Source organism: Gemmobacter sp. LW-1 (genome assembly GCF_001303875.1).
Taxonomy (GTDB): domain Bacteria; phylum Pseudomonadota; class Alphaproteobacteria; order Rhodobacterales; family Rhodobacteraceae; genus Gemmobacter; species Gemmobacter caeni.
In genome coordinates, this window is record NZ_LJSC01000028.1 from 1 (window position 1) to 44,844 (window position 44,844).

35 protein-coding genes are annotated in these 44,844 nt (G+C 65.6%); 9 read left to right on the top strand and 26 right to left on the bottom strand.

Annotation, left to right across the window (positions count from 1 at the left end):
- From AO684_RS04595 to AO684_RS04605, 3 genes are all read right to left on the bottom strand, one after another.
- On the bottom strand, positions 1-294 hold a 294-nt coding region (locus tag AO684_RS04595), incomplete at its 3' end, for an isocitrate/isopropylmalate family dehydrogenase (protein WP_235451210.1).
- An 11-nt stretch (positions 295-305) separates the two neighbouring features.
- On the bottom strand, positions 306-2,303 hold the full coding sequence (locus AO684_RS04600; protein WP_054301568.1) for a tripartite tricarboxylate transporter permease: 1,998 nt from the start codon (positions 2,301-2,303) through the stop codon (positions 306-308).
- 101 nt (positions 2,304-2,404) lie between these two features.
- Positions 2,405-3,511, bottom strand: coding sequence for a tripartite tricarboxylate transporter substrate binding protein (locus AO684_RS04605; RefSeq protein ID WP_054301569.1), 1,107 nt, complete (start codon positions 3,509-3,511; stop codon positions 2,405-2,407).
- Between the two features lie 127 nt (positions 3,512-3,638).
- On the opposite strand from AO684_RS04605, the gene AO684_RS04610 reads away from it, so the two are divergent.
- Positions 3,639-4,310, top strand: coding sequence for a response regulator transcription factor (locus tag AO684_RS04610; RefSeq protein ID WP_054301570.1), 672 nt, complete (start codon positions 3,639-3,641; stop codon positions 4,308-4,310).
- Positions 4,307-5,680, top strand: a complete 1,374-nt coding sequence (locus tag AO684_RS04615) for a sensor histidine kinase (protein WP_082400728.1) — start codon at positions 4,307-4,309, stop codon at positions 5,678-5,680. The genes AO684_RS04610 and AO684_RS04615 overlap by 4 nt, the downstream gene beginning before the upstream one ends.
- On the opposite strand, the gene AO684_RS04620 is transcribed toward AO684_RS04615, so the two are convergent.
- Both AO684_RS04620 and ileS read right to left on the bottom strand, forming a co-directional pair.
- On the bottom strand, positions 5,677-6,432 hold the full coding sequence (locus AO684_RS04620) for a LamB/YcsF family protein (protein ID WP_054301571.1): 756 nt from the start codon (positions 6,430-6,432) through the stop codon (positions 5,677-5,679). The two genes, AO684_RS04615 and AO684_RS04620, sit on opposite strands and share 4 nt — an antisense overlap.
- A 51-nt stretch (positions 6,433-6,483) precedes the next feature.
- Positions 6,484-9,426: an isoleucine--tRNA ligase gene (ileS, locus tag AO684_RS04625; RefSeq protein ID WP_054301572.1), complete on the bottom strand. Its 2,943-nt coding sequence runs from the start codon at positions 9,424-9,426 to the stop codon at positions 6,484-6,486.
- A 606-nt stretch (positions 9,427-10,032) separates the two neighbouring features.
- Here ileS and AO684_RS04630 point away from each other — a divergent pair.
- Positions 10,033-10,437 carry a group III truncated hemoglobin gene (locus AO684_RS04630; RefSeq protein ID WP_054301573.1) on the top strand — a complete coding sequence of 135 codons (405 nt, stop codon included), beginning with the start codon at positions 10,033-10,035 and terminating at the stop codon, positions 10,435-10,437.
- Here AO684_RS04630 and AO684_RS04635 read toward each other — a convergent pair.
- The 3 genes from AO684_RS04635 to AO684_RS04645 are packed head-to-tail and all read right to left on the bottom strand — an operon-like array spanning position 10,420 to position 15,624.
- Entirely contained in the window at positions 10,420-13,152 is a 2,733-nt protein-coding gene (locus AO684_RS04635; protein WP_054301574.1) for a DUF2339 domain-containing protein, read from the bottom strand. The genes AO684_RS04630 and AO684_RS04635 overlap by 18 nt on opposite strands.
- Before the next feature lie 55 nt (positions 13,153-13,207).
- Entirely contained in the window at positions 13,208-14,239 is a 1,032-nt protein-coding gene (locus AO684_RS04640) for a YcjF family protein (protein ID WP_054301575.1), read from the bottom strand.
- On the bottom strand, positions 14,236-15,624 hold the full coding sequence (locus AO684_RS04645) for a YcjX family protein (protein ID WP_054301629.1): 1,389 nt from the start codon (positions 15,622-15,624) through the stop codon (positions 14,236-14,238). The genes AO684_RS04640 and AO684_RS04645 overlap by 4 nt, the downstream gene beginning before the upstream one ends.
- A gap of 154 nt (positions 15,625-15,778) precedes the next feature.
- On the opposite strand from AO684_RS04645, the gene truA reads away from it, so the two are divergent.
- On the top strand, positions 15,779-16,552 hold the full coding sequence (truA, locus tag AO684_RS04650) for a tRNA pseudouridine(38-40) synthase TruA (RefSeq protein ID WP_054301576.1): 774 nt from the start codon (positions 15,779-15,781) through the stop codon (positions 16,550-16,552).
- 3 nt (positions 16,553-16,555) lie between these two features.
- Here truA and AO684_RS04655 read toward each other — a convergent pair whose 3' ends face one another.
- The 9 genes from AO684_RS04655 to AO684_RS04695 all read right to left on the bottom strand — a co-directional run bounded on the left by AO684_RS04655 (position 16,556) and on the right by AO684_RS04695 (position 28,344).
- Positions 16,556-18,625: an exonuclease domain-containing protein gene (locus tag AO684_RS04655; RefSeq protein ID WP_054301577.1), complete on the bottom strand. Its 2,070-nt coding sequence runs from the start codon at positions 18,623-18,625 to the stop codon at positions 16,556-16,558.
- A gap of 3 nt (positions 18,626-18,628) precedes the next feature.
- On the bottom strand, positions 18,629-19,018 hold the full coding sequence (locus AO684_RS04660) for a response regulator transcription factor (RefSeq protein WP_054301578.1): 390 nt from the start codon (positions 19,016-19,018) through the stop codon (positions 18,629-18,631).
- 1 nt (position 19,019) lies between these two features.
- Positions 19,020-19,544, bottom strand: coding sequence for a hypothetical protein (locus tag AO684_RS04665; RefSeq protein ID WP_054301579.1), 525 nt, complete (start codon positions 19,542-19,544; stop codon positions 19,020-19,022).
- 6 nt (positions 19,545-19,550) lie between these two features.
- The gene (locus AO684_RS04670; RefSeq protein ID WP_054301580.1) at positions 19,551-21,380 is read right to left on the bottom strand and encodes a DUF294 nucleotidyltransferase-like domain-containing protein; all 1,830 of its coding nucleotides are present in this window, start codon (positions 21,378-21,380) and stop codon (positions 19,551-19,553) included.
- Between the two features lie 127 nt (positions 21,381-21,507).
- Positions 21,508-23,394, bottom strand: a complete 1,887-nt coding sequence (locus AO684_RS04675; protein ID WP_054301581.1) for a sodium:solute symporter family protein — start codon at positions 23,392-23,394, stop codon at positions 21,508-21,510.
- A 16-nt stretch (positions 23,395-23,410) separates the two neighbouring features.
- On the bottom strand, positions 23,411-23,668 hold the full coding sequence (locus AO684_RS04680) for a DUF4212 domain-containing protein (protein WP_054301582.1): 258 nt from the start codon (positions 23,666-23,668) through the stop codon (positions 23,411-23,413).
- Positions 23,669-23,730: 62 nt separating this feature from the next.
- Positions 23,731-24,417, bottom strand: a complete 687-nt coding sequence (locus AO684_RS04685; RefSeq protein ID WP_054301583.1) for an adenylate kinase — start codon at positions 24,415-24,417, stop codon at positions 23,731-23,733.
- A 5-nt stretch (positions 24,418-24,422) separates the two neighbouring features.
- On the bottom strand, positions 24,423-26,390 hold the full coding sequence (acs, locus tag AO684_RS04690) for an acetate--CoA ligase (RefSeq protein WP_054301584.1): 1,968 nt from the start codon (positions 26,388-26,390) through the stop codon (positions 24,423-24,425).
- Positions 26,391-26,691: 301 nt separating this feature from the next.
- On the bottom strand, positions 26,692-28,344 hold the full coding sequence (locus tag AO684_RS04695) for a SulP family inorganic anion transporter (protein ID WP_054301585.1): 1,653 nt from the start codon (positions 28,342-28,344) through the stop codon (positions 26,692-26,694).
- Positions 28,345-28,427: 83 nt separating this feature from the next.
- Here AO684_RS04695 and AO684_RS04700 point away from each other — a divergent pair, with 83 nt between their 5' ends.
- Complete coding sequence (locus AO684_RS04700; protein WP_054301586.1) at positions 28,428-28,919, top strand: HugZ family protein; 492 nt, start codon at positions 28,428-28,430, stop codon at positions 28,917-28,919.
- Positions 28,920-28,926: 7 nt separating this feature from the next.
- On the opposite strand, the gene AO684_RS04705 is transcribed toward AO684_RS04700, so the two are convergent.
- The gene (locus tag AO684_RS04705) at positions 28,927-31,212 is read right to left on the bottom strand and encodes a glycosyl hydrolase family 28-related protein (RefSeq protein ID WP_054301587.1); all 2,286 of its coding nucleotides are present in this window, start codon (positions 31,210-31,212) and stop codon (positions 28,927-28,929) included.
- Positions 31,213-31,431: 219 nt separating this feature from the next.
- Here AO684_RS04705 and AO684_RS04710 point away from each other — a divergent pair, with 219 nt between their 5' ends.
- A complete protein-coding gene (locus AO684_RS04710; RefSeq protein WP_054301588.1) occupies positions 31,432-32,313 on the top strand; it encodes a CHAD domain-containing protein in 882 nt (293 codons plus the stop codon).
- A gap of 51 nt (positions 32,314-32,364) precedes the next feature.
- Here AO684_RS04710 and AO684_RS04715 read toward each other — a convergent pair whose 3' ends face one another.
- Positions 32,365-33,945 carry a lysine--tRNA ligase gene (locus AO684_RS04715; protein WP_054301589.1) on the bottom strand — a complete coding sequence of 527 codons (1,581 nt, stop codon included), beginning with the start codon at positions 33,943-33,945 and terminating at the stop codon, positions 32,365-32,367.
- A 115-nt stretch (positions 33,946-34,060) separates the two neighbouring features.
- Here AO684_RS04715 and AO684_RS04720 point away from each other — a divergent pair, with 115 nt between their 5' ends.
- Complete coding sequence (locus AO684_RS04720; protein WP_054301590.1) at positions 34,061-34,483, top strand: tellurite resistance TerB family protein; 423 nt, start codon at positions 34,061-34,063, stop codon at positions 34,481-34,483.
- Between the two features lie 39 nt (positions 34,484-34,522).
- Here the strand turns inward: AO684_RS04720 and AO684_RS22565 are convergent, their stop codons facing one another.
- The 4 genes from AO684_RS22565 to AO684_RS04740 form a co-directional block, all read right to left on the bottom strand.
- Complete coding sequence (locus AO684_RS22565) at positions 34,523-35,098, bottom strand: hypothetical protein (RefSeq protein WP_054301591.1); 576 nt, start codon at positions 35,096-35,098, stop codon at positions 34,523-34,525.
- 21 nt (positions 35,099-35,119) lie between these two features.
- The gene (locus AO684_RS22530; RefSeq protein ID WP_152968347.1) at positions 35,120-36,568 is read right to left on the bottom strand and encodes an OmpA family protein; all 1,449 of its coding nucleotides are present in this window, start codon (positions 36,566-36,568) and stop codon (positions 35,120-35,122) included.
- A gap of 83 nt (positions 36,569-36,651) precedes the next feature.
- Entirely contained in the window at positions 36,652-38,133 is a 1,482-nt protein-coding gene (dacB, locus tag AO684_RS04735; protein ID WP_054301593.1) for a D-alanyl-D-alanine carboxypeptidase/D-alanyl-D-alanine-endopeptidase, read from the bottom strand.
- Between the two features lie 65 nt (positions 38,134-38,198).
- Complete coding sequence (locus AO684_RS04740) at positions 38,199-38,822, bottom strand: nicotinate-nucleotide adenylyltransferase (protein ID WP_054301594.1); 624 nt, start codon at positions 38,820-38,822, stop codon at positions 38,199-38,201.
- A gap of 76 nt (positions 38,823-38,898) precedes the next feature.
- Between AO684_RS04740 and AO684_RS04745 the strand changes: the two genes are divergently transcribed.
- Both AO684_RS04745 and ettA read left to right on the top strand, forming a co-directional pair.
- Positions 38,899-39,378, top strand: a complete 480-nt coding sequence (locus tag AO684_RS04745) for a GNAT family N-acetyltransferase (RefSeq protein ID WP_054301595.1) — start codon at positions 38,899-38,901, stop codon at positions 39,376-39,378.
- A 135-nt stretch (positions 39,379-39,513) separates the two neighbouring features.
- Positions 39,514-41,169, top strand: coding sequence for an energy-dependent translational throttle protein EttA (ettA, locus tag AO684_RS04750; protein WP_054301596.1), 1,656 nt, complete (start codon positions 39,514-39,516; stop codon positions 41,167-41,169).
- Positions 41,170-41,220: 51 nt separating this feature from the next.
- Here the strand turns inward: ettA and AO684_RS04755 are convergent, their stop codons facing one another.
- The 3 genes from AO684_RS04755 to AO684_RS04765 form a co-directional block, all read right to left on the bottom strand.
- Positions 41,221-41,928, bottom strand: coding sequence for a VIT family protein (locus AO684_RS04755; RefSeq protein ID WP_054301597.1), 708 nt, complete (start codon positions 41,926-41,928; stop codon positions 41,221-41,223).
- A 65-nt stretch (positions 41,929-41,993) separates the two neighbouring features.
- The gene (locus tag AO684_RS04760; protein ID WP_054301598.1) at positions 41,994-43,304 is read right to left on the bottom strand and encodes a replication-associated recombination protein A; all 1,311 of its coding nucleotides are present in this window, start codon (positions 43,302-43,304) and stop codon (positions 41,994-41,996) included.
- 37 nt (positions 43,305-43,341) lie between these two features.
- Complete coding sequence (locus AO684_RS04765) at positions 43,342-44,730, bottom strand: trypsin-like peptidase domain-containing protein (protein WP_054301599.1); 1,389 nt, start codon at positions 44,728-44,730, stop codon at positions 43,342-43,344.
- Positions 44,731-44,844 lie beyond the last annotated feature (114 nt).

Below are 44,844 nucleotides of genomic sequence, written 5' to 3' on the forward strand. Positions count from 1 at the left end.
TGGAACATCTGCGCTCGGTCGTGGGCTTCCGTGGCTATGCCCAGCGTGACCCGCTGTCGGCGGGTAGGCGTTATGGGACACCGGCCCCAGTACCACTCCGTCTGCGCCGCGCGCCTCGGCGATCACCGCATCGGGGATGGTCGTGCCCTCAGCCTCCAGCGCGGGAAAGCCGATATCGCGGCGCGTGAGACTCAGACCCAGCCCGTAGCGCGCCTCAACGGCGCGCAGGACAGTTTCGGTGGCGGCCGCGATCTCTGGCCCGATCCCGTCACCGGGAAGCAGCAGCAGCTTCATGGGTGGCCCCCTCAGCGGAACGGCCACGGCAGATCAAGCTGCGCTTGCAGCAGCCCTGCCGGGAAGTTCAGGTTCAGCATGTAGGCGATGCCCAGGATGAAACCGGCGGCGGCGGCGGTCAGGATCACGCTCTGCACCCAGCCTGCGCGGGCACGGATACGCAGGAACGCCAGGAAGAAGGCGATCATGGCGGCGTAGAACCCGACCAGAGCCGACACGAGCACCAGCCCGCCGATCCAGCCCAGCCCCCCCCAGAGCCGCCCATAACCGGGTTGCCCGACAAGCTCGCCATCCAGTTCGCTGTCGAAATGGGCAACATGGCCGCGGTGCCCTGCCACCAGTTCCGGCAGCAGCCACAGGACCATGGCGATCCCGACAACGGCAGCGGAAGCGGGGAAGACCAGCGCAAGGAAGCTTTGCCCCAGCGCATCGGTCAGCCCCAGTGCCAGGAAGCCCAGCATCAGTGCCGCAAAGACGATCTGCGGCGCGCGCGAGGTCCAGCGGCCTTCATGCTCCGGCGTGTCGGCATCTGCCGAAACCACATGCCCCTGATCATCAACCCGGTTGCGCAGGCCGAAGATCACCGAAGCCAGCGCCATCAGGCCGATCACGATGACGCCCGGACGGGTGAGGAAGCCCCAGTCGTAGAATTGCAGCGCCTGATAGAAGTAGGTCTCGGCCTGCGGGGCCAGAACGAAGCCGATCAGCAAGGCCGGACGCGGCCAGCCGAAGCGCTTCATCAGAACGCCCACCACGCCGACGAATAGCAGCGCCAGCAGGTCGCCGATATCGCGCGTTGCCTGGAAGGCGGCAAAGCAGATCAGCGAGATCATGAAGGGCGCCAGCAGCGGGAAGCGGATCTGCGTCAGGCGCGAGATCGGCACTGCCAGCAGAAGGCAGATGCCTGCCCCCATGATATTGGCGACGGCCAGCGACCAGATCACCGAATAGGTGACGTTCAGGTTGGCCTGCACCATCGAAGGGCCCGGCTCGATCCCCAGCAGGACCATACCGCCCAGAAACACCGCCATGGAGCCGGAGCCGGGAATGCCGAACAGCATGGTGGGCAGCAGCGCGCCCCCCTGCATCGCATTGTTGGCGCTTTCCGGCGCAACCACACCGCGCGGATCGCCGGTGCCGAAGGTCTCGGGGTTTTTCGAGGTCTGCACCGCATGGCCATAGGCAATCCAGTCGACAACCGATCCGCCCAGACCGGGAATGGCCCCGATCATGCAGCCCATGCCAGAGCAGCGCAGCGACAGCCAGATATTGCTGTACCAGTCGCGGAAGCCCGCGCCCCAGCCCTTGCCCAGCGCAGGCTGGTCGGAAATCGCGGCATTGCGGCGGAGCAGATCCGAAATCTCGGGAATGGCGAACAGGCCAAGGCCGACGATGACCAGCGGAATGCCGTCATAGAGATAGTCCAGCCCGAAGGTCATGCGGAACTCGCCCGTTGCGGGTGCCCCGCCGATCGAGCCGATCAGCAGACCCACCGCACAGGCCGCCAGCCCCTTGGGCAGGCTGCGACCGGCCAGAACCGCCACCATCGACAGGCCGAACAGGGCCAGCATGAACAGTTCGGCCGAGCCGAACATCAGGATCAGCGGCCGTGCCACCACGACGAAGCCGGTCAGCACGACTGCGCCGAAAATCCCGCCGAACATCGAGGAAATGAACGCCGCCGACAGTGCCCGTGCGGCCTGCCCCTGCCGGGCGAGCGGAAAGCCGTCCAGCACCGTCGCCTGACTGGCCGACGACCCCGGAATCCCCATCAGCACCGACGAGAACGTGTCCGAAGTCGGGATCACCGCGACAAGGCCGATCAGCATGGCCAGCGCCGAGATTTCATCCATTCCGTAAAGAAACGGCATCAGCAGCGACAGACCCGCAATCCCGCCAAGGCCGGGGATCACCCCGATCACCAGCCCGACGGCAACGCCAAGAAACATGTAAAGCAGATGGTCGAAGGTCAGCAGCGCATGCAGCGCGGCAAATAGGGTATCGGCCACGGAAAGTCCTCCGAGGTTGGGTCAGGTCAGGAATGGGGAAAGGTCGGACGGGGTGGCCGCCTCACGAAGCCACCCCAGGGGTCAGCCGGATGGCAGAGGGCTCATTCGCCCAGCCGGACCCCGTAATCCGCCGCCAGCATGTCGACGACATTCTTGCGGTTCTCGGGCGAAATGGTGGTGCCCTTTTCAAACAGGGCCTGCGCCAGCGCGCCCGTCACCTGTTCGTAATTGCCCAGCACCGCTTCCTTGTTGGCCTGATAGTCCGCGTCGGACTTCATGGCCTCAAAGGCCGCCTGATAGGTGGCAACGATGTCATCCGGCGTATCTTTGGGCAGGAAAGCCATCTTCTGCGCCGGGAAGCCTGCGGTGAAGAAGGCAACATAGGCGTCGTAATCGGCACCCGACGGCTTTTGCCCGGTCATCATTTCATAGGCTTCGGGGAAGCTCGGCAGGTCGGGGAAGTTCGGGTCGCGCACGATATTGCCCGCCTCGTCCAGCACCCCCCAGGAGAACAGCGGAACCGCCTGACCGGCCTCGACCAGCGGGGTCACGTTGGTGATGAAAGCCGACGAGGTCTGGTAGTCAATGTTCGTCTCACCGCGCTCGAAGGCCAGACGGCCATCGCCACGCCCTTTGAAGCCGAAGACATGCTGGACTTCCAGCCCGAGCAGACGGAACCCCAGCAGCGGCACGAGGTCAAGCGAGGTCGCGCCCTGACTTGCATAGGTCAGCTTCTGGTCTTTCAGCTTGGCGATGTCGGCGGGCGCGGCAATGCCAAGGCCCGGCGCCCCATAGACAACGCCGCCGGTCGGCGAGGCCATGGCGACCTTCCAGTCCTTGTATTCATATTTCACGCGCGGATCGCCCAGCAGATAGGGAAACTGGGTCGAGCCCGAAGTGCCCAGCAGCGTCAGCCCGTCGGGCTTGGCGCGGGCGGCAAACAGGTTGGCACCCTTGGTGGAGCCACCGCCGGGCTCGTTCACCACCACAACGGTGGGATTGCCCGGCAGATACTTGCCCAGCAGCGGCGCGTTAAAGCGCGCCCAGGTATCCGAACCGCCGCCGGCCGAAAACGGAATGATCCATTCGATCGTCTTGCCCGAGAAATCGGTTTCGGCCCAGGCCGCGCCCGCACCAGCCGGAAGCATCGCCGCCGCCAGTGCCAGACCAAGCGCCCTGCGCCGGGTAAAAGTGGTAAAATCGGTCATTCTGTCCTCCCCATGACGTGGCAGGCAGCTTTACGCATGCCCTACCGCCCTTGCCTTCTCCTCCGAGGCACGGCTTGATGGCATCTTATTAGCGCCCCTACCTGTCCAGAACCTGTCCGGCCGGAAAATGCGAATCGCACTTATCGAAGATAACGCCCCACTTGCGGATGCGATCAAAAACAGCCTGCAAGATCATGGGCTTGGCGTAGACCATCTGGCGAATGGCCTGGACGGGGAAGCCTTCCTTGCTCAATCCCGGGTTGATGTAGCCATCATTGATGTCAATCTTCCGGGTCTGGACGGCCTGTCCATCGTCCGCGCCATGCGGCGGTCCGGCAATGCCACGCCCGTACTGATTCTGACGGCCATGGGCAAAACATCCGAGCGGGTGACGGGTCTTGAGGCCGGGGCCGACGATTATCTGGTAAAACCATTCGAGATGGCAGAGCTGATTGCCCGCCTGCGTGCGCTCGCCCGGCGGCGACCGATGCTTCAGGCACGCGAAGAAAGCGTCGGCAGTCTGTCCTTCGACCGGGAGGCCCGCGTCCTCAGCGGGCCGGCCGGCCCCATTGACCTGCCCCGTCGCGAAATGGCGCTGTTTGCCTGCCTTCTGGAAAACCGCGGTCGCATCGTCGCGCGCGAACATATCTCGGATACGCTTTATGGCACCGGCACCGAAGTGGAGCCGAATGCCATCGAACTTCTGGTCTCGCGCCTGCGCCGCAAACTGGGGGATACCGGCGTGGCGATCCGCACCGCGCGCGGGCTGGGCTACATGCTGGACGAGGACAACGCGTGAAGCGCCCGCTGTCGCGCCTGTCGCTGCGCGGGCGGCTGTTCCTGCTGCTGGTCACCCCGCTTGTCGTGCTGGCCACGGTGCTGAGCATTTCGCGCTTCGTGCAATTCTCGCACCTCTCCCGGCAAATCTACGACAACACGCTTTACACCGTCGCCCTGACCATTTCGCGCGATGTGATGCTCAGCGAAGGCGACATGCTGGCCGATCAGTTGCTGGCAGCGCTGACGCAATCGCTGGGCGACCGGATCTATTACCGGATCACCGGGCCGGACGGCGCCTATATCACCGGCTATTCCGCCGCCCCCCGACGCCCCGAAGGGAAGGAACCCGAACCCGGCGTGCCACTGTATTTCGACACGACGGTGAATGGCCTGCCCGGACGGGCGCTGACGCTGATCGACACGGGCACCGACCCCGATACGCCCGGCGTTGTCACCATCGAAGTCTGGCAGACGGTTGAGCAGCGCAATACCTTCAGCCGCGAGCTGATTGCGCAGACCATCGCGCATTTCTCACTAATCGTGCTCGCGGCGGCCTCGCTCGTCTGGTTCGGCATCACCTTCGGCCTGCGCCCCCTGCGCGAGTTGGAAGAGGCGATCCTCGCCCGCAGCCCGGATGACCTGCGCCCGATCCGCCGCTGGGTGCCGCCCGAATTGCGCACGCTGGTCGGGGCCACCAATTCGTTGTTCCAGCGGCTGACCCGCGCCTTTGCCCTGCGCGACGCCTTCATCTCGGATGCCGCGCATCAGGTCCGCAATCCCATCGCCGCCCTTCAGGCCCAGGCCGAAGCCGCCCAAAGCGCCCCTGACGAGGCCACCCTGCGGCGCCGACTGGCCGAGGTCGTCACCACGGCGCGCAGCACCGGACGCCTGACCAACCAGCTTCTGTCGATGGAGCGGGTCCGGGGCCGCGATCTGCGCTCACTGTCCGAGACGGTCGATCTGGTGGCATTGACCGGCGACGTCACCCGAGACTTCGCCGCGCGTTTCCTGGCGGGGGGCGGTGAGGTCACTTTTGATGTCATCGGCACGGCCCGCCCGATACAGGCGGATACCGTACTCCTGCGCGAAATGCTGGCCAATCTTCTGGACAATGCCCAGATCTATGCAGGCCCGAAGGCACAGATCGCGGTGCGGGTGGAGTTCACGCCGGATGCCGCGATGATTGAAGTGGCCGACAACGGCCCCGGCATCCCGCCACATCTGCATGAAAGGGTGTTCGACCGTTTCTACCGGCTGGACCATGACACGGTGGCGGGCTGCGGCCTTGGCCTCGCCATTGTGCGCGACATCGCCCAAAGCCACGGTGGCAGCGCCGAGGTGCGCCCCGATACACAGGGCTGCACCCTGCGCATCCGTCTGCCGGGTTAAAGCGGCGCGATCGTCACGCCCGCCGCCTCCAGATCGCGGCGCAGGCCGCGCGCAATGGCCAGCGCACCTGCGGTATCGCCGTGCAGGCAGATCGTGTCGATCCGGCAGGGAATGCGCCTGCCCGATTCCGCGATGATGGCGCCTTCACGCAGCATAGACAGGATGCGGTCGGAAATGACCGCCGGATCATGCAGCACCGCGCCGGGTTCGCGGCGATCCACCAGCGTGGCGTCATCGGCATAGGCCCTGTCGGCAAAGATTTCGCCCGCCCAGGCGCAACCAAGGTCACGCACCACCTGTTCCATCGCCGTGGCGGCCAGCACCATGATGACAAGATCGGGCTGCACCTTCAGCGCCGCCTCATAGCAGACCCGCGCCAGAGTGGCATCTTCCGAAGCCATGTTGGACAACGCCCCATGCAGCTTAAGGTGCCGCACCCGCCCCCCCGCCGCCCGCGCCATCGCCTGCGCGGCGCCCAGTTGATAGGTCACCAGATTGGCGACCTCGGCCGCCGACAGCGCCAGCCGCCGCCGCCCGAAACCCTGAAGATCGGCAAAGCCCGGATGCGCCCCGATCCCCACCCCGTGCCGCTGCGCCAGCGCCATGGTCGCGGCCATCACATCCGGGTCGCCGGCGTGGAAGCCACAGGCGATATTGGCCGAACTGATCACCTCCATCAGCGCCGCATCGTCACCCATCTTCCACGGGCCGAAACCTTCACCGATGTCGGAATTGAGGTCCACCTTCAGCATCGCATCCCCCCGGAAGCAAACACCCCCGCACGGTGGCGGGGGTGCGGATCGTCAACCCAAAGCCTCGTCACAGCGGGCACAGGTCTGCGGGTGTTTGTGGCTGCCCACATCTGGCAGGATCTGCCAGCAGCGGGCGCATTTCTCGCCCTCCGCCGTTTCGAATACCACCGCGACACCCGGCACCTCGGGCAGGCGGAACGCCTCGCCCGGCGCCGGATCGCCCGTTACCTGAATGGCCGAGGTGATGCAGACCTGCGCGAAATCCACCGATTTCAGCGCGGCCAGAACCGCGGCATCCTCCACATGGACCACAGGCGCGGCTTCCAGCGAGGCACCGATCACCTTGGCGGTGCGCTGCACCTCCAGCGCCGCCGTCACCACGCGCCGGACCTGCCGGACCTGCGCCCATTTCGCCGCCAGCGGCTCGTTCAGCCAGTCTTTCGGCGTCTCGGGCATGTCTTGCAGATGGATGGACGAACCTTCCTCGGGGAAGCGGCACAGCCAGACTTCCTCCATGGTGAACACCAGGATCGGCGCCAGCCATGCGGTCAGCCGGTGGAACAGGATGTCCAGCACCGTGCGCGCGGCCCGGCGGCGGATGCTGTCCGGCCCATCGCAATAAAGAACATCCTTGCGGATGTCGAAATAGACCGAGGACAGATCGACCGTGCAGAAGGTGAACAGCTTCTGGAACACCCCCTGGAAATCATAGGCGGCATAGCCCTTGCGCACCTCGGTATCCAGTTCCGTCAGACGGTGCAGCACCCATTGCTCCAGCTCAGGCATCTGCGCCGGGTCCAGACGCTCGGCTTCGGTGAACCCGTCAAGGTTGCCAAGGACATAGCGCATGGTATTGCGCAGCCGGCGATAGCTGTCGGCCACGCCTTTCAGGATCTCTTTCCCGATGCGCAGGTCGACGGTGTAATCGCTCAGCGCCACCCAGAGCCGCAGGATATCGGCGCCATACTGGTCGATCACCTCTTGCGGCGCCACGGTATTGCCCAGCGACTTGGACATCTTCATGCCCTTCTCGTCGAGCGTGAAGCCATGGGTCAGCACACCGCGATAAGGCGCACGGCCCTTGGTGCCGCAGGCTTGCAGCATCGAGGAATGGAACCAGCCGCGATGCTGGTCGGTGCCTTCCAGATACAGGTCCGCCAGCCCGTCTGCCGTGCCATCCGGCCGGTCGCGCAGCACGAAAGCATGGGTCGAGCCGGAGTCGAACCACACATCCAGCACGTCAAACACCTGCGTATAGTCCGCCGGGTTCACGATGCCGTCCAGCACCTGCTCCTTGAAGCCCGGCTGATACCAGACATCGGCGCCGTCCTTTTCAAACGCCGCGATGATGCGGGCATTCACCTGCGGGTCGCGCAGCAGGAAATCGGCATCCGTCGGCTTCGCCCCCACCTTGGTAAAGCAGGTCAGCGGCACACCCCAGGCACGCTGGCGGCTCAGCACCCAGTCGGGCCGCGCCTCGATCATGGAATACAGCCGGTTGCGCCCCGAGACAGGCGTGAACTGCACAAGCTGGTTGATCGAATGCAGCGCGCGGGTGCGGATCGTCTCGCCATAGGTGGACATGCCGTCGTCCAGCTTGCGGTCAATGGCGGCAAACCATTGCGGCGTGTTGCGATAGATCAGCGGCGCCTTGGACCGCCACGAATGCGGGTAGCTGTGCTTCAGCTTGCCCTTGGCCAGCAGCGCCCCGGCGCCATGCAGCGCCTTGATATTGCTGACATTGGCCGGACCTTCCTTGCCATCGGGATTGATGATCGCCTGCCCGCCGAACAGCGGCAGATCGGCGCGATAGCTGCCATCCGCCTCGACGTTATAGGTCATCGGCAGGCCGAACTTCAGCCCAAGCTGATAGTCGTCATCCCCATGCGAGGGCGCCGTATGCACAAACCCAGTGCCCGCATCATCGGTGACATGATCGCCCGGCAGCATGGGGACGTCGTAGTCCCATTCCTTGTTGTCGGCGAGGCCACGGTAGGGGTGGGCCAGTGCTACGCTTTCTAGCCCATGCACTTCGCCAAGGTCTTGATAGGCTTCGATACGGCCCGCTTTGGCAACTTCGTCGGCCAGATTACTCGCAACGATTAGCACTTCGCCCAATTTGGCCAAGCTATTATCGGCTACCGATGTCACCTCGATTGCTTTGTAAGCAATCGCAGGATTGAACGCGACCGCCCTGTTCTGCGGGATCGTCCAAGGCGTTGTAGTCCAGATCACGATCGAGGCAGAAGCAACCTTCTCATTCCAATTGGAATCCAATTCACCTTTGTAGTGGGCGCCTGGCTCGATTGCGCCAGCGACAACCTTAAACCGCACCCAGATCGTGTGCGAGGTATGGTCGTGATACTCCACCTCCGCCTCGGCCAGCGCAGTCTTCTCGACCGGCGACCACATGACAGGCTTCGATCCCTGATACAGCGCCCCGTTCATGAGGAATTTCATGAACTCCTCGGCGATCACCGCCTCGGCATGGAAATCCATCGTGAGGTAAGGATCGGCCCAGTTGCCGGTGATGCCCAGCCGCTTGAACTCCTCGCGCTGGATGTCTATCCAGCCCTCGGCGAACTTCCGGCACTCCTGCCGGAAGGCCACGATGTCCACATCGTCCTTGTTCAGCCCCTTGGCGCGATACTGCTCCTCGATCTTCCATTCGATCGGCAGCCCATGGCAATCCCAGCCCGGCACATAGCGCGCATCATGGCCCAGCATCTGCTGGCTGCGCACGATGAAATCCTTCAGGATCTTGTTCAGCGCATGACCGATGTGCAGATGCCCGTTGGCATAGGGCGGGCCGTCGTGCAGCGTGAAGGGCGTGCGGCCCGTCTTTTCGCGCAGACGATCATAGATGCCGATCTCGGCCCAGCGGGCCAGCCAGCCCGGCTCGCGCTGCGGCAGGCCGCCGCGCATCGGGAAATCGGTTTCGGGCAGGAAAACGGGATATTTCAGGTCGGAAGTATCAGGCGTGTCGGCGCACATCGCGGACGATCCTTGAACGGCAGGTATCGGGGGCAGCCCGCTGCGCGGGCCGAAGGGAAAGCGGTATAACCCGGCAGCTCGATCAGAGCGCCGGGCAAGTAATTCGATGCGGCATCTTCCACGGCCCCGCAGAGGCCTGCAGAACCAGATGCGCGGGGGCCGCTTGCACGGGTCGGGTCATCATGGCGGCCTTATACGCAAGCCCCGCGCGCGGGTCCAGCGAAACAGGCCGCATCCCCCGGCCCCGCCGTCGCATGAGTATTTGGGCAAGAAGCAGGGGCCAGAGCGCATCCCGGCACAGATGAACGCGTGATATCCGTGCATCCGGATTCACCCGCGCCGGGATGGCCTTGCTCCTTGACGGTCATCGGGACTCCTCCCTGTACCGCAACCGCAGACTGCGCCGGTAAAGGTTAAGAAACCCCTTCCCTTTTGCTTCTTGCAAAAATACTCACCTCCCCGCCCGACGCCCTGTCCCGGCCAGATCAGGGCGCCCCGATGCCGCAGGCCATGGCAATGCCCCCGAGGAAGGCCCCCGTGTCAAAGCGCCACCTTGAGCCGCACCGGAAAACCCGCAACGATGGTGCAAGTTTTACAGGTGCCACTATGACCGCCTTCCCGCCCCGCTTCTTCGTCACGCCCGAACAGATCGACGAGCAGGTCGCGGCTTTCTACGCCGCCGTGCGGCAGCACCCGCAGCTTGGCCCGCTCTTTGCGCGGCACGTCACCGACTGGCCGGCGCATGAAGAAAAGATCGGCCGGTTCTGGCGCAACGCCATCCTGCGCGAGGGGGTCTATGACGGCTCACCCATGCTGGCCCACCGGCAGGCGGGCGATGTGACGCCGGATCATTTCCCGGTCTGGCTCGACCTTTTCGACACTACGCTGGCCCGCACCCTGCCCCCGGAGGCAGCGGCGGCATGGTCGGCCATGGCGCATCGCATCGGCCGCGCGCTGTCGATGGGCGTGACCGAGGCGCGACGGCCCGAAGGCTCAGTCCCGCGGTTCTGAGCCCTGTGCCATCGCTCCCCGCGCCCAACGGTTCAGCCAGGCCAGCCCCGCCAGTGACAGGCCCAGCCCCGCGAAGCTGAGAACCCGCGTCAGCCCACTGAGCCCGGAGGCATCCCACAGGAACACCTTCGCCACCGTCAGTGCGATGACGGCCATCGCCAGCCGCTGCAAGTGCAGCGACCGCCGCGCCAGCGCCTGCCACAAAAGCGCCGCGCCCAGTGCCAGCATGGCCAGCGTATAGCTGTAAAGCTCACCCTGCATCACATCCTGCGCGCCAATCCAGTCGCCCCACCAGAGCCGCCGGATCTCCAGCACCGCCCAGACCAACAAAAGCGCCGCCCCCGCGCCACGCAGAATCAGGCGCCCCCGCGCGGGCAGCGCCACGAGGCGCGGCGCCAGAAGCAGCAGCGCCAGCCCGGGCAGGCCATAGGCCAGCACCAGCGTATCCAGCAGCGGCAGGCCCAGAATGCGGCCGGCCGGATTTTCCGACCATGCAAACAGCGGGTTCGCGGGGCCCAGCGCCATCGCCAGACCGCCCAGCGCGATCAGCGCCGCGACGCTGGCCAGACCCAGCCGCAACCAGCGGGTCAGTCCGGCTGACGCGCCCGCCCGCCAAAGCTGCGTCCCCGCCAGCACCGCCCAGGGTGTCGCGTTCAGGATCAGACCCCAATGGCTCATCGTCCAGTCGATGCCCGTGGTCGGGTCATCCGGGATCATGGCGCGGGTCAGCACCAGATTGACCAGCAGGACCGGCGCCGCCAGCCCGAGGCTTTCCAGCACTGCCTTGGGCAAGGCCCGCCCCGCTGGCAGCAATCGCAGCCCGGCAAGACAGGCCGCAGCGACCCCCAGATAGGCCAGCGCCACCTGTGACAGCGGTGCCTGCATACCCCAGTCCAGTCCGGGGTCCACCACCAGCCGCCATGACAGAACCGCCGCGCCAACCTGCACGAACCAGCCCATTTCCGGCAGGGTGAACCGGCGATCCAGCGCCACGGCCACCAGCAGCAGCACAGCCAGAGCCAGCGTCAGCGCCGCAGCGGTGGTCAGGAGGAACAGCGCCAGCGCAATCAGCGACAGCGCGGACAGCACGGCCCAGGCGCTGCGCCGTCCCGGCTGCCCATCAGCCTTCGCGAACACCGCTGCAAGCAGGGTCATGCCCACGGCCAAAGCCATGGCATGTGCCGCCCAGAGGCCCGTGCCCAGTACGGCAGAGGGCGCCCAGAAGAATTCCAGCAGCAGAATCGCAACCGGGGCGGCCAGCGTCGCAATCAGCGCGGGCAACAGCCCGCCGCCGCGCAGGCTGCGCAGCGCTGCGGCCAGCGTGATGGCCCCCGCCGCCACGATCAGGAGGCTGACCGTCCAGGGCGCGGAGCTTTCCGGCGGACGCTGGTCAATGGCCAGCGATTGCCACGCATAGATCTGCCCCGGCGCCAGCACCAGTTTCGCCAGAAATCCGGCGGCGGGCAGCAGCGGCAAATCCTCCAGCCCCGGCGCGCGCCCGGCCCAGATCAGCAAAAGCACCGCCAGCCCGGCCAGCAGGAAGAAGGGCAGCAGCCCCTCTGCCCCCCAGCCGGAGACCAGAAGCACGAGGAACAGGGTCGAGGCCACCAGATTGCCCAACGCCAGCCGCACCGGGAAGGTGGGCCAGACCTTCAGCCGCTTCACCAGAATGCGCAGGGTCGAAGGTCCCTCATGCCCCGGGATCAGCGCGCGTTCGGGGATGATGATGCTCAGCACCACCAGCGCTACAAGACTCCAGCCCCAGGCCGCCAGCCCGGCGCCGCCCATAGCCATCAGCCACAGGCCGACCTGAGCCAGCACCAGCGCCAGAACCGAGATCCAGGCCCAGCGACGCCAGGCGTCGATGGCAAGCCCGGTTGCGGCGACCAGCAGGTAATGCGCGTAAAGGATCGGGGTGGGTGCGGCGCCGCCGTCCACCAGAAAGGGAGCTGCCGCCGCACCGATCAGGCCGATCGCCGCCAGGAAGGGACCGTGGCGCCACCCCAGCCAGATCGCGAGCGCCGAGGTCAGGAACAGGCCTGCGAAGGTCGGGCCGGGGCCGTAAAGCCCGTACATCAGCCGCCCCGCCGTCACACCCGCGAAGATCGCAACGATCCCCGCCCCGCTGAAGACGGAGGGAAGATAGGCGGTTGCCGCGCCGGTATCATCGCCCCAGCGCCGGCGCACCCATTCTCCGGCCACGATCAGCCCGGCACCGAACAGCACCGCCAGCACCACCCGCACCGGCGGCGGCAACAGGCCCTTCTCGACCCCGTATTGCACGAAGAAAACACCGGCCAGGGCCAGCGACAGCGCCGAGACGGCATAGACCCAGTTCTCGCGCAGCCAGCCCGCAAGCGCGGCAAAACGGTCGGCGCGCAGCACGAGCGGGCGGTCCTGCCCGGCCTCCTGCGGGGCGGGCGGCGCATCGACGGCGGACAGTGGCGCAGAAGGTGTGCCCAGGGCGCGCTCCCAAGGGGTGACGGCCGCAATCCGGCCCTCGGAAACCGGATCGGGCCCAGAGGCGGGCGCAGGTTCCGGCGTCAGGCTTTCGACCACCGGCGGCGCGGCCTCTCTGGCCGCCTCAAGCAGGGCCAGTCGCGCTTCGGCACTTTGCAACCTGCGGCGCAAGCCGGATTGGGTGATGAACAGGACGATCACCCCCACCGGCAAGGCCAGAGCTACAAGAACCACCAAGGCGATGATCGCATCCATAAGGCACCCCTCATATCCTCCGGGCGATCTTAACCCGGTGAGGCACAAACGGAAATCAGGATTCCGCCTGGCCCGTTGCGGCCCGCGCGGCGGGGCTGCGGTCAAACACCCCGGCCAGCGCGCGGCCCATGAGATTGGTGACCTGCGGGCGGCGCAGGGCATGGAAGGGCAAGGGGCGGCACAATTCCATCGCGGCCACACCAATCCGCGCGGTCAGCGCGCCATTCACCACCCCCTCGCCAAAGCGGCGCGAGATTTTCGACAGTACGCCGCCCCCGGCAACCGAGCCGATCAGATCGTCCGTCAGCGCCACGGCGCCGGTCGCCACCAGATAGGTGAAGACGCGCCGCAGCAGGCCGAAGCTGGCGAAGCGACCCGAGCGGCCACCGTAAAGCTGCGCGATGCGGCGGATCATGCGCAGATTAGCAAACAGCGCCGTTGCCACATCCGCAAGCGCCATCGGCACCAGCGCGGTGATGGTGGCGACCTGCCGCGCTGCGGTCTCGATCTCGCGCCGGGCGGCAAGGTCCAGCGGCGCGAGAAGCTCCTGCTCCGTCAGGTCAATCAGCGCATCGGCATCCAGCACATCGCTCTGCCGATCACGCAGCCGTTGCAGTGCCGGTTCGGCCTCGGGGCGGTGACGATAGAGCGAGGCGACCTCGGCGCAGGCGATGCGCGCGGCATGCAGATCGGCCTTCTGGCGCGCGGTAATCGCCCGCGCGCGCAGCTTGTCCAGCAGGGACAGCCGAAGATAGGCGATCCATTCGCGGGCGGCGAAAACCAGCGCCAGCCCGGTGGCAACCCCCGTAAGCACCAGCGCCACCCATCCCAGCCATGGGGAACTGGCCATCAGGCTGGCGACAAAATCATAGGCGGCAACCGAAAGCGCAAAGCTGAACAGTGCACCCAGCGCCCAGATCAGCGCGCGCGCCAGCGTCAGGCCCTGCTGTCGCGCAGGCAGCGGCACCAGATCGGCGGAGACACCAGCCTCGGGCACAGGCGGAGCCAGGCCCGGATCGGCGGGCGCGGCTTCGTCCAGTTCGATCAGCAGCGGGCGGCGCGGCGGGGGAATATCGTCATCACTCACAGCCGGTCTCCGATCAGGAATTCGGTGGCGCGGTCCAGCCGGATATGCGGCGGCCCCTCGCCGGGTTTCAGACTGCTGCGCGCGGGCGCAAAGCTCATCAGCGCAAAATCGGCATCCAGCCAGCGTTCCGCCCCCTGCCGGGCGGGCGAGAGCAGACGCGCGGGATCGGTGGGCAATTCACCCGGATACATCGCCGCCTGCCTGCCCGTGCCCATCAGACGCCCGCGCACCACATCCAGCATCTGGCCGTCACGCTCCACCTTATCCTCGACCGTGGCGCGAAAGCCTGCCAGCGACATTGCGCTGACCTCGGCCCCCGAAAAAGCCGCCCGGTCGCGCGCCTCACGCACCAGCGCCTCGGTAATGGCGGTCAGTTGCGGGTGCTGGCCGTGGTGCAGATGATCGGCCTTGGTGGCGGCGAAAAGGATCTTCTCGACCCGACGCCCCCGGAACAGCCGCGACAGCAGGCTGTTCCGCCCCGGACGGAACGCCGTCAGGATATCGGCCATGGTGCGGCGCAGATCCTCCAGCGCCTGTGGTCCGGCATGCACCGCGCCCAGCACATCGACCAACACCACCTGCCGGTCGATCCGGGCGAAATGGTCGTAGAAGAAGGGTTGCACCACCTTGACGCGATAGGCGTCATAGCGCCGCTCCATCTCGTGCCAGAGGCTCTGCCGTCCGGCGCTGGACGGCTCTGGCAGCGGCGCGAAGGTCAGGACCGGGCTGCCCGCAAGCTCCCCCGGCAGCAGGAACCGCCCCGGCGTGCAATCGGACCAGCCTGCCGCCCGCGCAGCATGCAGATAAGCGGTGAATTCGGCTGCAAGCGCCTGCGCCCGCGCCTCGTCATGTTTCAGTGACCCGTCCTCGGCCCGCGCGGTTGCCAGAAACCCCGCACCCTGCGGCCGCCGCGCCATGCGTGACAGCGTATCCTCAGCCCATTGCGCATAGGTCTTGTCCAGCAGGCCCAGATCCAGCAGCCATTCGCCGGGGTAATCCACGATATCCAGATGCACGTTCCTTGTGCCGCGCACCCCCGACAGGAACCCCGTCGGACGCACCCGGAACGACAGCCGAAGCTCCGAAATCGCCCGCGTGCTTTCCGGCCATTCCGGCACATCGCCGGTCATCTGCGCCAGATGCCCTTCGATATCGAAGCGCGGAATGGTGTCGTCGGGCTGGGGTTGCAGCCAGACCGCCTCAATCCGGCCCTCGGCCTCTGCCCGCAATTGCGGCATGCGCCCGCGATCCAGCAGATTGGCCACCAGTCCCGTGATGAACACGGTCTTGCCCGCCCGCGACAGGCCGGTCACGCCCAGCCGGATCACGGTATCCGCCGCCGAGCCGAAGGAACGCGCCACCACTTCCACCGAGCCGGTCACCAGATCGCTTATGTCGATTGCCAAACCTGCCCTCCGGAACCCGCGTCCTTGCCTCTCCTGCTGAACATATGCCCTGCATGCAGGCAGGTGAAGGGGTGGGGCCTGACGACCCTGCGTCCGGCTGGACAGCAACAGGGCACTGCGCTAACCCGGCGACATGCCCAGATATGCCCTGAAAATCGAATATGACGGCACGCCCTTCGCGGGCTGGCAGCGCCAGTCGCAGGGGCAGGTGTCCGTTCAGGGTGCGGTGGAGGCCGCGCTGGCAAAGCTGGAGCCGGGGCAGCACACCATCGCCGCCGCCGGGCGCACCGATGCGGGCGTCCATGCCACGGGCCAGGTGGCGACCTGCGATCTGGCGCGCGACTGGGATCCGTTCCGCCTGTCCGAGGCGCTGAACTTCCACCTCAAGCCCGCGCCGGTGTCGATCCTGCGGGCGGTGCGGGTGGCCGATGACTTTCATGCCCGGTTTTCGGCGATGGAGCGGCACTATACCTTCCGGCTCGTACAGCGCCGCGCGCCGGTGACGCATGATCGTGGCCGGGTCTGGCAGGTGCTGAACCCGCTGGATGCCAATGCGATGCGCGAAGGGGCCGCCTTCCTGACCGGCCTGCATGATTTCACCACCTTCCGGTCGTCGATGTGTCAGGCGGCCTCGCCGGTCAAGACGCTGGACGAAATCCGGCTGGAGACACTGGATTACCCCGGCGGTCAGGAAATCCGCTTTCATCTGCGTGCCCGCAGCTTCCTGCACAACCAGGTGCGTTCGATCGTCGGCACGCTGGAGCGGGTGGGCGCCGGGTCCTGGGCGCCCGAGGCCGTCAGGCAGGCGCTGGAGGCACGCGACCGCGCCGCCTGCGGCCCGGTCTGCCCGCCGCAGGGGCTGTATCTGACAGGCGTGGGTTACCCCGACGATCCTTTCGCGGCCTGAGCCCTAGTTCAGATCCTTCAGCAACCGGCCATGGCGGCGCACCTCGGCCACCACTGCGCCGAACGTGTCCAGCCCCCGCCCCTTCAGCATCGGCAAAAGCTTCAGGAAGGCATCCGCCGTGGCGACGGTATCACCCAGCGCGGTATGGCGCGCCTCTTCGGGGATGGTGATGCCAAGCCGATGGGTCAGCGCATCGAGGCTATGCACCTCATGCTGGCCATAGATCACCGCCGACAGCAGCACGGTATCCAGCACCGGATGATCGAAGCGGGCACCGATAGCCGCCTCCTGCCGGCGCAGGAATTCCATGTCGAAGGGCGCGTTATGGGCAATCAGCACCGCACCTTCGGCGAATTTGTGGAAGGCACGGCCAACCTCTGCAATGCCCGGCGCCTCGGCCACCATGGCGTCGGTGATGCCATGAACGGTGGTCGAGCCGGGCGGGATCGGGCGGCCCGGGTTGACCAGCGTGTCGAACACCTCGCCCGCCACCCGCTTGCCGTTGACGATGCGGACGGCAGCGATCTGTACGATCTGGTCTCCCTGCGCGGGCAGAAGGCCGGTGGTTTCGGTGTCGAACACCACGAAGGTCAGGCCTTCCAGCCGCGTATCGGCCACCGGCGCGTTGCGCGCCTTCGACATCAGGTCGAAATCATAGACCACCGCACGCGGCACCGGGGTCGGGCGCGGACCAGCGCGCCGCGCGGCGCGCAGTGGCAGCACAAGACTCTGGCGGCCATTGGTGCCCTCGGGCCAGAGGTCGGTGGCATGGGCGGCCAGCACACTGCGGCCGGTGATATCGGGCAGATCCTCGCCCAACGGCTCGGCCAGCCACCCATCCAGCGTGGCCAGTGACAGGGCCGCACCCTGCCAGCCCAGCACCACACGGGCATCGGCCCCGGCCTCGTCCAGCCGCAGGTGAAAAGGCGCCGGATGCCCGGACGCCGCAAGCCGCTGACCCAGATGGCCGATCAGCGCGATCAGTTCGAACCCGTTGCACCGCATGAGAAGCGGCGCGGCCTCTGCCGTCTCCACCGTCAGGCCCAACCCCTCCAGCCGGGCGCGCATCCCGTCCAGCAGGTCAAGCGCGCGGGCGGGGGCCAGCGGCAGCCCCTCGGCGCGATCCTCGTCATGGTGGCGGCTCAGGTCATTCACTGCCGCCGACAGTCCCGTCACCTCCTGTCGCATCGCGGTTTCCATGCGGGCAGGCACCGGCTCACCCTCGGGCAGCACGCCGAACAGCGTCATCAGATTGGCGGTCGGTCTGCGGATACGATCCAGCGCGACCGACAGCGCCGCATCGCGCCGCGCGCGGGTCGTCAGATCGGCGGTTACGTCGCGCAGCGTCAGCACATAGCCCGGCGGACCGCCCGCACCCTCGATCAGACGCATCCGCGCGGCCAGCACCTGCCCGCCGCTGCGCGTGGAACAGAGGATATCCGAGGCCGCATCGGCATCCCCCGCCTCGATCAGACGGCGATGAGCATGGCGCACCGGCCCCTCGCGCAGATAGTCGAACAGGTAACGATCCAGCCCCGGCGCGGTATCACCGCCCAGAAGCCCGGCGGCGGGCGTGTTGTAGAAGGCGATCTGATGTTCCCCCGAACACAGCAGCACCCCCACCGGCACGTCGGACAAGAGCGCCTCCAGCCGCGATTTTTCATCCGCCAGCCGCGTCGTTTCACGCGCGACGGCTTCGGCCAGCGCGTTCCGCGTCTCGGCCAGCGAGGAGGCGGCGGCCGTGGCAGCGGGCGCCAGATCACCCAGATAGCGGGCAATGGCGGTATCCATCTCGCCGCTGACATCGGAATGGGCGCGGGCGCGCAGCGCGCCGGCGAGGATGTCTATGGGCTTGGCCACGTTCACGTCAAACAGATACCAGACCCAGGTGACCAGCCCGAGGATCACCAGCCCGGCAATCACCCCCACCTGCACGAAGGCCGACAGGGTTTCGGGGCTGCCCAGCCGCTGAAAGCCGAACACCAGCCCTGCCGCCAGCGCGACCAGCGCGCCAAAGGCAAGGGCCGCGAAGATCAGGAAGATACGCAGACGCAGGCTCAGTCTGTGCAGCATCGCTCAACCCTCGCCTTGCAGAAGGCGACGGACCTCCTGTCGCAACTCCTTCAGTTCAAAGGGTTTCGAGATGAACCCGTCGGCGCCCAGCGCGATGCCCTTCTGGCGCTCGATGGCCGAACCGCGCGCGGTCATCATCAGGATCTTCACATCCGCCAGCGCGGGGTCAAGCCGAACCGACTGGCAGATCTCGTATCCCGAAACCTCGGGCAGCATGACATCCAGCAGCACCAGATCGGGATGCGTCTCACGGATGCGCGGCATCGCCTCGGCGCCGCTGGCGACGCGATCATGGGCATAGCCCTCGCGCGTCATCAGGAAATCCAGCGCGATGGCGATGTTATCCTCGTCCTCGACGACAAGGATGCGGTGTTTCCTCCCGTCCTCGGCCATATCATCCCTCCCGGCAGGCCGCCTTCGTCAGCGGATCATCGGCGGCGGTGGTCTGCCATTCGGCACCCGAAAGCGTACCGTCCGGCAAAACCTCCATCCCCTCAGTGATCCGCACGCGCCGCCCGGCGGCGCAGTCCACCGCCAGAAACCCGTCCTCCACGGGCCGCCAGCGGGCAAATTGATAGATATGCACCAGCCGCAGCGCCGGATTGGCCGGATGCGGGGCGATGGTGCGGGTGTCGATGGCGGTAAACTCGGTCGTCATCGGCACAAGGTAGGTCCAGGGGCGCATCATCTGCTTGCCCGAACCATGTTCGACCACCACCACCCCTTCGGGCAGGTTGGCCACCTGATTGCCATACCAACCGTATTCCAGCGCGATCGTGGTGCCGATCAGCCCCAGCCCCGTTGCCAGCGGCACCGCGATCTTGGGAATGCGGTGCGGCATCAGCTTGCGCAGGCCCCAGACGATGCCCGCACAGGTCGCAGCGGCGATGATGGCGGCGAGGAATTCGAAGAGCTGCATCTGGCCTCAGCTTCTTGCGCCACGGGCGGACCCGATGGCGGATTGCATTGTGCGCACCACGACGAAAGCGTCGCGCAGGTGGCTGCGCTCGAAATCCGACAGGTCGTAGGGGGCGAGGAAATTGTCGGGCTTGCGGCCCGAACGGATGAGCCGGGCCTGATTTTCAAGCCGGGTCTGGGCGATCAGGTCATAAGCCTCGATCAGGTCGCGCGCGCCGGAGACGGAAATCACCCCGGCATGTTCCGCCGCGTCCAGCCGGGCGCGGGTATTGGCGGGCTCCAGCTTGCCGATCAGCGCATAGACCCTGCCAAGGTCCGTCACCGGCACCACGCCGTTGTGTTTCATGTCGATGTGGTTCTTGTGCTCGCCCGAGCGGATGGTGGCGAAGCCACGCAACAGGCCAAGAGGCGGCGTGTGTTTCAGGCTGTTCGAAATCATATGCGCCACGAAGATCGAATTCTGCGCCGCCCGTTCCAGCGTCTCGGCCTGCAAGTCACGGTAAAGCGATGCCTGCCCGCCGATGGGGCGCAGGTCGAACATGACGCTGGCCAGCATCTGCGCCATCGGATCGGGCGTGGCGATCCAGCCGTCGAAATAGCCGCGCCATGTGGATTGCCGTGCGCACCAGCGCGGGTTGGTCGCCATCATGTCGCCGGGGCAATAGACATAGCCGCAGGCATCCAGCCCGTCGCAGACGAAGCGTGCCAGCCGGGCGAAATAGCCCATATCCGCATCGGTGGCACGGTCGTCGATGATCAGGCAATTGTCCTGATCCGACACACCTGTCTGTTCCTGCCGCCCCTGGCTGCCGCAGGCAGCCCAGACATAGGGCACCGGCGCCGGGCCAAGCTCGGCCTCGGCCAGCGCCAGCAGGCGGCGTGTCACGGTATCGGCTATGTCGGTGATCAGACGGGTCACCACCTCATGCGCATTATTGCCGCCGACCAGCTGGACCAGCAGCTTGGGAATGCGCGCGGTGACCGCCGCCATTTCCGCAACCATATCAGCCGCAGCGACATCGCGCACCAATTGCGCTGAGCTGACGGCCTGAAACCGGGTCAGGTCGGTCTGCGTGATCATGCCGACCAGCCTGCCGTCCTCGACCACTGGCAGATGGCCGATGCGGCGCTCCAGCATGACATGCAGGATGTCCGAGCCCAGATCGTCAGGCTTCAGGCTGACCGGATCGGCCGTCATCACCTGCACGACCGGCGTCGCGGGGTCGATCCCGCCCGCCAGCACCTTGTTCGTCATGTCCCGCGTGGTGACGATGCCCAGAAACCGCCCGTTCTCGACAATACCCAGCGACGAGACATGCGCGTCGCGCATCTTTTCGGCGGCAAGGCGGATGCTGTCGGCGGGCGCCACGGTGATCGGCTTGCGCGCCATCAGGTCGCCCACCTTCTGCACCGTCAGATCGGCACGCCGCGCCTCGGCGGCGGACCGGCCGCGATGGAAGAAACGGTCGAAGGCGGGAAAATTGGCGATCAGGCGGCGGAACTCGGCGGTGGGCAGCAGCAGCAGCACCGAATCCTCGATGACCCGTGCCGTGGTGACGGCCAGACCGTCACGCATCAGCCCGCGTTCGCCAAAGCTGTTGCGCGGACCCAGCAGCGAGACCTGCATCCCCGAGGCATCCAGCACCTCGACCGCACCGCGTTTCACCAGATACAGACCCTTCAGCGGCTCGCCCGCCTGATAGATCTCTTCCCCGGCCGAAAACTCCCTGCGGCTGAAGGAAACGGCGACACGCGCCATCTCGTCCCGCGGCAGGCTGTCATAGGGATGGACGGTTTCGAGAAAGGCCAGAACGGCCTCGTCGGGGGAATGGGGCATGACCGTCGTCCTTTCGGGGGTGGCACGCCCCCTGTCGGGGACGTGCCGGTTGGCGTTCGGTCAGAGCCTGCGGGCCTGTCCACCCGGCGCGCAATGCGCCAGATCAAGCCCGCAGAACCTTGCCTGCTCAGTGCGACTGGGCCACACCGGCGCCTTTCGGAATGCGGATCGATTCCACCAGATCCTGCACATGGGCGGGCGGGGCCGCCGTTGCTTTCGACACCGCGAAGGCTACGATGAAGTTGATCAGGGCACCCACCGCACCGAAGGAGGTCGATTTGATCGACAGGATCATCGGCGCGCTGTCCGAATAGGACGCGGTATCGGCGACGAAGAACCAGCCTTTGTGCAGGAAGATGTAGACCACAGTCACGATCAGACCCACCAGCATACCCGCGATGGCCCCTTGCGCGTTGATGCGCTTGGAGAAAATACCCATCATCAGCGCCGGGAAGATCGTTGCGGCGGCCACACCGAAGGCCAGCGCCACGGTCTGCGCCGCAAAGCCGGGCGGATTCAGGCCCAGCCAGGTCGCCACAGCGATCGCGACAGCCATCGAGATACGGGCTGCCAGAAGCTCGCCCTTTTCCGAGATGCCGGGGTTGAGCTGACCCTTGATCAGGTCATGCGACACGGCCGAGGAAATGGCCATCAGCAGACCCGCAGCGGTCGACAGCGCGGCAGCCAGACCACCGGCAGCAACCAGCGCGATGACCCAGCCCGGCAGGTTGGCGATTTCCGGGTTGGCGAGCACCATGATGTCGTTGTTCACGGTCAGCTCGTTGCCCTTCCAGTCGGCAGCTTGCGGGTTCTTCTCGGCCATCTTGGCGGCGGTTTCGGCAACCTTGGCGTCGAAGGCGGCCTGCGCCTCGGCGATGGCGGCCTCGTTCCCGGCTTTCTTCGCGTCGGCCAGTTTGGTGGCCAGCGCGGTGGCGCCGTCATTGTAGTACTGGATCAGCCCGTCGCCGTTCAGGTCGGTGACCTTCAGCAGCCCGGTCGTGGCCCAGTTCTTCACCCACTTCAGCTCTTCCTTGGTTTCGACATCGGCCATCGAGACCGGGGCCGAGGTCAGGCCGTTCGGGTAGAAGGTGTTGATCAGGTTCAGACGCGCCATGGCCGCAACCGCCGGGGCGGTGAGATACAGCAGCGCGATGAACACCAGCGCCCAGCCCGCCGACGACCGCGCGTCCGAAACCTTCGGCACGGTGAAGAAGCGGACGATGACGTGCGGAAGGCCCGCGGTACCGATCATCAGCGACATGGTGAACAGGAACATGTTCAGCGTGGTGTCGGACTGTTCGGTATAGGACTTGAAGCCCAGGTCGGTCACGATCTGGTCCAGGGTTTGCAGCAGCGGCTGGCCGGTGTGAACCTCGTTCGAGAACAGGCCCAGCGCCGGGATCGGGTTGCCGGTCAGTTGCAGCGAGATGAAGATCGCCGGAATGGTATAGGCGATGATCAGCACGATGTACTGCGCAACCTGCGTGTAGGTGATGCCCTTCATGCCGCCAAGCACGGCATAGGCGAACACCACGGCGGCGCCGATGTAGAGGCCGGTCGCGTTGGACACTTCGAGGAAGCGCGAGAAGGCAACACCCACACCCGACATCTGCCCGATCACATAGGTGATCGAGATGATGAGAAGGCAAAGCACGCCGATGAACCGCGCGGAGCCCGAATAGAAACGGTCACCGATGAATTCCGGCACGGTGAACTTGCCGAACTTGCGCAGGTAGGGCGCGAGCAGCATCGCAAGCAGCACATAGCCGCCGGTCCAGCCCATCAGATAGGCCGAAGTATCGTAGCCACCGAAGGCGATGATCCCGGCCATCGAGATGAACGAGGCCGCCGACATCCAGTCAGCGCCGGTTGCCATGCCGTTGGCGATCGGGTGAACGCCGCCGCCCGCTGCGTAGAATTCGGCGGTCGAGCCGGCACGGGCCCAGATCGCGATCCCGAAGTAGAGCACGAAGGTCGCGCCCACCACCAGGAGGTTGAGGGTAAACTGATCCATGTTTCCCGGTGCTCCCTTATTCTTCCACGCCGTACTGGCGGTCGAGTTTGTTCATCCGCGCGGCATAGGCGAAGATGAGAACCAGAAAGACGAGGATCGATCCTTGCTGGGCAAACCAGAAGCCCAGATCGGTGCCGCCGATCTTGATGCCCGCGAGCATCGGACGCAGAAGGATGCCGAAGCCGAACGAGCAGACGAACCAGACGACCAGATAGATCATGATCGTGCGGATGTTCGCGGCCCAGTAGGCATTCGACGAGGACTTGTCCGCCATGAGTGCTACTCCCTGAGTGTTTATCCGTCCCGCCCCCCTTCCCCGAGGGATGCGGGCCTCCCTTATGCCGAAACGCGCGTCACGATGGCCGAAAGCGTTCCGCGGATCTGGTCGATGGCACCCATCGCGTCGATCCGTTCCAGAACCCCCCGGTCATCGTAATAGGCGATCAGCGGCGCCGTCTGGGCATGATAGGCGGACAGCCTCTCGCGCACCGTCTCGGCATTGTCGTCGGCCCGGCGCTTGAACGCCGTGCCGCCGCATTTGTCGCAAGTGCCCACAACGGCGGGCTGCTTGAATTCGTCGTGATACCCCTCGCCGCAGCCGGCGCAGGTGTAGCGGCCGGAAACCCGGCCCACCATCGCCTCGTCATCGACATCAAGGCTGATGGCGGCAGTAACCTTCTGGCCGGTTGCGCCCAGCAGATCGTCCAGCGCGGCGGCCTGCCCCGCAGTGCGGGGAAAGCCGTCAAGGATGATGCCGCGCGCCACATCGGGCTGCGCCATGCGGTCCTTCAGGATCGCCAGCACGATCTCGTCAGACACGAGCTGTCCCGCCTCCATCACCGCCTTGGCACGCTTGCCCGCCTCGGTGCCCGCCGCAACGGCGGCACGCAGAAGATCGCCGGTCGAAAGCTGCACCAGCCCGAAATCCTCTTCCAGCATGCGGGCCTGCGTGCCCTTCCCGGCCCCCGGAGGCCCAAGAAGGATCAGGACGGCGGGGCGCGTCAGGGTCGTGGCGTCGGTCATGCGTATCAGCCCTTGTTGCCGCGGTTGGCGATCAGATCGTCAACGACCGACGGATCGGCCAGCGTCGAGGTATCCCCCAGCGCGCCGAAGTCGTTTTCGGCGATCTTGCGCAGGATGCGGCGCATGATCTTGCCCGAGCGGGTTTTCGGCAGGCCCGGCGCCCACTGGATGATATCGGGCGAGGCGATGGGGCCGATCTCGGTGCGGACCCATTTCACCAGATCCTTGCGCAGATCCTCGGACGGTTCGATTCCGTTCATCAGGGTGACATAGGCGTAGATGCCCTGCCCCTTGATGTCATGCGGGAAGCCGACCACGGCGGCCTCGGCCACGGCGGCATGGGCCACCAGCGCGCTTTCCACTTCTGCGGTGCCCATCCGATGACCGGAGACGTTGATCACGTCATCCACCCGGCCGGTGATCCAGATATAGCCGTCCTTGTCGCGGCGGCAGCCGTCGCCCGTGAAGTAATAGCCGCGATACTGGGCGAAATAGGCTTCCTGGAAGCGGTCATGGTCGCCCCAGAGCGTGCGCATCTGTCCCGGCCAGCTGTCCGAGATGCACAGGACGCCCTCGGTTTCCACCTCGTCCTGACGTTTGGCGGTTGCGGAATCCAGAACCACCGGCTTCACCCCGAAGAAGGGCAGCGTCGCCGAACCCGGCTTGGTCGCGGTGGCATAGGGCAGCGGGGTGATCATGTGACCGCCGGTTTCCGTCTGCCAGAAGGTGTCGACGATGGGGCATTTTCCCTTGCCGACATGGGCGTCATACCAGGCCCAGGCCTCGGGGTTGATCGGCTCGCCCACCGAACCAAGAATACGCAGCTTCGACAGGTCATACTTCTCAACCCATTCCGCGCCCATGCCCATCAGCGAGCGGATGGCGGTCGGCGCGGTGTAGAACTGCGTCACCGCATGCTTTTCGCAGACTTCCCAGAACCGTCCGGCATCGGGGAAGGTCGGCACGCCCTCGAACATCACGGTCGTCGCGCCATTGGCCAGCGGGCCATAGACGATGTAGCTGTGCCCGGTGACCCAGCCCACATCGGCCGTACACCAGAACACGTCACCTTCCTGATAGTCGAAAGTGTATTGATGCGTCATCGAAGCATAGACGAGATAGCCACCCGTCGTATGCACCACGCCCTTCGGCTTCCCGGTCGAGCCGGAGGTGTAAAGGATGAACAGCGGATCTTCCGCCCCCATCGGCCGCGGCGGGCATTCCGGGCTCACCATATCCATCATCAGCTTGACGTCGACATCGCGGCCCTGAATCCAGGTGATCTGGTCGCCGGTATGCTTGACCACCAGGCAGCGCACCTTGTCAGAACAGTGCAGCAGTGCCGCATCGGTATTGGATTTCAGCGGCGTGCGCTTGCCGCCGCGCGGCGCGGTATCGGCGGTGATCACCAGCTTGGCGCCGCAATCGTTGATGCGGTTCGCAAGTGCATCGGGCGAGAACCCGGCAAAGACGATGGAGTGGATGGCCCCGATCCGGGCGCAGGCCAGCATGGCATAGGCGGCCTCGGGGATCATCGGCAGATAGATCACCACACGGTCACCGCGCATCACGCCCTGCGACAGCAGAACGTTGGCCATGCGGTTCACCTTTTCGGACAGTTCCTTGTAGGTGATGTGCAGCGCCGGGGTTTTCGGATCATCGGGCTCCCAGATGATCGCGGTTTGCAGCGCACGGTCTTTCAGGTGACGGTCGATGCAGTTGACCGAGGCGTTCAGCACGCCGTCCTCGAACCACTTGATATTGACCTTGCCAAAGGTGAAATCGGTATTCTTCACCTTGGTATAGGGCTTGATCCAGTCGAGCCGCTGCCCCTCGCGCCCCCAGAACGCATCCGGGTCATCAATGGATTCGGCGTACATCGCCCGATACCTGGCAGTGTCGGCGTGCGCCTTGTCAAAATCCGTGGGCACCTCGCGCACGATTTGCGCGATATCGGCGGGCTGCTGGGTCATGGGCTCTCCCCCTCTTGCATAAAGCCGGTCACCCCACCTGGCCTGCGGGGCACCTCCATCCCTTCGGCCATTGTAAACCAAAGCAGCACATTCGCGTAACCCCTTTTGTGTATTAGTTTTTTGTGTAAATTATTTAACTTGATCATTCTGAAATCTGTAAATCAACCAGAGGGCGACGGGAATTTGCCATTAGGTTTCAACAATCTATCCCTTCACAGCTCCGTGATACGTCAGACGACGTGACGTAACGTCCCGCCACAGGATGCGGCAGGTCGCAAAAACAAGCAGCGGGAAGAACGAATCAGGGCTGCGGGGCGTCCTGCGCCAGAACCGCCTCGACGCCGGCCATGTCGGGCAGATACTCCACCTCGGGGGCGTCCAACCCCTGTGCCAGCAGCACGCGGCGGATTTCGGGGCTGGTTCCGGTGAACCACAGTCGTCCGCCCCGCCGCGCCACCTTGCGCGCCAGCAAACCCAGCGAGCGGGCACCTGAACTGTCTATCAGCGGAACAGCGGTAAAATCGACCACGATGCTGCGCGGCACATCGGCAATCCGGTCCAGCACCGAGCCAAGCTGCGCGGCGGCGCCAAAGAAGAACGGACCTGAAAGGCGATAAACCAGCAAATCGTCGCGCGCCGCATCCACCGGGGCATCGGCCAGCGGATGAACGCCCGCCATATCGGACATGCGCTTCACGAAGACGAGCCCCGCCATGGCAAAGCCAACGACGATGCCTTCGGTCAGGTCGCGGAACACCACCAGCAGGAAAGTGACGAGAACGATGGCCGCATCGGCCCGCGATCCCCGCACCAGGGCGGCGAACTCATGCTTCTCTGCCATGTTCCACGCCACAACCGCCAGAACTCCGGCGAGCGCGGCCAGGGGGATATATCCGGCCAGTGGCGCCGCGATCATCAGGAACAACAGCAGGAACAGCGCATGCAGCATCCCCGACACCGGGCCACGCGATCCCGCGCGCACATTGGTTGCAGTGCGCGCAATGGTCCCGGTGACGCAGAAGCCACCAAACAGCCCCGCCCCGATATTGGCCATGCCCTGCGCCAGAAGCTCTGCATTGGCGCGGTGCTGGCGACCGGTCATCCCGTCGGCCACCACGGCGGACAGCAGCGATTCAATTGCCCCCAGCAGCGCGAAACTGGCCGCCCAGGGCAGCGCAGCCATCACAGTGTCAGAATTGATCGTCGGCAACGCTGGCACCGGCAGCACGCGCGGCAACTCGCCAAACCGCTCGGCAATGGTTTCAACCGGCAGGCCTGCCGCTGCGGCCACACTGGCCAGCGCCACCGCGATCAACATGCCGGGCAGGCGCGGCGCGAACCGCTTGATCCCTTCGATCACCGCGATGGTGCCAAGGCTGACCGCCACCGCCGCGCCGCTCAGGCTGCCCCGCGCCTCCCATAGCGCAGCCAGCTTGTGCAGGATCTCGGCCGGTTCCGGCCCGGTCAGGGCAAGCCCGAACAGATCCTTGATCTGGCTGGAAAAGATGATGACGGCGATCCCCGCGGTAAAGCCCACGGTGACCGGGTAGGGAATGAAGCGAATATAGGTGCCCAGCCGCAGCAGCCCCGCCGCCGCGAGGATCACACCGGAAAGGATGGTGGCGAGGATCAGGCCCGAAAGTCCGGTTGTCGCCACGCAGGCAGATACCAGCACGATAAACGCCCCTGCCGGCCCACCGATCTGGTGCCGCGACCCGCCCAGCGCCGAGACGAGGAAACCACCGACAATCGCGGTATACAGCCCACGCTCCGGCCCCACACCGCTGGCGATGGCAATGGCCATGGAGAGCGGCAGCGCCACAATGGCCACGGTCAGCCCGGCCAGCGCATCGGCGCGCAGATTGGCAGGGCCATACCCCTCGCGCAGGACAGTCACGATCTTCGGAAGAAACGGATTGGGGCCCGCGACATCGGGCTGGCTTGAACTGTGCATCTCGGGCCTGTAGCGAAGGATGCAGCCAGCAAACGCCCGCGACCCGGTCCCTGTCAACACCTGCCCAGTTCCCCGGAGGCTCTATGTCGCAACCCCGTCCAGATCCCGTGCAGCCCGCCGATGACGATGCCCGCGCCCTTGCGCGTGACTTGCTGGCCAACGCCCGTCACGCCGCGCTGGCCTATACTGATCCGGCGACCGGAACGCCGGGGATCAGCCGCATCGCCTTTGGCCTTGCGCCCGATGGCTGCCCGCTGACGCTGGTATCTTCGCTTGCCGCGCATCGCCCCGCACTGGAACAGAATCCGCAGGCCGCCGTGATGGTGGGCGAGCCGGGCGACAAGGGCGACCCGCTGACCCACCCGCGCCTGATGCTGCGCATCACCGCCCGCCCGGTGGATCGCGCAGGTGCCGATTACCCGGCGCTGCGCGATCACTGGCTGGCGGTGCATCCCAAGGCGAAACTTTACATCGACTTTCCCGATTTCGCCTTTCTGCGGCTGGAACCGGAAGGCGCGTTGCTGAACGGTGGCTTCGCCCGCGCCTTCCGCCTGTCGCCCGAGGATCTGCGCTGAGGCCGCGTCACATCGGCCGGTCGCTGCGCAAGGTGACGACCACGGTCCCTTTCAGCGGCTCGGCCCATTTCAGATCGACACTGCCACCACCGGACCCCTGCGCCGTCTCGGCATAGGGTGCCGCGTAGGTGATGCTGTTGCCGCTGTCGCGCAACGGCCCGTCCGCCATGACCGCCAGAGCCCGCAGCGCCTTGCCGCCGAAGGGAAACCAGTCCTTCGCCGCGACGGTCCAGGTCCGTGCGGCGGTGTTCTCGTTATGGCTCAGGATCACCGGATTGTGGCAGGGCTGGCTGATGCCGTGAAACACATTGCCGGTCACAGCCACATTGACCGCACGGTCATGGTCCAGCCCCGCTTGCGTGGTATCGACCTTCTCCACCCGGTCGATACTGCCGTTCACCGCGCGGAACACATTGCCGGTCATCGAAAACCCGTTCAGGAAATGCCCCGGCCCGCGCGGCCGCACCACGACCCATCGGAAGGACGGCGCCACGTCGATGCACATGAAGGTGTTCGACGTGATGGACAGCCCGCCGAACGAGTATTCCCCACTGAATTCCGGCGCCGGGTCATGCTCGTTCGACCATTCGATCCAGCAATTGTCGATGTAATTGTCCGAGACAATCGACCGGCAGTTGGTGTTGGTAAAGACGATCCCGGCCTGACGCAGCCCGTTGGTCTGGTCGTCGCCCTGAAAGAAGTGATTGCCCAACACCATGTTGCCACCACCGCCCAACACGGCGAAATGCGCAAAGCGCACCACGCGGTTGTAGCGCAGCTTCACATCATTGGCATTGGCGTTCAGCGCGATGCTGCTGCGGTTCTGTGCCGCCATCCCCTGTTCGTTTGACAGGAACTGGCATTGCTCCACGATCAGCCCGGAACAGCCATCCCCGATCGAAGTGATCCCGCGATCCTTCGGCCCGGTGAAAACACAATCCGCGATGCGGAAGGTCAGCCCGCCCGAAGGCAGCATGATCGCGCTGGACCGACCGGAACAGGCGAAGTCGATATCGGTAATCTCGAACCGCGAGAGATTTTCGAACCCCGAGAAATCCAGCAGGTACTTGTAACGCTCGAAGGTGAAAGTGCGCGTGCCATCCGCCCCCCACAGAGACGACGACAGTGTAACCGTGCCGCCCCCGACATTCCGGGAGGTCACATAGACCTCGCGCCCGACCCCGGTGCCCGAAACCCGCGCGCCCACCGGAATGTTCGCCACATTGGCCACATTGGTCAGCCGGGTCGAATTGCTGCTGTTGTAGGTGGCGACCGAGGTCACGGTATCACTGTCCCAGTTTGCCGAACTCGTCGCCGAAAGCTGACCATTGGTCAGGACACGGCGGCTCGACAGGCTGGTCAGACCGCAGAGCGCCGCGACGTCGATGGGGCCGGTCACATCCACCTTACGGCCTGACAGGTCGAATACGACATGATCGGTGAAATAGAACAGGGTCTGAAGACCGCGCCTGAACCCCTCCAGCTCGCCACCGAAAGCGGCAGCGTAGGTATTCAGATCATAGTTCTGCGTACAGGTCAGCCTCGCATTGGCAGGCATCGACAGCTTGCCGTCGAACCGCACCGGACTGTTGAAGGTAAAATTGCCAGTGAGGCGGTAGGTGCCCTCGGATACCAGAACGGTGCGCCCGTTCGCCGCCGCATCCGCAGCGCCGAAAGCCGCCGCGTCATTCGTGCTGCCATCGCCGATGGCGCCGTAATCCCGCACATCCACAACGTCGATCATCTTGCGATGAAAGACATCCGTGACATCCTCGATGACCAGATCGTCAATCCGCACCACACCGCCACTGGCGCCGGTCAGGTCCAGGCCGAAATGGCCATAGACAGGCTCGACGCCCCAGACCATGTCGACCCCCTGCCGGTTGCCTGATCCGATGATTGCACTGACCGTCACAACCTGACCATAGCTGGTCAGCGCGACCGAGGGGCCGGTCAACGGCACCCCGACCGCACTGCCGTTCGCCCGCCCGGCATAGGCCGCGATCCGCACCGAGGGCATGCTGCCCGCCACCGCTTTCACCCGCGCGGTGACCCGCAGATACAGCCCCGGCTCGATGGGCGTCTGCCCCATGTAGCGCAGACGCTGAACCGTTTCGGCCTTCTGCAATTCCAGACAGCCTGCGAAATCCTGATCGGACGGCACCAGCGCCGCGTTGGGCTGCCCGGCATAGGTCGCAGTGCCCGGCGTGCCATCCTCGCGCGACCACTGGTTCAGCCCGGCCGAAAACGGCGGCGGCATCAGCACCAGACCATCGGTAATCGCCTTGTTCATCTCAGACCCTCGCCTTTGTTCCCGCGCCTGCCGCGCATACCGGGCACAGGGGTAGCAAGACGGGGTTAATCCGGGCTGTGACCGCCGCGCGTAGCAGGCACCCCGCGCGCAACAGCCTGCATCGGCAGGGTTCCGCCGCCGTTACAAAACCGTCATATCATGGTTACAACTGCCGGTTAGGTCGGGGCGACAAGGCAGTTCTGCCGGACCGGAGCCCCCATGACGACCTATCAATTCGATCTCGCCGACGGATCGTTGCAGGACAGCCTGCGCCGCATCGCCCTGGCCGAGATCGCGCCCCTGCGCAGCCATCTGGACAGCGCGGAGCCGCTTGACCCCAAGGCAGTGCACGACATCCGCAAGCGGATCAAGAAGTTGCGCGCCCTGCTGCGGCTGACCCGCAGCGGCCTGCGCCGCGTGCAACCGGCCGAGAATGTGCTGCTGCGGGACGCCGCGCGACAGCTTGCGGCCCAGCGCGATGCCGCAACCCGGCTGAAGACCTTCGACATGATCGCGGGCGATGATCCGTCCCCGGCGCTGGGGGCGCTGCGCGCGCAACTGGTGGCCGAAGCCGCCGTCGCCACCGCCCCGCCCCCGGATCTGGGTGAATTCTTCGCGTCGCTGTCCTTGCGCGTCGAAAACTGGGAGCTTTCGGGTTCAGATCGCAGCATCCTGACCACAGGGCTGGCTGACACACGCGAACGCGCCCGCCAGGCGATGCGCGAGGCCCGTGACAGCGGCGGGGCCGAGGCGCTGCACGACTGGCGCAAACGGGCCAAGGATTTCTGGTATCAGGCGCGGCTGTTCCAGCCGGTCTGGCGCGATGTCATGCGCCCTTTCGTCACCTCCGCCGATATGCTGGGGGAAATGCTGGGCCAGCACCATGATTTCGAGGTTCTGGCCGAACATGTCGCGGCCATGCCCGAGGGCGACGTCAAGCCCGAGGCGCGCGAGACCGTGGCGACCCGCTGCCGCGAGGCGCAGCTTGGTATCGAAGTCGAAGCCTATCCGCTGGGCGCCCGCCTGTTTGCCGGCGATCCCGAGGAAATGGCAGCGCTCTGGGTCAAATGGTGGCGGCTCTGGCGGGCGCAGGTCGCCTGAATGCAAAAGGGCACGCCAAGGCGTGCCCTTCCCGTTTGATAAACCGCGTCCTCAGGCCACCAGTTCGCCCGCAAGACCGCGGTCGATCAGCGCGACGGTCTCCCCGACACCGTAAAGTGCGACGAAACCCCCAAAGCGCGGCCCGTCCGAGGCGCCCAGCAAGACCTCGTAAAGGGCCTTGAACCAGTCGCGCAGCGGCTCGAACCCGTGCTCCTTGCCGACGGCAAAGACCATGCTTTGCAGCGCCTCGTCGTCCAGCCCGCCTTCCCACGCCACCAGACGCGCCCGCAGATCCATGATCGCCGCGCGTTCCTGATCTGTCGGCAGACGGAACACACGGGTCGGCGCGATCTTGTCGGTGAAATAGCGCACTGCGAAGCCCGCCGCCGCATCCAGATCCGGGTTGCCCTCGGGGCTGGCCTCCGGCGCATAACGCTTGATGAAGCCCCACAGCCCCTTGGCATCCGTCGCCCCGGCCACGCTCGCGAGATTGAGCAGCATCGAGAACGGCACCACCATCTTCGATTCCGGCGGGTTGCCGCCATGGATGTGCCAGACCGGATTGTTCACCTGCTGGTCCACATCCTGCGTCGGATAGGCGCGCAGTTGCTGGTGGTATTCATCCACCGCGCGCGGGATCACATCCCACCACAGCCGCTTGGCCGTCTTGGGCTTCTGATACATGAAATAGCTCAGGCTTTCGGCCGAGGCATAGGTCAGCCATTCGTCGATGGTCAACCCGTTGCCCTTGGACTTCGAAATCTTCTGGCCGTGCTCATCCAGGAACAGCTCATAGGTGAAGTGTTCCGGCTTCTTGCCACCCAGCACTTCGCAAATCCCGTCATAGATCGGGGTATTGGTGGAGTGGTCCTTGCCATACATCTCGAAGTCCACATCCAGCGCCGCCCAGCGGGCGCCGAAATCGGGCTTCCATTGCAGTTTCACATGGCCGCCCGTCACCGGCAGCGTCCATTCGCGGCCATCCTCGTCGTCGAAGGTGATGGTGTGGTTCACCGGATCGACGTTCTTCATCGGCACATAGAGCACCCGCCCCGTTTCCGGGTGGATCGGCAGGAAGCAGCTGTAGGTCTGCTGACGCTCCTCGCGCAGCGATTTCAGCATGATCGCCATGATCGCGTCATAGCGTTCCGTCGCCAGCTTCAGAGTGTCGTCAAAGCGGCCGGACTTATAGAACTCGGTCGCGCTGATGAACTCGTATTCGAAGCCGAAAGTATCGAGGAACCGCCGCAGCATCGCGTTGTTGTGGTGGCCAAAGCTCTCATATTCCCCGAACGGATCAGGGACCGAGGTCAGCGGCTTCTGGATATTGGCGTGCAGCATCTCCTGGTTCGGCACGTTTTCCGGCACCTTGCGCATACCGTCCACATCGTCGGAAAAGCAGATCAGCCGCGTCGGAATGTCGCTGATCACCTCAAACGCGCGTCGGATCATCGTGGTGCGCGCCACTTCGCCGAAGGTGCCGATATGCGGCAGGCCCGAGGGGCCATAACCCGTCTCGAACAGGACGTAGCCCTTTTCCGGCGCCTTCTTTTCATACCGCTTGAGAATCTTGCGGGCCTCTTCAAAGGGCCAGGCTTTCGATTTCATCGCGGCGTCACGAAGGGCGGACATCGGCGGATCCTTTCATACTGCGGGCCCCATGCCCGCGCAGAACCCGCCTGTCCTATTGCCGCCCCTGCCCCGCGTCAATATTCTCAGGGCCGATACAGTTCAAAGGACGACTCCCGTGCCCGATACACCGGCCTCTCTTTCCCCGCAGGATGCTCTTGTCGCCGTGATGATCGCGGTTTCCGCCTCGGACGAGAACATGCGCACCTCCGAGCTGGTGGCGATTCAACGCATGGTGAATCACATGCCGGTCTTCGCCGACTACGATACCGACCGCCTGCGCCCCGTCGCGCAGACTGTCTTCGACCTGTTCGAGGAAGAGGACGGGCTGGATGCGCTGTTCGGCCTGATCCGCGACGCCCTGCCCGACCGGCTGTTTGAAACCGCCTATGCACTGGCCTGTGACGTGGCCGCCGCCGACGGCCAGCTCAATGAAGTTGAGCTGCGCATGCTGGAAGAAGTACGCAACGAGCTGTCCATAGACCGCCTGCATGCCGTGGCGATCGAATGGAGCGCGCGGGTTCGGCATCTGAAACCCTGAAATCGTAAAGGCCCGGAAGAAAGATCCGGGCCTTTCATCTTATCCCTCGCCGCCGGGGCGCGGCGGCAGGCCAGCCGCCAGATCGCGCGCCTGAATCACCCATTGATCGCGGGTAACGCGACCCCTGAAGCCTTCAAGGTTCTCGTCCACCCAGGCAATTTCCGCCGCCGTCCAGTTGGCGATCTGGTCAAAGTGATAGAAGCCCAGCCGGTGCAGCAGCGCCTCCAGCTTCGGCCCGACGCCCTTGATCAGCTTCAGATCATCTGCCGCGCCGTTTCGGGGGGCCGACAGCGCCTCGGGGCGCTTGGCCTCCGCCGGAACCGGGTCGGCCATCGCAGCAGGCGCGGCCATGGCAGAAGCCTCGGCCCTGATCGTCGCCTGGCGCGCGGCCTCAAGATCTGCCGTCAAGGCTGCGATGCGTGAAGCCTGGTCACGCCCCTGCGCCTCGCAGGCGGCAAGGCTGTGGCGCAGCCGGTCGGCCGCGCCGTCATCCACGGTCACCGTGACCGGCGCGCGGCGCCCCCAGATGATCCAGCCCGCCAGCAGCCCAACCAGAGTGGCCAGCAGCAACAGCACCCAGATTTCACCGACAAGGAACCCCCAGTTCCTGAACATACCCGCTCTCCTCTGTCCCGATCACTCAGACCACAGCACTGTGGTGCGCCGGTTTCTGGCCCGGCCTTCATCCGTCGCGTTGTCTGCCACCGGGCGCGAGGCCCCGTAGCCCCAGGCCCGCAACATCGCCGCAGGCACACCACGCGCCACCAGTGCGGCCCGCACAGCCTCGGCCCGCCGCTGGCTCAGCGCGATATTGCCCAGCGGATCGCCCGAGGCATCGGTATGCCCGCCGATTTCCGCCTTCAGCCCGACCGCCGCACAAGGGGCAATCACCGCAGCAAGCCGGTTCAGCACCCGTTGCGCGTCGGCATCCAGCCGGTCAGAGCCGGTGACGAAGTTCACCGTCGTCCCCTCCAGCACGTTTTCGGCCTGCGCCTGACAACTCGCCCGGTCGGCCGCGAAACTGGCAACCGGCAGCCAATAGCCCGCCGACAGCCGCTCCGCCTGCCCGGTCGCGGCATTCATACGCTCCGCCCCCTCCGGTGCCTCACTTTCCACCACGTCGATATCCAGCGCCACATCCGGCCCCAGCGCCTCGGCCAGCCGACCGGAGATCAGCTCGCGGTCGGCCCCGGCACCAAACCCGGCCTCGATGCGGCTGCCGCCCGGCCCGATTCGCACACGCAACCGCTCAAAATCCGCCATCCACCCCTTCAGGATCCCGAAAATTGCCGGGACCTCAGGCATCGGCTCTCCGATCAGGGCAGATTTCGCCTCGTTATCTATCCGCGCCAGCCCCAGCGCCCCCGCAACTGCCGCGACCTCCAGCCCCTTGGGCAGCTTGCCGGTCAGGACCGCGCCCTGCATCGCCGAATAATCCAGCGTCCAGTCGGGCGGCGTGCCATCATCACGCAGCGTCAGATCCAGAGAAACCGCGCCCTCCGGCAATCCCGCAAGCGCCAGCAGAACAGCGCCCCGCTCCCCCGGCCCAAGAACATCGCCCGAGACGTGCAGCTTGCCGTCACTGACCTCCGCCGCGCCGGAAATCATCGGGCCAAGCGCCGCGATCCCCGCGATCACGGCAGGCATCTGCCCCTCCGGTGCGCCCGAAGCAAGGACCAGTGCCGAAGCCGCCTCGCCCAGTGCCGGCGTCAGCAGGGCGCGGGCCTTCTCGGTCGGGACATGCCCGCTGGCAGAAAGCCCGCCCTCCGCCGATTTGAACACAGCCGTTTCAAAGGGCGAGACGGCAGGCAGCAGTTGCAACTCGCCCCGCACCACACGACGGCCCGGCACGTCGTTGAGAGCGGCCATCAGCGCATCCCGCTCGGCCGCGCTGTCGGCCAGCCCGGCAATATTGATATCGCGCCCCGAGACCATGGTTGAAATACCATGCACCGATCCGCCAGCCACCTGCGCCGCCCCCGCCGCGATCCGGCTTTGGAGGGCGGGCGCTTCGTGACTGTTCGCCCAAAGCCCCAGCACCGCGACGCCCAGAAGCATCACCCCGATCCCCAGAACCTTGCGCAAGCCGACCTCCACCTCAAGACCGCGGCAGTCTTGACCGCCCGCCCCCCGTGATCAAGGGGGAAGGCGGCGCAAAATGTCACAGATCAGCCGTGCAAAGTCGCCCAGCGGGTGATCAGCGTCGCTTGCAGCCGCCGCGCGCGCTTCTGATAGTCCAGCCCGCCCGCAGGCTGCTCCCGCGCCTCGGGCGGCAGGGCTGCGCGCCGGGCCGTATCGGCGGCGAAGATCGCAAAGGCAAGACGGCGCCCCCCCGGCGGCGCGATATAGCCCGCCAGTGACGAAACGAAGTTGAGCGTCCCGGTCTTGGCGTGAACCTGCACCGGGTGCCCCTTGATGATCTGTCCCTTGTCATCGCGCATGCCGTGGTTTTTCAGCAGGCCCGGCAGCGCGCTGGCCTGAACATCTCCAAGCAGCCGCACCATATCTGCGGGCGAGATTCTGCTTTGCCCGCCAAGACCCGAATGGTCGACGAAATGCGCCGACATGCCATGCCGCAACCGCGCCCATTCCTGCATCGCCAGCGCCGAAGCCCGCAGGCTGGCCGCCTGCGAGGCCGACATCCCGGCCACCTCGGCAGTAAGGTTCGTCGAATGCTTCAGCATGTCTTTCAGGATGCCTTCCAGCACAGGGCTGTCATGGCGCGCCAGCAGTTCGGCACCGTCAGGCAGGCTCTCGATCACCTCGGGCGCAGGCAGGGCAATACCCTGCGCCGCTACAAGGGTGCGGAACACATCGCCCGCATAAAGCGCCGGATGACGGACCGGCAGCCACCGCGCACCGCCCTTGCCCAAAGCCTCGGAGGCCACGGTCCAGCGGTCGGCCCCGCCATCGCCCTCGTAAGTGAACAGCGGGCGCGCCCGCGTGGCGATACGGACGCTGGCCATATGGACCTCGGGCACGAAACGCTCGGCCCGTGCATCCATGGTCAGCCGCCAGTCAGCCCCGGCCCGGCGCCATTCGAAATGCACGCGGTTGAAATTGAGGTTCAGCCCGGCCACGGCGGGATTGTAGCCGACGAAATCGGGCTGCTCGCCGTCGATGCGCGGCAAAAGCGGCAGCGCGCCGCCCCAGACCAGAAGCCGGCCCGTCGCGCCCCTGATCCCCTGCGCCGCCAGCTTCGCCGCCAGATCCCCCAGCATGTCGGTATCCAGTACCGGATCACCGCCCCCCGCGAGGATCAGATCGCCCTGCACCACCCCCTGCACCACCGGCCCGCGCCGCAGCACACGGGTCTGGAAGCGATGCACCGGCCCCAGCCGGTCCAGCGCGAAGGCCGCCGTCACCGATTTCAGCACACTGGCAGGCGGCATCGCCTGATCGGCGTCCCGCGCCTCGATCACCGCGCCGGTCACGGCATCGGCCACGATGAAGCCCACCGCCCCGCCCAGCTTCGCCGCTTCCACCAGCTGCCCGGCGCTTTGCGGCTGGGCCCGGACCGCGCCACCATCCCCCCGGCGACGCGGCAACAGCGAGGTGGCAGGCGCTTCGGCCCAGAGCGGCGTCGCCGCCCCGGCCAGAAGCCCGCCAAGCACAAATCGCCGCGTCGGGGAAAAGGGAGGGCGGGACATGGGGACTCACTCCTGTTCAACGCTCATAGCCATAGCGCCAGCGCGATCCGCACGAAACCCCGTGCTCAGCCCGGCGGCGCGTTGCCGCCGCGCCCCCATTCCCCGCGCGCCCGGATCGCGCTTGAGGACATGTCGTTCAGCGGCACATCGGCCAGCACCCAGACCGGCGGCCTGAGCAGACCCAGATCGCCCGCTGCACCTTCGGTCACGCGCTCGCGGGCATACACGCGGGCAGCCCGCCCCATCCGGCCCTTCACGCCCCAGCCGGGCCGCGCCAGCACCCCCACGGGCACCGCCTGCATGATCTGCTCCCAGCGGTCCCAGCGATGGAACTGCACCAGATTGTCCGCGCCCATCAGCCAGACGAAGTTTACCCCCGGATAGATCGCCTGCAATCGCCGGATCGTCGCCGCCGTGTAGCGGGTGCCCAGATGCGCCTCCAGATCGGTGACCACGACGCGCGGATGCCGCATCAGGGCCCGCGCCCGCGCCAGCCGCTCGGCCATTGGCGCCGGCTGACGCGCCTTCAGCGGGTTGCCCGGCGTCACCAGCCACCAGACCCGGTCCAGCCCGAACCGGCGCAGCGCCTCGCGCGTGATATGCACATGCCCCTCATGGGCCGGATCGAAAGATCCACCCAGAAGCCCCACGGTCATGCCGCGCGTCGCGATCGGAAACCCCTGGCGCATCCCTGTCTCCCCCTTTCGCGTTCAAACCACGCAGGCACAGACTTGCCAAGGGCCGATGCGCGGGTAACAACACGGTATGATACCGATCCGTCCTTTTCCTGTTGACGCGCCCGAGGCAACCGCCTGCCTCGTCGCCTATTTCGCCGAACTCAGCGCGCGGTTCGGCCAGACCTTCGACCCCTATGCCGATGCCGACCCCGCCGCGCTGCAACCGCCGCGCGGGCTGTTCCTGATCGCAGGAACCGGGACGCCCATGGGCTGCGTCGCCCTGCGCACCGGCGCCGAGGGCCTGCCCCCCGGCACGGGAGAGGTAAAACGTCTCTGGGTGGCACCTGCCGCGCGTGGGCAGGGCCTTGCCCGCCGCCTGATGGCAGAGGTGGAAACCGCCGCACGCGGCATGGGGCTGAGCCACCTGCGGCTCGATACCAGCCGCCATCTGCCCGAAGCGCAGGCGCTTTACCTGCGCGATGGCTGGACCGGGATCCCGCGCTACAACAGCAATCCCTACGCCGATCACTGGTTCGAGAAACAGCTGGGTCCGGCGCAGATTTCCTGAAAGAAATTCGCAAAAGGTTCCCCGAAACCTTTTGCCCGCACCGTCCGGCAGCCTGCGCCTGACCTGACGCGCGCGCGTTGCCCTTCGGCTGCTTCTCCGCTACATACGCGCCAACCCGCGATACGGAGATCCGCAATGGCCAGCTATCAATACGTTTACCACATGGATGGCGTCTCCAAGACCTATCCCGGCGGCAAGAAGGTGTTCGAGAACATCCGCCTGAACTTCCTCCCCGGCGTGAAGATCGGTGTGGTCGGCGTCAACGGCGCCGGTAAATCCACCCTGCTGCGCGTCATGGCCGGCTGGGACAAGGATTTCACCGGCGAGGCCTGGGCCGCCAAGGGCGCGACCGTGGGCTATCTGCCGCAGGAGCCGCAGCTCGACGAAGCGCTGTCTGTGCGCGAGAATGTGAAGCTGGGCGTCGCCGCGAAGCAGGCCAAGCTCGACCGCTACAACGAACTCGCCATGAACTACTCGGATGAAACCGCCGACGAGATGTCGCGGTTGCAGGACGAGATCGACGCCGAAAACCTGTGGGATCTGGACAGCCAGATCGACATCGCGATGGAAGCCCTGCGCTGTCCGCCGGACGACGCCAATGTCGCAACGCTCTCGGGGGGCGAGCGCCGCCGGGTCGCGCTGTGCAAGCTGCTGCTTGAAGCGCCCGACATGCTGCTGCTGGACGAACCGACCAACCACCTGGATGCCGAAACGATCGCCTGGCTTCAAAAGCACCTGATCGAATACAAAGGCACCATCCTGACTGTCACCCACGACCGTTACTTCCTGGATGACATCACCACTTGGATTCTGGAACTGGAACGCGGCCGCGGCATCCCGCATGAGGGCAACTACTCCTCGTGGCTCGACGCAAAGGCCAAGCGCCTCGCGCAGGAAGCCCGTGAGGACAAGGCCAAGCAGAAAGTTCTTGAAAAGGAACTGGAATGGATCAGGGCCGGGGCCAAGGCCCGTCAGGCGAAATCGAAAGCCCGTATTCAGGCCTATGAAAAGATGGCCGACGAGTCGGTCAAGGAACTGGTCGGCCGCGCCCAGATCATCATTCCGCACGGCCCGCGCCTTGGCTCCAAGGTCATCGAATTCGAAAACGTCTCCAAGGCGATGGGCGACAAGCAGCTGATTGAAAACCTGTCCTTCATGCTGCCGCCCGGCGGCATCATCGGTGTGATCGGTCCCAACGGCGCGGGGAAATCCACGCTGATGAAGATGATCACCGGGCAGGAACAGCCCGACAGCGGCACCATCACGCTGGGCGATACCGTGCAACTGTCCTATGTCGATCAGTCACGCGACAGCCTCGACCCGAACAAGAACGTCTGGGAGGAAATCACCGACAGCCTCGACATCGTGGTTCTGGGTGATGCCGAGGTGAACAGCCGCGCCTATTGCTCCTCCTTCAACTTCAAGGGGTCTGACCAGCAGAAGAAGGTCGGCATCCTGTCGGGCGGTGAGCGCAACCGCGTTCACATGGCCAAGCTGCTGAAATCGGGCGGCAACGTCCTGCTGCTTGACGAACCGACCAACGACCTTGACGTTGAAACCCTTCAGGCGCTTGAAGCGGCAATCGAAGAATTCGCGGGCTGCGCGGTTATCATCTCGCACGACCGTTTCTTCCTTGACCGCCTCTGCACCCATATCCTCGCCTTTGAAGGCGATGCGCATGTGGAGTTCTTCGAAGGCAACTTCGACGATTACGAACAGGATAAGATCCGCCGCCTCGGCCCGGATTCCGTGAACCCCAAGCGTGTGAAATACAAGAAGTTCACCCGCTGAACCAAAAACGGCGCGCCCCTGGCGCGCCGTTCCTCTTTCCGGCCCGCTGCCTCAGACAGCAATACCGAAGACATGGCCAACCCCGGCGGTAATCGCCATGGCCGCCGCCCCCCAGAACAGCACCCGCAAAGTCGCCCGCAGTTTCGGCGCGCCGCCCGCCTGCGCCCCCAGCGCACCCAGCACCGCAAGGCAGACCAGCGTCGCGATCACCACCACGGGGATCACCAGCCCTTCCGGGGCCAGAATCGCCGCCAGCAACGGCATCGCCGCCGCAATCGAGAAGGTCAGGCCCGAAGCGAAGGCCGCCTGCAAGGGGTTGGCGGCATGCACCTCGCTTAACCCCAGCTCCTCGCGCACATGGGCGCCAAGCGCATCCTTCTCGGTCAACTCGCGCGCCACAAGCGCCGCAGTCGCCGGTGAAAGCCCCCGCGCTTCGTAGATCGAGGCCAGTTCACGCTCTTCCTCTTCGGGCATGTCGATCTGTGCCTGCCGTTCGCGCGCGATATCGGCACGCTCGATATCGGACTGCGAACTGACCGAGACATATTCGCCTGCCGCCATCGACATGGCACCTGCGGCAAGTCCGGCGGCGCCTGCGATCAGCACGGCCGAGGGCGAGGGATCGGCCGCCGCCACCCCCACGATCAGCGAAGCTACGGAAACGATGCCATCATTCGCCCCCAGAACGGCCGCGCGCAGCCAGCCGGAGCGGTTGATGAAATGCAGTTCTTCATGGGCAGATTGGTAGGGAAGGCTCATCTTGTCCTCACATGTCACATCCTGAATGTGTCATGCAGCACCAGCCGCCACAAGCCCGCCTGCTGTCACACCCCGTTGCGCCGGGCGCGCAGCTTCGCAAAATAATCCACCCGCTTTTTCAGCTCGCGTTCGAAGCCACGTTCTGGTGGCGCGTAGAACACGGGGCGTTTCATGCCTTCGGGGAAATAATCCTGCCCTGAAAAGCCGTCCTCAGCATCGTGATCATAGGCATATCCTGCACCATAGCCGATCTCTTTCATGAGCTTGGTCGGCGCGTTGCGGATGTGCAGCGGTGGCGGCAGACTGCCCGTTTCACGCGCAGCCGCCCGCGCCGCCTTGTAGGCGACGTAAACCCCGTTCGATTTCGGTGCCAGCGCCAGATAGACCACAGCATTGGCGAGCGCCAGTTCCCCCTCGGGACTGCCCAGACGCTCATACGTCTGCCAGGCATCAATGCAGACCGCCTGCGCCTGCGGATCGGCGAGGCCAATATCCTCCACCGCCATACGGGTCAGGCGGCGAGCCAGAAAGCGCGGGTCTTCGCCACCTTCCAGCATGCGGGCAAACCAGTAAAGCGCGGCATCCGGGTCACTGCCGCGCACCGATTTGTGCAGGGCCGAGATGAGGTTGTAATGCTCTTCGCCCGACTTGTCGTATTTCGTCGCCCGTCGCATCAGGCGTTGGCCAAGCTGTTCCGGCGTCAGCGTGCCGCCCTTGTGGGCCGCCACCTGCTCGATCAGGTTCAGCAGCGCCCGGCCATCCCCATCGGCCATCTCCAGCAGCGTCTCGCGCGCCTCGCCGGTCAGCGGCAGCGCGCGGCCCAGCTCTTTCTCGGCCCGCTGTGCGAGACGCTCCAGATCGGCAAGGCTCAGCCGTTCCAGCACGATCACCTGCGCCCGGCTGAGCAATGCGGCATTCAACTCGAAGGACGGGTTTTCAGTGGTAGCACCGACCAGAAGGATGGTGCCGTCTTCCATATGTGGCAGAAACCCGTCTTGCTGCGCCTTGTTGAAGCGGTGGATCTCATCCACGAACAGCAGCGTCACCTGCCCGTTGCCGCGCCGGATCTTCGCTTGCTCGAATACCTTGCGCAGCTCCGGCACCCCGGTGAAGATCGCGCTGATCTGCACGAAGGCCAGATTGGTCTGATCGGCCAGCAGCCGCGCGATGGTGGTCTTGCCCACCCCCGGCGGCCCCCAGAGGATCAGCGACGACAGACTGCCCGCCGCCAGCATGGCGCCCAGTGGCCCGTCAGGACCAAGCACATGACCCTGCCCGATCACCTCGTCCAGACTGCGCGGACGCAGCCGGTCCGCCAGAGGGCGCGGCGCCTCGGGCTTCGGGGCAGCAAAGGGGGAGTCGAACAGATCGGCCATGGTGCAAGATTACGCCGCCCGCACGGGCGGCGAAAGATCAGATGCGGAAACGCAGCAAAAGCTGCTGCCCGCCGCGCTGCACCTCGATACCCCAGCGGCGCGGACCAGGCGCGGTCAGCCGCACCACATCGCCGGGCACCTTGACCGCCTCGCCATTGATCGTCCGCAGCACATCGCCCGGCCGCAACCCGGTGCGTGCCGCAAGCCCTTCCGCATTCGTCACGATCACACCGTCGGTTGGGCTGTCGCTCAGTTCCAGTTCGTCCAGCACCGCCGGATTGATGCGTGCCACCTCCAGCCCCTGCAACACACTGCTTTCGCCCAGCGTCATCGCCTCGCGCGGCGGGCTGTCGGGCGGCGCGACCAGCGCAACCCTCGCCTGACGCGCCTTGCCCCGATGCAGGTAATCCACCGTAATCTCACGACCCACCCCAAGCGCCGCCAGCCGGAACATCACACCCTGCGGCGTATCCGTCGCCTCGCCATCGACCGACAGGATGATGTCACCGACCTCCAGCCCCGCCGCCCTGAACGGGCTGTCCGGGTGCAGTGCCGACAGAACTACCCCTTCGGGCCGCGGCAGACCCAGCGCCTCGGCCATGGCCGAATCCATCGCCTGCCCGGTCACCCCGGCCCAGGGCCGTTTGAACCGCGTCTCGCCCGCCTTGGCCTGATCAATGAAGTTACGCACCAGATTGGCGGGAATCGCAAACCCGATCCCGTTGGACCCGCCGCCCTTGGTGACGATGGCGGTATTGATGCCGACAAGCTGCCCTTTCATATCGACCAGCGCACCCCCCGAATTGCCGGGGTTGATGGCCGCATCTGTCTGCACGAAATAGCTGCGCCCGCCGCCCACCGCCAGCGACGACCGGCCAAGCCCCGAGACGATGCCCGAAGACACCGTCTGCCCGACGCCGAACGGGTTGCCGATGGCCAGAACCAGATCGCCCACCTCCAGATCATCGGAATTGCGCAACAGCAGCGAGGGCAGATCGGCCGCGCCTTCAAGTTGCAGCACCGCAAGATCGGCCTGCTCATCCGCCAGCAGCACATGCGCGCGATATTCACGGCGGTCCGACAGCTCCACCCGGATCTCGGTGGCCTGCCCGACAACGTGGTAATTGGAGACCACGATCCCCTCGGGGCTGACGATCACCCCCGAACCGAGCGAGTTCTGCACGCGCGGGGTAACACGGCCGAAATCCTGAAAGAACTGCTCGAAGAACGGATCGCCAGCAAATGGCGTCTCGCGCCGCTGCACCACGACTGTTGCATAGATATTCACCACCGCCGGGGTCGCGGCCTTCACCACGGGCGCGAAGCTCATGGTGATCTCCGCCTGCGAGCCAGGCACGGTATCGGCGGGTGCGGTGACGGGAAGCAGCATCAGGCAGGCGGCGAGGGCGACTGGCAAACGAGGCATCAAAAGGCTCCGGCTTCAGGCTGTTCATCCCGATATGGCGCGATGCCCGCCGAAGGTGCAAGGCGCGCGGCCTCACAAAACCGGGACCGCCCCCCAGCAAATGCAAAAGGCCCG

Excerpts from the sequence above, each read along its gene's own strand:
- AO684_RS04605 (WP_054301569.1), bottom strand. The coding sequence starts at position 3,511 with ATGACCGATTTTACCACTTTTACCCGGCGCAGGGCGCTTGGTCTGGCA.
- AO684_RS04610 (WP_054301570.1), top strand. The coding sequence starts at position 3,639 with ATGCGAATCGCACTTATCGAAGATAACGCCCCACTTGCGGATGCGATC.
- AO684_RS04620 (WP_054301571.1), bottom strand. The coding sequence starts at position 6,432 with ATGCTGAAGGTGGACCTCAATTCCGACATCGGTGAAGGTTTCGGCCCG.
- ileS (WP_054301572.1), bottom strand. The coding sequence starts at position 9,426 with ATGTGCGCCGACACGCCTGATACTTCCGACCTGAAATATCCCGTTTTC.
- AO684_RS04630 (WP_054301573.1), top strand. The coding sequence starts at position 10,033 with ATGACCGCCTTCCCGCCCCGCTTCTTCGTCACGCCCGAACAGATCGAC.
- AO684_RS04635 (WP_054301574.1), bottom strand. The coding sequence starts at position 13,152 with ATGGATGCGATCATCGCCTTGGTGGTTCTTGTAGCTCTGGCCTTGCCG.
- truA (WP_054301576.1), top strand. The coding sequence starts at position 15,779 with ATGCCCAGATATGCCCTGAAAATCGAATATGACGGCACGCCCTTCGCG.
- AO684_RS04655 (WP_054301577.1), bottom strand. The coding sequence starts at position 18,625 with ATGCTGCACAGACTGAGCCTGCGTCTGCGTATCTTCCTGATCTTCGCG.
- AO684_RS04660 (WP_054301578.1), bottom strand. The coding sequence starts at position 19,018 with ATGGCCGAGGACGGGAGGAAACACCGCATCCTTGTCGTCGAGGACGAG.
- AO684_RS04665 (WP_054301579.1), bottom strand. The coding sequence starts at position 19,544 with ATGCAGCTCTTCGAATTCCTCGCCGCCATCATCGCCGCTGCGACCTGT.
- AO684_RS04670 (WP_054301580.1), bottom strand. The coding sequence starts at position 21,380 with ATGCCCCATTCCCCCGACGAGGCCGTTCTGGCCTTTCTCGAAACCGTC.
- AO684_RS04675 (WP_054301581.1), bottom strand. The coding sequence starts at position 23,394 with ATGGATCAGTTTACCCTCAACCTCCTGGTGGTGGGCGCGACCTTCGTG.
- AO684_RS04680 (WP_054301582.1), bottom strand. The coding sequence starts at position 23,668 with ATGGCGGACAAGTCCTCGTCGAATGCCTACTGGGCCGCGAACATCCGC.
- AO684_RS04685 (WP_054301583.1), bottom strand. The coding sequence starts at position 24,417 with ATGACCGACGCCACGACCCTGACGCGCCCCGCCGTCCTGATCCTTCTT.
- acs (WP_054301584.1), bottom strand. The coding sequence starts at position 26,390 with ATGACCCAGCAGCCCGCCGATATCGCGCAAATCGTGCGCGAGGTGCCC.
- AO684_RS04695 (WP_054301585.1), bottom strand. The coding sequence starts at position 28,344 with ATGCACAGTTCAAGCCAGCCCGATGTCGCGGGCCCCAATCCGTTTCTT.
- AO684_RS04700 (WP_054301586.1), top strand. The coding sequence starts at position 28,428 with ATGTCGCAACCCCGTCCAGATCCCGTGCAGCCCGCCGATGACGATGCC.
- AO684_RS04705 (WP_054301587.1), bottom strand. The coding sequence starts at position 31,212 with ATGAACAAGGCGATTACCGATGGTCTGGTGCTGATGCCGCCGCCGTTT.
- AO684_RS04710 (WP_054301588.1), top strand. The coding sequence starts at position 31,432 with ATGACGACCTATCAATTCGATCTCGCCGACGGATCGTTGCAGGACAGC.
- AO684_RS04715 (WP_054301589.1), bottom strand. The coding sequence starts at position 33,945 with ATGTCCGCCCTTCGTGACGCCGCGATGAAATCGAAAGCCTGGCCCTTT.
- AO684_RS22565 (WP_054301591.1), bottom strand. The coding sequence starts at position 35,098 with ATGTTCAGGAACTGGGGGTTCCTTGTCGGTGAAATCTGGGTGCTGTTG.
- dacB (WP_054301593.1), bottom strand. The coding sequence starts at position 38,133 with ATGTCCCGCCCTCCCTTTTCCCCGACGCGGCGATTTGTGCTTGGCGGG.
- AO684_RS04740 (WP_054301594.1), bottom strand. The coding sequence starts at position 38,822 with ATGCGCCAGGGGTTTCCGATCGCGACGCGCGGCATGACCGTGGGGCTT.
- AO684_RS04745 (WP_054301595.1), top strand. The coding sequence starts at position 38,899 with ATGATACCGATCCGTCCTTTTCCTGTTGACGCGCCCGAGGCAACCGCC.
- ettA (WP_054301596.1), top strand. The coding sequence starts at position 39,514 with ATGGCCAGCTATCAATACGTTTACCACATGGATGGCGTCTCCAAGACC.
- AO684_RS04755 (WP_054301597.1), bottom strand. The coding sequence starts at position 41,928 with ATGAGCCTTCCCTACCAATCTGCCCATGAAGAACTGCATTTCATCAAC.
- AO684_RS04760 (WP_054301598.1), bottom strand. The coding sequence starts at position 43,304 with ATGGCCGATCTGTTCGACTCCCCCTTTGCTGCCCCGAAGCCCGAGGCG.
- AO684_RS04765 (WP_054301599.1), bottom strand. The coding sequence starts at position 44,730 with ATGCCTCGTTTGCCAGTCGCCCTCGCCGCCTGCCTGATGCTGCTTCCC.